The 57,671-nt window shown below is 40.9% G+C and carries 49 protein-coding genes (2 of these 49 running past the window's edge); 15 read left to right on the plus strand and 34 right to left on the minus strand.

Translation table 11 applies throughout. The annotated features are described in order from the left end of the window. The 10 genes from AC3WLU_RS01225 to AC3WLU_RS01270 all read right to left on the minus strand — a co-directional run. Window positions 1-180, minus strand: partial view of an enoyl-CoA hydratase gene (locus tag AC3WLU_RS01225; RefSeq protein WP_492596633.1) — the 5' portion only. 603 nt of this gene lie to the left of the window's left edge; only the first 180 of its 783 coding nucleotides appear in the window; its start codon is at window positions 178-180; its stop codon lies beyond the left edge, outside the window. A gap of 19 nt (window positions 181-199) precedes the next feature. Next, the gene (locus tag AC3WLU_RS01230) at window positions 200-1,102 is read right to left on the minus strand and encodes a hydroxymethylglutaryl-CoA lyase (protein WP_063576329.1); all 903 of its coding nucleotides are present in this window, start codon (window positions 1,100-1,102) and stop codon (window positions 200-202) included. Window positions 1,103-1,116: 14 nt separating this feature from the next. Next, window positions 1,117-1,329, minus strand: a complete 213-nt coding sequence (locus tag AC3WLU_RS01235; protein WP_427619210.1) for an acetyl-CoA carboxylase biotin carboxyl carrier protein subunit — start codon at window positions 1,327-1,329, stop codon at window positions 1,117-1,119. 31 nt (window positions 1,330-1,360) lie between these two features. Continuing rightward, window positions 1,361-2,710 (minus strand): acetyl-CoA carboxylase biotin carboxylase subunit, encoded by a 1,350-nt coding sequence (locus AC3WLU_RS01240; protein WP_492596634.1) that lies wholly within the window; start codon window positions 2,708-2,710, stop codon window positions 1,361-1,363. A 12-nt stretch (window positions 2,711-2,722) separates the two neighbouring features. Continuing rightward, window positions 2,723-4,360: an AMP-binding protein gene (locus AC3WLU_RS01245; RefSeq protein ID WP_063577748.1), complete on the minus strand. Its 1,638-nt coding sequence runs from the start codon at window positions 4,358-4,360 to the stop codon at window positions 2,723-2,725. A gap of 124 nt (window positions 4,361-4,484) precedes the next feature. Next, complete coding sequence (locus tag AC3WLU_RS01250; protein ID WP_283930677.1) at window positions 4,485-5,627, minus strand: acyl-CoA dehydrogenase; 1,143 nt, start codon at window positions 5,625-5,627, stop codon at window positions 4,485-4,487. Between the two features lie 60 nt (window positions 5,628-5,687). Further along, window positions 5,688-6,353, minus strand: coding sequence for a TetR/AcrR family transcriptional regulator (locus tag AC3WLU_RS01255; RefSeq protein WP_057277749.1), 666 nt, complete (start codon window positions 6,351-6,353; stop codon window positions 5,688-5,690). A gap of 151 nt (window positions 6,354-6,504) precedes the next feature. Further along, window positions 6,505-7,260 (minus strand): YybI family spore inner coat protein, encoded by a 756-nt coding sequence (locus AC3WLU_RS01260; RefSeq protein WP_492596635.1) that lies wholly within the window; start codon window positions 7,258-7,260, stop codon window positions 6,505-6,507. 28 nt (window positions 7,261-7,288) lie between these two features. Next, window positions 7,289-8,335, minus strand: coding sequence for a cytochrome d ubiquinol oxidase subunit II (locus tag AC3WLU_RS01265; protein ID WP_057277751.1), 1,047 nt, complete (start codon window positions 8,333-8,335; stop codon window positions 7,289-7,291). 15 nt (window positions 8,336-8,350) lie between these two features. Beyond that, entirely contained in the window at window positions 8,351-9,712 is a 1,362-nt protein-coding gene (locus tag AC3WLU_RS01270; RefSeq protein WP_492596636.1) for a cytochrome ubiquinol oxidase subunit I, read from the minus strand. Between the two features lie 362 nt (window positions 9,713-10,074). Between AC3WLU_RS01270 and AC3WLU_RS01275 the strand changes: the two genes are divergently transcribed. After that, window positions 10,075-11,523 carry a flavin monoamine oxidase family protein gene (locus tag AC3WLU_RS01275; protein ID WP_492596667.1) on the plus strand — a complete coding sequence of 483 codons (1,449 nt, stop codon included), beginning with the start codon at window positions 10,075-10,077 and terminating at the stop codon, window positions 11,521-11,523. A 93-nt stretch (window positions 11,524-11,616) separates the two neighbouring features. Here AC3WLU_RS01275 and AC3WLU_RS01280 read toward each other — a convergent pair whose 3' ends face one another. From AC3WLU_RS01280 to AC3WLU_RS01290, 3 genes are read right to left on the minus strand one after another with little or no spacing between them, the layout of a single operon-like run. Beyond that, window positions 11,617-12,729 (minus strand): Ger(x)C family spore germination protein, encoded by a 1,113-nt coding sequence (locus tag AC3WLU_RS01280; protein WP_063576333.1) that lies wholly within the window; start codon window positions 12,727-12,729, stop codon window positions 11,617-11,619. Continuing rightward, window positions 12,726-13,820 carry a GerAB/ArcD/ProY family transporter gene (locus AC3WLU_RS01285; protein ID WP_492596637.1) on the minus strand — a complete coding sequence of 365 codons (1,095 nt, stop codon included), beginning with the start codon at window positions 13,818-13,820 and terminating at the stop codon, window positions 12,726-12,728. The genes AC3WLU_RS01280 and AC3WLU_RS01285 overlap by 4 nt, the downstream gene beginning before the upstream one ends. Next, window positions 13,792-15,249, minus strand: a complete 1,458-nt coding sequence (locus tag AC3WLU_RS01290; protein WP_492596638.1) for a spore germination protein — start codon at window positions 15,247-15,249, stop codon at window positions 13,792-13,794. The genes AC3WLU_RS01285 and AC3WLU_RS01290 overlap by 29 nt, the downstream gene beginning before the upstream one ends. 208 nt (window positions 15,250-15,457) lie before the next feature. On the opposite strand from AC3WLU_RS01290, the gene AC3WLU_RS01295 reads away from it, so the two are divergent. From AC3WLU_RS01295 to AC3WLU_RS01310, 4 genes are all read left to right on the plus strand, one after another. Beyond that, on the plus strand, window positions 15,458-16,984 hold the full coding sequence (locus AC3WLU_RS01295; RefSeq protein WP_492596639.1) for a spore germination protein: 1,527 nt from the start codon (window positions 15,458-15,460) through the stop codon (window positions 16,982-16,984). Between the two features lie 24 nt (window positions 16,985-17,008). Continuing rightward, window positions 17,009-18,100 (plus strand): GerAB/ArcD/ProY family transporter, encoded by a 1,092-nt coding sequence (locus tag AC3WLU_RS01300; protein WP_492596640.1) that lies wholly within the window; start codon window positions 17,009-17,011, stop codon window positions 18,098-18,100. Next, window positions 18,097-19,182, plus strand: a complete 1,086-nt coding sequence (locus tag AC3WLU_RS01305; RefSeq protein ID WP_413002871.1) for a Ger(x)C family spore germination protein — start codon at window positions 18,097-18,099, stop codon at window positions 19,180-19,182. Before AC3WLU_RS01300 ends, AC3WLU_RS01305 begins: the two co-directional genes overlap by 4 nt. Before the next feature lie 196 nt (window positions 19,183-19,378). Further along, the gene (locus AC3WLU_RS01310) at window positions 19,379-19,930 is read left to right on the plus strand and encodes a RidA family protein (protein WP_413002869.1); all 552 of its coding nucleotides are present in this window, start codon (window positions 19,379-19,381) and stop codon (window positions 19,928-19,930) included. A gap of 368 nt (window positions 19,931-20,298) precedes the next feature. Here AC3WLU_RS01310 and cysI read toward each other — a convergent pair whose 3' ends face one another. Both cysI and AC3WLU_RS01320 read right to left on the minus strand, forming a co-directional pair. Further along, window positions 20,299-22,017 (minus strand): assimilatory sulfite reductase (NADPH) hemoprotein subunit, encoded by a 1,719-nt coding sequence (gene cysI / locus AC3WLU_RS01315; RefSeq protein WP_413002867.1) that lies wholly within the window; start codon window positions 22,015-22,017, stop codon window positions 20,299-20,301. A gap of 26 nt (window positions 22,018-22,043) precedes the next feature. Further along, window positions 22,044-23,861: an assimilatory sulfite reductase (NADPH) flavoprotein subunit gene (locus tag AC3WLU_RS01320; protein WP_492596641.1), complete on the minus strand. Its 1,818-nt coding sequence runs from the start codon at window positions 23,859-23,861 to the stop codon at window positions 22,044-22,046. A 316-nt stretch (window positions 23,862-24,177) separates the two neighbouring features. Here AC3WLU_RS01320 and AC3WLU_RS01325 point away from each other — a divergent pair, with 316 nt between their 5' ends. Together AC3WLU_RS01325 and AC3WLU_RS01330 are read left to right on the plus strand one after the other, a co-directional pair. Further along, complete coding sequence (locus tag AC3WLU_RS01325) at window positions 24,178-25,086, plus strand: LysR family transcriptional regulator (protein ID WP_063576342.1); 909 nt, start codon at window positions 24,178-24,180, stop codon at window positions 25,084-25,086. A 199-nt stretch (window positions 25,087-25,285) separates the two neighbouring features. Continuing rightward, a complete protein-coding gene (locus tag AC3WLU_RS01330) occupies window positions 25,286-25,600 on the plus strand; it encodes an iron-sulfur cluster biosynthesis family protein (protein WP_278089389.1) in 315 nt (104 codons plus the stop codon). Window positions 25,601-25,834: 234 nt separating this feature from the next. Here the strand turns inward: AC3WLU_RS01330 and sigH are convergent, their stop codons facing one another. Then, window positions 25,835-26,485, minus strand: a complete 651-nt coding sequence (sigH, locus tag AC3WLU_RS01335; RefSeq protein ID WP_413002861.1) for an RNA polymerase sporulation sigma factor SigH — start codon at window positions 26,483-26,485, stop codon at window positions 25,835-25,837. A gap of 609 nt (window positions 26,486-27,094) precedes the next feature. Further along, the gene (locus tag AC3WLU_RS01340) at window positions 27,095-27,598 is read right to left on the minus strand and encodes a DinB family protein (protein WP_492596642.1); all 504 of its coding nucleotides are present in this window, start codon (window positions 27,596-27,598) and stop codon (window positions 27,095-27,097) included. 421 nt (window positions 27,599-28,019) lie between these two features. On the opposite strand from AC3WLU_RS01340, the gene AC3WLU_RS01345 reads away from it, so the two are divergent. From AC3WLU_RS01345 to AC3WLU_RS01365, 5 genes are all read left to right on the plus strand, one after another. After that, window positions 28,020-28,901, plus strand: a complete 882-nt coding sequence (locus AC3WLU_RS01345; RefSeq protein ID WP_063576346.1) for a MerR family transcriptional regulator — start codon at window positions 28,020-28,022, stop codon at window positions 28,899-28,901. A gap of 498 nt (window positions 28,902-29,399) precedes the next feature. Beyond that, on the plus strand, window positions 29,400-30,743 hold the full coding sequence (locus AC3WLU_RS01350) for an APC family permease (RefSeq protein WP_492596643.1): 1,344 nt from the start codon (window positions 29,400-29,402) through the stop codon (window positions 30,741-30,743). A 33-nt stretch (window positions 30,744-30,776) separates the two neighbouring features. After that, entirely contained in the window at window positions 30,777-32,393 is a 1,617-nt protein-coding gene (locus AC3WLU_RS01355) for an amidohydrolase (protein WP_492596668.1), read from the plus strand. Window positions 32,394-32,597: 204 nt separating this feature from the next. Then, a complete protein-coding gene (locus tag AC3WLU_RS01360; RefSeq protein WP_492596644.1) occupies window positions 32,598-33,941 on the plus strand; it encodes an APC family permease in 1,344 nt (447 codons plus the stop codon). Window positions 33,942-33,982: 41 nt separating this feature from the next. After that, complete coding sequence (locus AC3WLU_RS01365; RefSeq protein WP_492596645.1) at window positions 33,983-35,614, plus strand: amidohydrolase; 1,632 nt, start codon at window positions 33,983-33,985, stop codon at window positions 35,612-35,614. A gap of 623 nt (window positions 35,615-36,237) precedes the next feature. Here AC3WLU_RS01365 and cuyA read toward each other — a convergent pair. Continuing rightward, a complete protein-coding gene (cuyA, locus tag AC3WLU_RS01370) occupies window positions 36,238-37,230 on the minus strand; it encodes a D-cysteate sulfo-lyase (RefSeq protein WP_063576350.1) in 993 nt (330 codons plus the stop codon). A gap of 791 nt (window positions 37,231-38,021) precedes the next feature. Here cuyA and AC3WLU_RS01375 point away from each other — a divergent pair. Continuing rightward, window positions 38,022-38,237: a hypothetical protein gene (locus AC3WLU_RS01375; RefSeq protein WP_413002852.1), complete on the plus strand. Its 216-nt coding sequence runs from the start codon at window positions 38,022-38,024 to the stop codon at window positions 38,235-38,237. A 135-nt stretch (window positions 38,238-38,372) separates the two neighbouring features. Here the strand turns inward: AC3WLU_RS01375 and AC3WLU_RS01380 are convergent, their stop codons facing one another. The 11 genes from AC3WLU_RS01380 to AC3WLU_RS01430 form a co-directional block, all read right to left on the minus strand. After that, window positions 38,373-39,332, minus strand: a complete 960-nt coding sequence (locus tag AC3WLU_RS01380) for a VOC family protein (RefSeq protein ID WP_492596646.1) — start codon at window positions 39,330-39,332, stop codon at window positions 38,373-38,375. 40 nt (window positions 39,333-39,372) lie between these two features. Then, a complete protein-coding gene (locus AC3WLU_RS01385) occupies window positions 39,373-40,161 on the minus strand; it encodes an SDR family NAD(P)-dependent oxidoreductase (protein WP_222619771.1) in 789 nt (262 codons plus the stop codon). A gap of 34 nt (window positions 40,162-40,195) precedes the next feature. Continuing rightward, window positions 40,196-40,705 (minus strand): aromatic-ring-hydroxylating dioxygenase subunit beta, encoded by a 510-nt coding sequence (locus AC3WLU_RS01390; RefSeq protein ID WP_413002847.1) that lies wholly within the window; start codon window positions 40,703-40,705, stop codon window positions 40,196-40,198. A 21-nt stretch (window positions 40,706-40,726) separates the two neighbouring features. After that, window positions 40,727-42,028, minus strand: a complete 1,302-nt coding sequence (locus AC3WLU_RS01395; RefSeq protein ID WP_034312297.1) for an aromatic ring-hydroxylating oxygenase subunit alpha — start codon at window positions 42,026-42,028, stop codon at window positions 40,727-40,729. A 38-nt stretch (window positions 42,029-42,066) separates the two neighbouring features. Further along, complete coding sequence (gene nadX, locus AC3WLU_RS01400) at window positions 42,067-42,852, minus strand: aspartate dehydrogenase (protein ID WP_413002846.1); 786 nt, start codon at window positions 42,850-42,852, stop codon at window positions 42,067-42,069. A gap of 16 nt (window positions 42,853-42,868) precedes the next feature. Beyond that, complete coding sequence (locus AC3WLU_RS01405) at window positions 42,869-44,314, minus strand: aldehyde dehydrogenase family protein (RefSeq protein WP_413002844.1); 1,446 nt, start codon at window positions 44,312-44,314, stop codon at window positions 42,869-42,871. 12 nt (window positions 44,315-44,326) lie between these two features. Then, window positions 44,327-46,015, minus strand: a complete 1,689-nt coding sequence (locus AC3WLU_RS01410; protein ID WP_057277772.1) for a thiamine pyrophosphate-binding protein — start codon at window positions 46,013-46,015, stop codon at window positions 44,327-44,329. Window positions 46,016-46,045: 30 nt separating this feature from the next. Continuing rightward, window positions 46,046-46,837, minus strand: coding sequence for an SDR family oxidoreductase (locus AC3WLU_RS01415; protein WP_492596647.1), 792 nt, complete (start codon window positions 46,835-46,837; stop codon window positions 46,046-46,048). 101 nt (window positions 46,838-46,938) lie between these two features. After that, window positions 46,939-47,877 (minus strand): VOC family protein, encoded by a 939-nt coding sequence (locus tag AC3WLU_RS01420; RefSeq protein ID WP_400449177.1) that lies wholly within the window; start codon window positions 47,875-47,877, stop codon window positions 46,939-46,941. A 120-nt stretch (window positions 47,878-47,997) separates the two neighbouring features. Further along, the gene (locus AC3WLU_RS01425) at window positions 47,998-48,531 is read right to left on the minus strand and encodes a cupin domain-containing protein (protein ID WP_034312308.1); all 534 of its coding nucleotides are present in this window, start codon (window positions 48,529-48,531) and stop codon (window positions 47,998-48,000) included. A gap of 274 nt (window positions 48,532-48,805) precedes the next feature. After that, window positions 48,806-49,621 (minus strand): IclR family transcriptional regulator, encoded by an 816-nt coding sequence (locus tag AC3WLU_RS01430; RefSeq protein WP_048678846.1) that lies wholly within the window; start codon window positions 49,619-49,621, stop codon window positions 48,806-48,808. Window positions 49,622-50,766: 1,145 nt separating this feature from the next. On the opposite strand from AC3WLU_RS01430, the gene AC3WLU_RS01435 reads away from it, so the two are divergent. Further along, window positions 50,767-52,059, plus strand: coding sequence for an MFS transporter (locus tag AC3WLU_RS01435; protein WP_400449176.1), 1,293 nt, complete (start codon window positions 50,767-50,769; stop codon window positions 52,057-52,059). A gap of 253 nt (window positions 52,060-52,312) precedes the next feature. Continuing rightward, entirely contained in the window at window positions 52,313-52,495 is a 183-nt protein-coding gene (gene yppF, locus AC3WLU_RS01440; RefSeq protein ID WP_055348417.1) for a YppF family protein, read from the plus strand. Window positions 52,496-52,707: 212 nt separating this feature from the next. Here yppF and AC3WLU_RS01445 read toward each other — a convergent pair whose 3' ends face one another. The 5 genes in view from AC3WLU_RS01445 to AC3WLU_RS01465 are tightly spaced (at most 56 nt apart) and all read right to left on the minus strand, a layout consistent with a single transcriptional unit that may run on beyond the window. Further along, complete coding sequence (locus AC3WLU_RS01445) at window positions 52,708-54,033, minus strand: GntT/GntP/DsdX family permease (RefSeq protein WP_057277775.1); 1,326 nt, start codon at window positions 54,031-54,033, stop codon at window positions 52,708-52,710. A 56-nt stretch (window positions 54,034-54,089) separates the two neighbouring features. Then, window positions 54,090-54,812 (minus strand): GntR family transcriptional regulator, encoded by a 723-nt coding sequence (locus AC3WLU_RS01450; RefSeq protein ID WP_492596648.1) that lies wholly within the window; start codon window positions 54,810-54,812, stop codon window positions 54,090-54,092. A gap of 15 nt (window positions 54,813-54,827) precedes the next feature. After that, window positions 54,828-55,841, minus strand: coding sequence for a sugar kinase (locus AC3WLU_RS01455; RefSeq protein ID WP_492596649.1), 1,014 nt, complete (start codon window positions 55,839-55,841; stop codon window positions 54,828-54,830). Then, complete coding sequence (dagF, locus tag AC3WLU_RS01460; RefSeq protein WP_492596650.1) at window positions 55,834-56,589, minus strand: 2-dehydro-3-deoxy-phosphogluconate aldolase; 756 nt, start codon at window positions 56,587-56,589, stop codon at window positions 55,834-55,836. Before dagF ends, AC3WLU_RS01455 begins: the two co-directional genes overlap by 8 nt. Beyond that, a protein-coding gene (locus AC3WLU_RS01465) for a DgaE family pyridoxal phosphate-dependent ammonia lyase (protein WP_492596651.1) crosses the window boundary here: on the minus strand, window positions 56,586-57,671 show its 3' portion. 24 nt of this gene lie beyond the right edge of the window; the window shows 1,086 of its 1,110 coding nt (coding positions 25-1,110); its start codon lies beyond the right edge, outside the window; the stop codon is at window positions 56,586-56,588. The genes dagF and AC3WLU_RS01465 overlap by 4 nt, the downstream gene beginning before the upstream one ends.

The following is a 57,671-nucleotide window of genomic DNA, read 5'->3' on the forward strand; positions in this document are numbered from 1 at the left end:
CTTTTCACCTGCTCCCGTTATAATGACTGTTCGTAAATTGGAATCTCCCTTCAATTCATCCAGCCCTTCGATTAAGCAATGAAGCAATTCTGTGGATAAAGCGTTAGCAGCATCCGGCCGATTCAAGGTCACGAAGGCAATTCCCTTTTCTTCATACCTTATATCAACTAATGAAGTCATACATTCACCTCGATTTCGCTTATTGTGCGTTATTTACAGCCATCTGATGGCTAGGCAATGGTTTTTCCAAAAAGCTTTGCACCATGGCCGCAGCCTTCAATAGCTTTTCGGGATTGATTCCTGTGTGAATCCCCATTTTATGTAGCATATGAACCAGGTCATCCGTAGCCACATTTCCGCTCGCTCCTGGTGCATACGGGCATCCCCCTAAACCTCCGAGCGATGAGTCGAAAGTGTAAATACCATAATTCAGTGATTCAAGGATATTTGCGAGGGCCATTCCCCTTGTATCATGAAAATGGAGGGCAATTTGGCTCATATCATATCTTTTTACAGCCTGTTCAAGGAACAGTGCAACCTGTCTTGGAGACGCGACCCCAATGGTATCACCCAACGAGACTTCATCGATGCCATATTCAAAAAGTTGATCACAAACACGGAAAACCTGATCAGTCGAAACCTCCCCTTCATACGGACAGCCGAAAACGGTTGAAACATAGCCCCTGACCGTTTTCCCGCTATTTGCTGCTGTCCTGATGACATCCTTCAATATTGGAAAGGTATCGGAAATCGACTTATTGATATTTTTCAGATTATGCGTTTCACTGGATGACATGAACACGGAAATATCATCGATATTGGCGTCAAGGGCCGACTCCAGTCCCCTTTGATTCGGTACAAGGGCCCCATAAGTGATACCAGGCTTGCGCTTTATTCCCTTAGCCACCAGGACGGCATCACTCAATTGGGGAATCCACTTTGGGTGTACGAATGAAGTCACTTCTATATAAGATAATCCTGTATCAGAGAGCTGATCGATCCACTCCATTTTGCTTTGTGCAGGTATTATGACCTTTTCATTTTGCAGCCCATCACGGGGTCCAACTTCCTTAATTGTCACTTTTTCAGGCCAATTCATCATACCCCTCCGTCCCTTTATTCAATGACGGCCAAAACGTCGCCTTCATTTACGAAATCCCCTTCATTCACTTTTAGTTCTTTAATGGTGCCAGCTTCCTCGGCTGCAATGGGGATTTCCATTTTCATCGATTCCAAGATAATGATATCCTGTCCGTCGGTTACACTTTGCCCCTCATTTACTACGATTTTCCAAACGCTTCCTGCCATGCTTGCCTTTAATTCTGCCATTTTATTTTCCTCCCGATCATTATGTTTTAAGTTATACAGTCAATTTTTGAATATATTTCGCAATGAAATCCGTAGTCGTATCTCCTTTGGAAAAAGCCTCATGAGAAATTATTTCCATCAGCAAAGGAAGGTTTGTTTTAATTCCTTCGATTTTATAGCTTGCCAGCGCTTCTCTTAATCTCTCAATCGCATTATCCCTCGAGTCGCCGCTCACCACCAATTTGGCGATCATCGGATCATAAAAGTGGGATACGACCGAAGTTCCATGAACGGCCAATTCATGACGGATCCCTTCACCTTCCGGAAGTTCCATGGTGGTGATTCTCCCCGGTGCCGGATAAAAGGTTTTCGGATCTTCAGCATAAATGCGGACTTCAATGGAATGTCCGTCCTGTTTAATCTCACTTTGGGTGAAATCCAATTTGTTGCCCGATGCAATTTTAATTTGCTGTTCGACTAAGTCCAGTCCCGTAATTTCTTCAGTGACAGGATGCTCTACCTGAAGGCGTGTATTCATTTCCAAGAAATAAAAGTTTTTATCTGCATCTACTAAAAATTCAAGTGTGCCCGCATTGCTATAACCGATGGATTTTACCGCTTTCACTGCAGCCATTCCCATCCTGTTTCTTGTTTCTTCGTCAAGGAAAGAAGATGGAGCCTCTTCCACGACCTTCTGGTGGCGCCTTTGAACGGAGCATTCCCTTTCCCATAAGTAAACAGCATTCCCAAAGGAATCTGCCAATACCTGAATTTCGATATGACGAGGCTTCTCAATCAATTTTTCTATGAACATATCTCCATTGCCAAAAAATAATTGGGCACGTTTTTGATTCCCTTCGAAGGCTTTGGTTAGTTCATCTTCATTAGCAACGGCCTGCATGCCGATTCCCCCGCCGCCTGCTGCTGCTTTTAACATGACTGGATAGCCAATCTTTTCGGCAACGGCTGCCGCTTCTGCACTATCAATTAACTGACGTGAAAATCCAGGCACCAATGGAAGTCCTGCTTGCTCCATCTTTTTCCTCGCCTCGACTTTATTGCCCATTTGCTGAATGATCTCTGGTTTGGGACCTATGAATATCAAGCCGGCTTCTTCGCATGAACGTGCGAAATCTGCATTTTCACTAAGAAAACCATATCCAGGATGAATGGCCTCCGCTCCGGTTTCCTTAGCTATTTCCAAAATCTTATTGACGTTTAAATAGCTTTCCTGTACTCTCGGGCCACCCAATAAATATGCCTCATCCGCCAATCCCACAAAAGGCGAATCCGAATCTGCTTCCGAATGGACAGCGACAGTAAGTATTCCCAGCTTCTTGCATGTACGAATAATGCGTGATGCTATTTCTCCCCTGTTTGCGATAAGAATTTTTCGAATCATTCGATATCCTCCTTATTTAGTGCGTTCCGTTAGTAGGTCAAGAGTTTGCTGCCGAAGCTTATACTTTTGGATTTTTCCGGATGCAGTCATTGGATAAGCATCGGTAAATTGAATGTAACGCGGAATTTTATGAAAAGATATTTTCCCTTTGCAATACTCTATCAATTCTTTCTCCGTAAGGGTTTCTCCTGCTTTCAAAATGATCCATGCGGCTACCTCTTCCCCATATTTCTGATCTGGAACGCCGAGTATCTGGACATCGACAATTGCAGGGTGTTGGTAGAGGAATTCTTCAATCTCACGGGGATAAATATTTTCCCCTCCGCGAATGATCATATCTTTCAGCCGGCCAGTAATCTTGCAATAACCCCTCTCATCCATCACTGCCAAATCTCCCGTATGAAGCCAGCCTTCCGTGTCAATCGCCTGCTCAGTGGCTTCCGGGTTATTATAATAGCCCTTCATTACATGGTATCCCCTCGAACAGAGTTCACCCTGCATGCCCCGCGGGACTTCCTCCCCTGTAGCCGGATCGACAATTTTCACTTCCACTTTCGGCAAAGCCCTTCCCACTGAAGAAACACGAAGTTCGATCGGATCGTCCGTTCTTGTCATCGTAATTCCTGGAGAAGATTCCGTTTGACCATAAGTAATCGTGATTTCCGTGATGCCCATCTTATTCACCACGCTTTTCATGACTTCAATCGGACATGTCGAGCCTGCCATGATACCAGTCCGTAACGAGCTTAAATCATACTGGTCAAAGTCATCGAGATTAAGTTCAGCAATGAACATCGTCGGTACACCATGAAGCCCCGTACATTTTTCGGCTTCAACTGTCTGAAGGACAACGCGTGGATTAAATTCCACAATCGGCACCATTGTTGCCCCAACTGAAACAGATGCCATCGTACCAAGGGAACAGCCGAAACAATGAAAAAACGGAACCGGGATGCATAGCCGGTCGGCTTCGGTCAGCTTCATGCACTCTGCGACATTCAATCCGTTATTGACCAAGTTGGAATGCGTCAGCATCACTCCTTTTGGAAATCCTGTCGTCCCTGATGTATATTGCATGTTAATGACATCACCTGGAGCCAATTCCTCCATCCTCATGTCGAGCGATTCCTCCGAAACAGATTCGCCTCCGCTAATGACTTCATCCCATGAAAACGTTCCGGGATAACGTTTTTCACCTAAAACGATGATATTTTTTAATTTTGGCAGTTTCTCAGATTGTAATTTTCCTGGTTCTGCATTTTTCAATTCAGGTACGATTTCGTACAGAGTATCTATATATGAATGATCCTTATATTGTTCCATCAGGATGATCGTCGTCGAATCGGATTGCTTAAGCAGGTATTCCAGTTCACTTGTGCGGTAATTAGTATTGACCGTCACCAGCACCCCGCCCATTTTCGCGGTGGAAAATTGGGATATAAGCCATTCCGGTTTATTGGATGCCCAAATGGCGATATGTTCCCCTTTTTTAATATCCAGTGACATGAACCCCCTGGCAGCCTTTCGGCAAATCTTTTCAAATTCGCGATAAGAATGGCGCAGGCCTAGTTCATGGTACACAACTGCTTCATTACCACCGTATTGTTCAGCTGTCCTTTCAAGCAATTTCCCGATCGTAACATCTAGCAAATCAGACATCAAACTCCTCCTAATCAAATAAAGGTAAGAATGAACGCTTTTTGCTGTATAGATAACATCTGCTTTTCACCCAAATGAACCCCAAGCATCAAGTTCATTTTACGTTTCGTAAAGATTAACAGCCTAATTGCCTGGCGATAACGAGTCTTTGAATTTCGGATGTGCCTTCACCAATTTCCAATAACTTAGCATCTCTTAAATAGCGTTCCACTTCATATTCACGCATGTAACCAGAGCCGCCGTGTATTTGAATCGCTTGATTGCTGGCGCGGAACGAGGTCTCACTAGCAAAGAGCTTGGCGTATGCCGCTTCCTTTGCAAAAGGTTTTTTATTGTCTTTTAACCATGCAGCCTTATATACCATATTCCTCGCCAATTCGATCTCCATCGCCATGTCTGCAAGCTTGAATTGAATGGCCTGGAAATTTGATATGGTTTTACCGAATTGGATGCGCTCTTTTGAAAAAGCTAAAGCTCTGTCAAAGGCAGCCTGAGCGATACCGACGGCCAAAGCTGCAATGGAAATCCGTCCTCCATCAAGCGTGAATAGGAATTGTTTGAACCCTTTGTCCGGATCTCCCAATAAATTTCCCTTTGGCACCCGAACATTATCCAGAATGATTTCACAAGTATTGGAAGCCCGGACTCCCATTTTTTCATAATTGCTATTGATCGTCAGCCCTTGGGTATCTGTTGGCACGATGAATGCCGAGATGATGTTTTTGCCCTTTGAATCTTTTCCCGATACAGCAGTGACAGTAACCGTTCTTGAATAGCTGGCATTTGTTATCCATGTTTTTTCGCCATTAATCACATATTCATCACCATCCAACACGGCAGTCGTTCTCGTACCGCCAGCATCGGAACCCGCATTAGGCTCTGTCAACCCGAAAGCTGCCAGGGTTTCACCGGTCGTGATTGGAACCAGATATTTTTGCTTCTGTTCTTCGGTTCCAAAATAGTAAATTGGACTTGCCCCGAGCGAAACGGCTGCGGCATAACTTAAGCCGGTTCCCCCGCACGCCTTGCCAATCTCTTCAACGGCAATGGCATACGAAATCGTATCTCCGCCCGAACCGCCATATTCTTCAGGAAACGGAATTCCAAGCAACCCGAGTTTCCCCATTTTTTTGAATACATCCTCCGCAAACATGGACTTTGCGTCCAACTCTATCGCAATCGGTTTAATTTCCTTTTCAGCAAATTCCCTTACCATTTCCTTAATCATTTGCTGTTCTTTTGTAAGTGAAAAATCCATATGTTCATTCCCCTTTCTATTGAGACCGACTAGTTGGTCTGTACAAATCAAGTTGATTGTTCAATCCACAACAACTTGGTTCTTCAGTAAAAATGGCTGGGTGATTTCCGCTTCTTTTTGTTTATCTATCAATAGGGCATTCAGAATTAAATCCACGTAAATATCACCGATTTCGTCTATCGTTTTTCCGCCGTCCCTTTTGTACCATTTGTAGGACCAGTTCACCATGCCCAGAATTGACATTCCGGTAATTTCCACTGGCAATTCGCTGCGGAATACTCCCTTGTCAATACCTTCTTTGATAACGGAAAAAATGATTTCTTTATACGTTTGACGCTTTTTTTTGATTGCTTCAACATAAGGTGGTTTTAAGTAAATGCTTTCTTGATAGAAAACTGAGATGTGTGGTTTATAGAGGTCAAAAACTTTAACAAATGATTGAATGATCTTTTGCATTTTTTCTGTTGGATGGGTACTTTCTGAAATGGCTTCCTGTGCTTTTATTAAAACATATGAAATAAAGTAATCATGGATGACAAATAAGAGTTCATCTTTGGAAGAGAAATGGTGATAAAAACCACCTTTGCTAGTTCCGCATGCCTTAACGATTTCGTTGACGGAGACACCATGAAAACCATGCTGATCGAAGAGCGTCAACGATGTTTCAATTATTTTTTCTTTTAACTCCGTAAGACTGCACCCCCTTTGTATCCGCTTACATTCCATCCAGTATAAAGAGCTTGATTATGTATAAACTGGATTTATTTAGATTTTACCAAATAATTAAAAATTGTCAATTTTTAAATTTAAACAAAAAAACAGCCCTCAAAACCAAGAGCCGTCAATCCAGTTTATTTAAGAAGCGGTCGATACCATGTCATTTACTACCCTTGACCGGTTTAACTTGGGCTTTTACAAGCTGCCATCCATTATTATATTTCCACACTGATTTGATCTCCAGTAGCGGATCACGCTCATCGGACCCTTTTACATTTTGGATTCCGATAAGCGCTTTTCCTTTTCCAAAAACGGTCTTGAAATCCAGTGAAGAGTATGGATCAACCAAAAGCTCTGTCGGTTCATTTAGTTTTCCATTTTGATAAATGCCCAATTTATCATAAGCTTGTTTTCTGGAACTGACATCCATCACCACAGGTTTTTGACCTTCAATAATGATTTCCGCTTTGTATCCGTCAAGAAATTGTGCCATTACAGGAACGGATGGCGGTACTTCAAGCTCCTTCACTTTTCCATCCTTGAATGTATAGGCGTAACTGGATATCAACCGCTCTCTACCTTCCATCAAAACCGTAACCAATACATCCTGGACCCCATCATCATTCAAGTCGGCAACCTTTAGATCTGGATTATACCCAGCTTCAAGCGGGACGTCGATTGTACGGCGATTGCTTTCCACACTTAACTCAATTTTTTTCAGAAACTTACTACCTTCCTCATAAGGCAGTCCCTGAACCTGGATGATGTCTATTTTCTGGTCACCTGTTACATCTCTTTTAGTTGAAATATATGTGCCATCCACCTGAAAATTTTTATCATGCGCTTCAACCGCTTGATAGCTCAAAAATAGTGAGATGACTAAAACCGCATATTTTAGCAGATCTAACTTTTTCATAGTGATAACCTCTCTTTTCAAAGATGAACTAATTTGACATTTGTCGCCGTTTGAACTTTCGACGCTGATCTTTCATGAAGATGGACCAGAAATAATAGAACCCTGGGACTAATATTGCAAAGCCCACGATATACGTGGCAAACACGGCCCGGAATGAGGTTGGATCGGTAAATCCTGATAGAATCGTGACATTTGGATAGATGATGTAAGGTAAATGAGCGATACCATAAACATAACTGCCGATTAAATACTGTATGATAATCGCAATGACAGCGAGGCGTGGCATCCCTTTAACCTCCTGCTTAGAAAAATAGGGTAGGTACAGTGCTATCCCGCTAATGATGAAAAAAATGAGCGAGATGAATAACAATGCAGAGTTTTTCATCATTCCTTGGTAAATCCAGTTCGCTTCGTTTCTTAACGTGAGCATGACCAACAGAGCCATGACCAACATAAGCGGTCCCGTTATCATCGCATCCCTGCGATATATTTTGTATGCTTTCATTTCATCGGCCTGTTTTGAGTAATCGGACAGGAGCAAAGAAGATAAAAAAAGCGTGCTCATAATGCCGAATCCCACAAATGCATACTCATTCGGACTCGTGAAAAGTTTAGATAAATTCAATTCTTCATTTCCTCTCACACCTTCGACAAACCCAAGATGAGTGATTGGCAATACGCTGATTAATAGCCCCGGTATGATCAATCCCGTCAATCCTGAGATATACGTTAACGCTTTTTCATATTTGTCAACGCTATGCGAGAAAACCAAGAAAGCACTCCTAATACATAGCAGAACCAATATCAGGCTCGCGGGAACGATCAAGGCTACCCCAATCGGGAATACCGCACCTGGGAATAAACTGTAAATCGCAATGACAAGACCAACCACAAAAGTATTCGTCACTTCCCAAGTTGGTGATAAATAGCTATTCGCTATCTTGGTAGCATTCGTCTCTTCCTTTTTAATGTAAGTCATTGCCCAGAAGCCCGCGCCAAAATCCATAGAGGCCATGATGGCATAAAGGAAAATAAAGCCCCAGACCAGTGTTATTGCAAGAAGAGCATCACTCATTCGCCTTCCCCCCTTTTATGAATTCGAATCGAAAAGTCTTACACCTTTCTGTTCGGCTTTATATATATCTTCCATTACGGAATGACGTTTGAAATAATACAAAAGTGTAAACACGACAGAAACGCATAAAATGATATATACGATAATGAACATCGTGAATAAGAATCCAAGGTTTTCGTACGAAGTGACTGAATCCTCCGTTGTCAGCATCCTGTATATCGTCCAAGGCTGTCTGCCGGTACAGGCAAAAATCCAACCGCATTCTATCGAAATCACCGAAAGCGGCCCTGATGCAACAAACAGCCAAAGAATCCATTTCGGATATGTCTCCTTTTTCAGCCATTTATTCCATACCAATGCAAACAGTGCCAACGCGATTAAGCCTGAACCAATCATGACCATGGCATTGAATAAGATATGGACATAAAGCGGCGGCCAATACTCTTCCGGAAAATCATTCAAACCGGTCACAACCGTATCAAAGCTATTACCAGATAGAAAACTTAATAACCATGGAAATTCAATCCCATACTTCACTTCCTGAGCTTCCCTATCGGTATAACCGAACAAGGTAAGTCCGGCATGGTCCTGTGTTTCAAACAACCCTTCTGCCGCTGCCAGTTTTTCCGGCTGTTCCCTATATAAATGCTGCGTAGTCGCATGACCGTTCAATGCCGTCAAAAACGAAAAAACCAAGCCCAAGACAATACTGAGCCTCAGTGCTTTTTGGTGAAAATTAAATTCAGCAGTGCCATATTTATTTTTCAGCATCTTATAGGCTGCGACGGACGCCACGACAAAAGCGCCTGTAGTATAAGCAGTCAGGGCCGTATGACCTGCCGTCACCAAGAAACTTGGGTTAAAAAATGCCGCCCAAGGATCGACATCGACGATTTCCCCATTTTCAAACCGGAACCCAGCAGGTGTCCCTTCAAAAGCATGGACATTCGAAATCAAAACAGCCGAAGCCAATGCTCCGAATGCAACAAAGAATAAACTCACGATTCGGGCCCATGGCTTGATTTTTTCAGCAGCATACACATAGATTGACATGAACAGCGCTTCAACCATGAATGCATAAATCTCGATTTGGAATGGAAGCGCCATGACACGTCCTATCACTTCCATGAACCCAGGCCATAATAGTGACAGCTGCACACCCGCAATCGTACCAGTCGGAATCCCGACCCCAAGTAAAACCCCTAATGTTTTGGTCCAGCGTTTAGCCATGACGACATACTGTAAATCCTTTGTCCTTTGATACATCAATTCCGCTGCCAACATCATCATCGGCAACCCGACGCCAATTGTTGCAAATATGATATGTACAGCCATATTCGTCCCGAACATTGCGCGGGCCATTTGTATATGATCCATACTGTCTTCCTTTCTACCCTTTGTCTCTTGGTAGTATCTCCTCTGTAAAGGAAAATATTTAATAATATTCCACAAACTAATTTTTCATAGGTATTGCAGAAGCTCGGTATTCACTTAATGATGTTTTTGGATGATTGTTTAGAATATATTCTATCGAGGTTATTTTTGGTATATATATTACGTGGAATTCACCCATGCACTAAAAAAAATTTTTACTAAGCATTTAGATGACAAATTATTGAATATCCTTCATAAATGGTGACCCAATCGGAATAAGATAGCGTAAATCCCATATAGAAAGTGTAACAAGAGAGGAGAAAAACATTTTGTCCTTTACCAAAGATCCGTTATCACCCGAACAAATGCTGGCTATGATCAGAAATGGCCTGGGGCCTACCCCAATCCCCAAAAAAATCATTATCATTGGTGCAGGCATGTCTGGGTTGGTTGCAGCATCCCTTTTAAAACAAGCGGGGCACGATGTTACGATATTGGAAGCAACCGGGAGGGTCGGAGGGCGTGTTTTGACCATACGGGAGCCATTTTTAGAAGGTTCCTACCTTGAAGCCGGTGCCATGCGCATTCCTAATTATCATTACTTAGTTGCTGAATACATCAAGAAGTATGGTCTACGAGTCAACACCTTTGTGAATGCGACTCCTAATGATCCCATTTATGCCAATGGAATCAAGACGACCGCTGCCATATATCAGCAGAACCCGGATATACTGAGGTACCCTGTAGCTCCCCATGAAAGAGGTAAAACAGCTGAAGAATTACTTAACATGGCAATCAAGCCTGTGACTGACTTCATCATTCAAAATCCACGTAGAAATTGGGAAATAGTCATTAAAGAGTTTGATAAATACTCCATGAGCTTCTTTTTGCAGTATAATCCAGTGGGAATCAGTCTATCAACAGGGGCGATTGAAAGCATCAAAGTCCTGATGGGTTTAGAAGGATTCCCGGAACTTTCTTTTCCGGCCATACTTCGGGAGCTTATGCCGCTCTTTAATCCAGACGTGAAATTTTTTTCAATCGAAGGAGGAAACGACCGGCTTCCTTATGCCTTTCTACCGGAATTGAAGGATAATTTAATCTTCAGATATGAAGTGACAAAGATCATCCAACATGATAATCAAGTCACCATCCATTCCAAACATACTCAAAGTCAAAACCCCTTAACGGTTACCGGTGATCTTGCCATCGTGACGATTCCTCTTCAACTGCTGCAATTTATAGATATTGAACCCCGGAATTCCTTTTCCCATAATAAATGGAAGGCAATAAGGGAACTCCATTATGCTGCTTCCACAAAAATTGGACTTCAATTCACTCATAGGTTTTGGGAAAAGGAAGGAATCTTCGGCGGTAAATTGACGACAGATTTACCTATTAGATTTTCTTATTACCCCAGCCAAACGAGCAACCAGAGTGAATCCGGTCTCATCTTAGCAAGTTATACATGGGAAGATGATGCCACTTTATGGGATATCCTACCGGAAAAAGATCGAATACAACACGCATTGAAAAATTTGGCAGTGATCCATGGTAATCAAGTATATGATCATTTTTTATCAGGAGCTTCTTATAGCTGGACATTGAATCAGTATTCCTACGGCGCTTTCTCCATGTTTAAGCCTGGTCAGGAAACGGACTTGTTTCCATACATCCCAACTCCTGAAGGAAGGGTCCACTTCGCTGGGGAGCATACATCAACCGTACCAGCATGGATTGAAGGAGCCATTCAATCCGGAATCAGGGTTGCACATGAAGTGACGAAACTGCCTAGAACTTTCGGTGGGCCTTGAATGGACCATTTCCTTGGCTATTAAGTAACCTCATCAACAAAGAACACCGACAAAAAACCTTCCATTTGGAAGGTTTTAAATTCTTATGCCCATTCACTTTATCCCACCTTTTGAACCGAAGTCTACGATCCTTATTTCCACTTCATAATTTATATCAGCTTTACTGAAAACTTCGTCCCATTTCCGCTTATTTTTCTCCCAAAACTTCGGATGCTGATTTTCCACATAACGATACAATCCTGCTACCCCTGTTTTATATTCATGCTGTAATTTGTATACGATTTTTTTGACATCCTTTTTCACTTCATCCTCGGCAATACGCTCAACCTCTTTTAAATAGGCTTTTTCAAAAGAATTCTCCTTACCATACCAATCTTCCGAAAGTCTTGCTGTGTACCCGACCTTAATATTGATCGTCAAATGATCACCGTTCAATTCCGTCGTGATTTTCCTCCTTGTCCTATTGATCACTTCCACACTTAAAGGCTTACCGTGTTGGACCGCTTCGATTATTCCGCCCTTTACTTCTCCGTTCAGCCAATTTAATGCAGCTATATCTTCATCATTCATGATTCCGACCAACTTTGAATTGTTGATAATGCCTGCACCCTCCAAAATTAATTTCCCGCCCCTAATATCAACGGCCTGAATGGCAAAGCTTCCATCTGATTGCAAATTTGAGGATGCTTTGCCCAGTGTTAAAGGCGGAAGTATCTTATTCGTTCTGTTCTCATTATCTTTCAATTCATAGATTACATTCGAAGGGATCTCCCCATCTTCGGATCTTCCCAAAATTTCTTTCGTCGGTCTTTTCGTTAAATAAACATGACAGCTTCTTCTAGTATTATTATCGCGTATTGACTGATTAATGATCGCTTCCATCGGGATTTTCCTTAATACATCTTCATTAATGAGGATAATACGCTGATGATTGGTTAATACCGTATTGGTTATGAGTAAAGAATCCCTAATTGCTTCATGCAGCGTTTTGGCACTGACCGTAACATTTTTATATTTTAATTGCGTCTGATTCTCCTGAACACTATTTCCTGGAGGCACCAGAATTTGCTCTGTTAACATGATTTCGTCATCCTTTTTGCCTTTATCGATCCCCACTCCAACTACAAGGGATAATTCTTCTATATTTTCACTGTCCCAACAGCCTGAAAGCAAAGGAATAAGCAAGATCAACCATAATCTTTTCATCCGCTTCTTCTGCTCCTTTTCACTTGAACGATTACGAATGTAATAATGGGCAAGCCAATTAATATAATGGGAAAAAGATATCCAAGTAAATCACTCATTTTAAAAATGTCAATTGTATCTTTAGGGATCTTGGCCAGAAAAAAAACGACGGGAACCAAAACAATAAGGTTCGTTGTATATGAATTGCTAAATATTTTCGTCATTCCTTCTGCTGCAAAGTAAAAGTAAATTGCATGTGTTAAAAAAAACTGAAGAATCCAGGTGATTAAGAGAAATAACTCCATACGCTCTAAAAATATCCCTGTTACTTCAAAGGACTGAACAAAAGAAATGGTTGGCCAAGTAACCGCTTTGACTTCCGGGACGGTCAGCGTAGCCACGACCAATACATATGTAATCACATACAAAATCAGCGGGATGAAAAAACCGATTAAAACGCCATTTCTTACTTTGTTTTGATTTTTAACGACGCCAAACAAAAAGATGAAAAGTTCAATTCCAAAAAAAGACAAAGTTCCGGAGCCCATTCCTTTCATGACAGGTAGAAATCCTTTCGCAAGAACAGGCTGGAGATTTTTTAACTCGACTACCCTGAGACTGAACAAATAAATGAGCAAGACGATGACGATTGTCAAAGGAAGAAAGAAGACACTAGCCTTTGCTATGGCTTTTATTTTGCCTGTCACAAGATGGACACTCGCTAAAATCATGGAAAGTATCACGATTTCAACTGGTGTTTCTTCCAACAAATAAAACCGGACCATTTCACTCATCGCAAGAACTTCAAAGCTGGCCACGCCAATAAAGTACACCACCACGACCAACCCAATAAGTTTGGAGAGCCATTTTCCATAGGCCTCCTCCATGTACGTGTAATAGTTAGCGACCTTATGTTTTTTTAACAGAACAACTAATAAGCATATTAAAAGGGCTATAGCGATCCCAGTTAAAATCAAGACGATCCATCCATCTGTCGAATGGATTTTTTCCGTTATCGTCCTTGGAAGCGTCAGCATGCCAATTCCTAGCATGCTGCATGAAATGATCGCTGCCAATTCGCCACTAAGAATTTTGCCTTCGGATTGACCCAAGAGAATTCCCCCCCTTTTTCCGTTTCGGTAACCGTATGAAAGAATCCCTCCAGGTCTTTTTACCGATAAAATCCATTGGTTGAAAATAAGGTTCTTGGAAACTCGTCAATTTTGACAAATGGCTGATAACGATGATAAAGAATAATGTAGTTCCGTATAAACCTAAAACGGCGGCAAAAATCATCGCTCCGAACCTTAAAGCCCTGAATGCCAGTCCAAAGCTATATTGCGGGACCGTAAAAGAGGTAATCGTCGTGATCGAAACGATTATGACCATGAGGGAACTTACAATATTGGCTTGAACTGCCGCTTGTCCAATAATGACCCCGCCAACCAATCCAACCGTTTGACCAATGGGCGATGGGAGCCGAATCCCTGCTTCGCGAAGCAGTTCAATCGTTACTTCCATGATGATGGCTTCAACAAACGGCGGAAATGGCACGTTCTCCCTTGTACCCGCGATGGTCATCGCCAGTTCTGACGGAAGCAATCCAGGGTTGAACGAAACCAAGGATATATAAATCCCTGAAAGAAATACGGTAACAAATAAAGATAAATAGCGAAGTATACGTAAAAAAGAACCCGCTACCCACCTTTCATAATAATCATCCGGTGACTGCAGCAGCATCGTGATCGTCGTTGGTGCCATCAAAGCAAATGGCGATCCGTCAACCATGATGACCACCCTTCCCTCCTGCAGTGCAGCCAATACTTTATCCGGACGCTCCGTATTTTGGATTTGCGGGAAAGGGGTTAACGCTGTATCTTCAATTAATTCCTCAAGCATCCCCGAGTCTTGGAGATCAGTAGCTTTCACTTCATTTATCCGTTTTTTCACTTCATTCAGCAGTGAATCGCTCGCTTTTCCTTCATAATAAATCAACGCAACTTCCCGCTTTTCCATCGTCCCGAACTTATGTTGTTGGACGATAAGGCTGGGATGGTTTGAATATTGCCTTATCAAGCCGATATTTTCCTGAAGACTTTCGATAAAACCAAGCTTCGGTCCCCGGACAACCCTCTCTGTCGAAGGTTCACCCAATGTACGTTTTTTTTCCTTTTCCAGATTCAAGACATAACCATTTACTATGCCATCTATAAATAGAAGCGTTTTCCCGTCAAAAATATGCTCTTTGGCTGTTTCATATGTTTCAACATCATCCTGTTCCCTGACTGAACAGATTTTGGAAATGACCAGCTGTTCGATAGAAACCAGATGCCTGGTTTCAACCTGGGCAGCCGATAGATCCAGGACTATCTCATTGAATGCAGGATAATCCATCGTTCCATTGACAAATACGAATAATCCCGAAACTTCATAACCGGGAATGAATATCTGTTTAAATACTACATCATCCTGCATATCCAATTCAGATTTCAATTCTTCCTGCTTTTGATCCAATTTAATATGCAAGGGTTTACTTTTCATGGTGAACTCCTTTGGTTAAATGGGTTTTTATATTCTCAGTTTCCTCTATTTACAATTTTTTTATGCGACAGGAAATGAAGGCAGCTTTTACACCAATTTATTTAATGAATTTCCTTTCCGAAGCGAGCGACATTAGCATCCAAAATGGTTAATTTGTAATTAAATTGCAAATGCTAGGATTATAAGCTTTAGTGCAGAGGTGACAACATTGTTTAACCGCAGAACGTTCAAAAAAAAGCCAAATCAACCAAACGAAAAAAATGATGAATTAAATAAGGTTTCGGAAGTAAGGGATCTATTCAATACCCTTTCTTCATCCAATGATTTCATAAACCATCAAGGAACATATAATGGTGTAGGCTATTGGGTATCTTTTTATCGCTCTTTAATTGATGCACAGGAACTTCATAAAAGTGTTCTTTCTGTCATTCCTACTCTAGAAGCGATAAATTTGGAGCAAATTAAAGAAAACGTTCCTATAGCAAATACACTAATCACCAGTACCAAGTTTGTAATCGAAGATAGGATCATGAGAGGCGAAATTGCACTTCGTTTAGATGGAAATCTTGATGAATGCCTATTAATCAATGTTGCGGCCCAACAAGGAAGACAAGTTGAGAAACCTGAACTTGAATTTGGAATCATAAGTGCACAAGAAGCATTTGTCGAGGATCTTGATATCAATCTGAATTTAGTCAGAAAAAGGCTTCCTGTCCCTGGATTGCAAGTAAGTGAAATGACAGTGGGGTCCTTGTCTAAAACTAAAGTGGCCGTTTTATCGATAGAAGGGATCGTTGATCAGGAAAATGTTGACAATGTTATCCAAAGGATCAATGACGTAGAATTTGATGAAATATTGGACGGGTCATATCTCGCTCAAATGCTTTATGATAATTCAAATACCTTATTTCCCCTTTTTCTAAATACGGAAAGGCCTGATCGCATCGCAAGTGCATTGGCTGAAGGCAAGGTAGCCCTGTTAATCGATAGGTCGTCCTCTGCACTTATTACACCAACCATTTTGCTGGAATACTTCATCACCATGGAAGATTATAATATGCCGTGGGTTCCGGCTTCTGCTTTCCGTTTATTAAGGATATTTGCGGTCGCTTTTTCGATATTTGCCACTCCCATTTATGTAGCCGTGCTGACCTATCATTATGAGCTGATACCTAAAGATCTTTTGGAAACAATTGTTACCTCGAGGAACTTAATACCTTTTCAGCCTTTGATTGAAGCATTATTCTTGGAGATCTCCATAGAGTTATTACGGGAAGCGGCTGCCAGGCTGCCAACGAAGGTAGGTCAGACATTAGGTATCGTCGGCGGTATCGTTATCGGTCAAGCGGCCGTTGTTGCTGGTTTGACAAGTAATATCTTATTGATCATCGTTGCCCTATCGGCATTGGCATCATTTGTTACTCCCATTTATAAAATGGGTAATGCCATCCGGCTGCTGCGGTTCCCCTTTTTAGTGGGAGCCCAGATTTGGGGGCTGCTCGGCATTACCATAGCGGGCGTGTTTTTGATGACCCACCTTATCAAATTAACGTCGATGGGACACCCATACCTTGAACCGATATACCCATTTCGCATGCAAGATTGGAAAGATAGCTTTGTTCGGCTTCCTTTTAATCTTTTTAAATCCAGACCTGTTAATTTACGTCCTGATGATACTTCCAGACAGCCGCAGCCCAAAAAAGCAAGAATCAAAAAAAATGATTTTAATGAATGATTTATATTTAAATGAGGGTCCTATATGAACCAAGCTGGAGTTAATGAAAAGTATAAAGTATCACCGTTCTATGTATTTTTTTTAGTGCATTCCATGCAAACGGGAATAGGCGTTTTAAGTTTTCAAAGAGTTTTAGCGAAGACAACGGGAACGGATGGCTGGATTTCGATACTACTAGCCGGTCTGATCGTTCATATAATGATTTGGGTCATATATAAAATCTTCAGTATCGTCCCTGGTGATATCATTTCGGCCAATAATCATGCATTCGGGAAATGGATCGGGAATTTCTTCAGTCTATTATTCATTCTTTACTTTTTGATCCTAGGGATGACAGTCATGATTAGCTATATAAATGTCATACATGTATGGATGTTTGAAGAGGTACCATCTTGGGCGTTTTCGGTGGTTTTCCTGATCCTGATTTATTATATAAATACGGGAGGATTCCGAACCATTACGGGTATTACCTTTTTAAGCTCCATTTTGACATACTGGCTTTTATTTGTCCTATTCTATGCCATGAAATACTCAGAATTCACCAATTTGCTTCCTGTTTTCCACCACACTCTATTGGATATATTGAAAGGAACAAGAAGTACTTCATTAACGATGCTTGGTTTTGAAATGATCGTGATGTTTTATCCGTTCATCAAAGATGCTAAAACTTCACAAAAATATGCTCATGGAGGGGCCTTAACAACAACCTTAATAACCGTATTCGTTTATTTAGTTTCAATTGTTTTTTATTCACAAAAACAGTTGGAACTGACTATATGGCCGACACTGACATTGACCAGTATTGTCGAATTTCCCTTTATTCAACGATTTGAATATATAGATGTTTCTTGGTGGGCCATCGTTATCATACCCAACATGACCATTTCCTTGTGGGCTGCAAGCCGAGGTTTCAAGCGTTTATTCAATGTTCAGCAAAAGTATCCATTATGGGGGATGTCGATTATAATCCTGCTTACGAATATTTTTGTTTTTGATGTCGATTCACTATATATATTGCGTAAAATCGTCAATCCATACGGCGCACTATTTATTGCTTTATACTTGCCTCTTCTTTTGGTCATTATCTATATAAAGAAAATGAGGAAACGTTCATGAGAAAATTATTTCTTGTTATATTGGCTTTTCCCCTCCTTTGCAGCTGCGCCCAGCCAAGAGTGGTTGACGAAGTCAATATGTCCCAAGCCATTGGCTACGATATACTTAAGAATGATAATGTCGAAGGAATGTTCGTCATCCCTATCTTCCAACAGGACAAGATGGGTGAATATCAAATCTTAAGCGGAACATCAACGACAACAAGTGATGTCCAGGCTACCGTATCCAAAAAAGCGGATAAGCCGGTAATGCTTGGACAGACACGCATCATTTTATTTAGCGAGAAAATGGTTCGTGAAATCGGAATGACAGAACTGACCGATTATCTCTACCGTGAGCCGCAACTTGGAAACAGGGTACTTTTGGCCATCGTTGAAGGAAAGGTCAAGGATGTAATAAATACGAAACCACCAAATACGAATGTGAATATTGGAATCTTTTTATCTGATTTGATTAATCAACAGAATGAAACAGGAAACGGACCGGATACTAACCTCCATCTTTTTTTAGGAAACGCTCTAGAAACTGGCGGCGATTCGTATCTTCCTTTAATTAAATTAATTAATAATGAAGTTGCTGTTTCAGGAGTGGCCCTATTTCATGAAAATAAGATGGTCACGAAAGTTCGAACCGATGATATGTTCATTTTCAAGACATTAGTTCAACATCATAGGAGGGGAATATACAAATTCAAATTAAAAGACAAGAAAAAAAGCGATATCGTTGTAGAAAGCATCCGAAGCGGTTCAAGTTATGAGGTATCCAAATCAGAGAGTAGTCCCTCCATCACGATTAAACTCAAAATTAAAGGACAAATCAAGGAATCCATGCGAAGTGAAAATCTTACAAATAGAAAGATGATAAAAAAAATCGAACAGGCAATGGAAGATGATTTAACCAAGCAAGCAAACCGCCTTATTAAAGATTTTCAGAAAAAATCCCTTGACCCGATTGGCTTAAAGGAAAAATACCACGGCAAAAATAAACAACTGACCTATGAACGATGGAAAATGATTTATCCGAAGATGGACATTAATGTAGAAACCAAAGTTAACATCATCCAAACCGGGGTCTCTGAATGATGAATTGTCGAGAGGCCATTTAGAGATCTTCATCAGATCGGAAAAACTACATTCATATTAAATTGCTGGTGAACAGCTCAATTATCTAACTGCATGGCTGGCAGATGCTTTTGAAACAGCAAGAATTGTGGTTAGCCGGATAAATGAATCTGATTATCTACCTATCGTCGTTACATAAATAACTGGAGCTGACTATATGAATACACCTATGAAATCGATCACCGCTGCCTCAGTATTAAGTATATGTTTAATCACAGGATACTCGTTTGCTTCCGCAGGTAACGAAAAAGATGAATTGAAATCGGATAAAGTGACCTTCTTTGGGTCCCCAACTTCTGCGATTTCCAGTTCAGTTGCTGTGCCTCAAAGTTATAACCGGTTATTGTTTAGCGGAACAGTTGCACCTCTTTTAAACAAGGATGGAAAAACCACTTATGAGAGATATGGCAATACAGAAAAGCAGGCAATCGGAATCTTAGAGAAATTAAAAGCAGATTTGAAAACAAAAGGACTTTCCCTCACTGATGTAACCTATCTGCGTGTGTATGTCGCGCCAGATCCAAACAAGGGAAATACACCAGACTATCAAGGTTGGTTCGATGCTTACGCTCTTTTCTTTAATACAAAGGAAAATCCAGTGAAAACAGCCCGTTCCACTGTAGGGGTGCAAAGTCTGGTTTCGCCGGATTATCTCATTGAGATTGAAGCGGAAGTAACCTATAAAAATAACAGCAAGGCAAATAAATAGACGATAGATGAGTATGGTCACGATTCAACATTTCGATGTACCAGCCACTCTGGAAAGCCTTTGAATACAAAAAGAGACAGGAAATTATTCCTGTCTCACAGACTGTACAATTCGAACGTTGATTGGAACGTAGGGCACTCGCTTTCCTCAGGCGGGTCCGCCCTCGGCGCCCTTGCGCCTGCGGGGTCTCGGCTAGCAAGTTTTTCGGCAGGAATGTCGCATATTACTTTAGAGTTTCAATCATATAATTAAGCAAAAAATCATATAGGAAAATCAAGTTTTCTTTTAGATTCGGGGTGAAAGCATTCCGAACTTCTATTGTCGTCAAAAAGAGACAGGAAGTCATTCCTGTCTCTCATTTGTTTTAATCAATCATGAAAATTCGTTCCATCCGTCACTTCTTTAATAATGCCAGCATTAATGACGAAGTCGCCAAAATGCTCTCCTTGCTGACGTTCTTTTGCATAACGGGAAAGAAGTACACGCAACTCTTTTAATATCTCTTCTTCACCAATGTTTTCGCGGTACATTTTACTTAATCGGCTTCCGTCGAAAGCAGCACCGAGATACATATTATATTTACCAGGTGCCTTACCGATAAAGCCAATTTCACCGAGTGCATGCCGGGCACAGCCGTTCGGGCAACCAGTCATGCGTATCGTGATTTCTTCATTCCTCAAGCCGTTTTCATCAACGATGGCCTCGATTTTATCAATCAGAACCGGCAAATAACGCTCTGCTTCGGCCATTGCCAACCCGCATGTCGGAAGCGCCACGCATGCAATCGAGCTGCGTCTGAGCGCCGAATGATGTGCACCATCCGTCAAACCGTATGTTTCAAGCAATTCTATGATTTTTTTCTTTTTCTGGCTTGACACATCTGCAATGATCAGGTTTTGATTGGCAGTCAATCGGAAATCACCCGTATGGATCTTTGCGATTTCGCGCAAACCGGTCATCAGCTTGTAATCATTGATATCGGCAATTCTGCCACCCTCGACAAATAGTGTAAAATGCCATTTACCCTGCATGCCTTTTACCCATCCATAGCGGTCGCCATTGTTATCAAAATGGTAAGTTCTCGCTTCCTCCAGCTTCCATCCTAGACGATTTTCCAGTTCAGCTTTTACCGGTTCAAGCCCAAGCCTGTCTACCGTATACTTGAACCGGGCATTTTTCCGTACGGACCGGTTTCCGTAATCACGCTGAATCGTAATGATTTTTTCAGCTACATCCAGTATTTTGTCTGGCTGGCAAAAGCCGATTACCTTGGCTAGTTGAGGATATGTCGCCTTGTCACCGTGGGTCATTCCCATACCGCCGCCGATCGCCACATTAAAGCCAACAAGTTTTCCATTTTCAACAATTGCTATGAAGCCAAGATCCTGGGAGTAGACATCAATGTCATTGGATGGCGGGACCGCAATGCCTATTTTAAACTTCCTTGGCAAATAAAGCTTTCCGTACATTGGTTCGACTTCCTCCAATTCCGGAGTAGCGACAACTTTTTCTTCATCCAGCCAGATTTCATGGTACGCCCTTGTACGCGGCAATAGATAATCACTCAATTTTTTCGACCATTCATATACTTCGGAATGGATTTCGGATTGAAATGGAATCGAATTGCACATTACGTTTCGGTTTACATCTCCGCATGCAGCGATTGTATCCAACATTGAAGCATGGATTTCCTGAATGGTTTTTTTCATATTCCATTTTAAAATACCATGCATTTGAAACGTCTGCCTTGTTGTCAATTTCAAGGTTCCGTTACCGTATTTCTGGGCAAGGTCATCCATAACAAGCCATTGAGAAGGCTGTGCAACCCCGCCGGCCATGCGGACACGCAACATAAATTGATAGGCAGGCTCCAGTTTTTGTTTTTGACGCTCATTACGCAGATCCCGATCGTCCTGCAAATAGCTGCCGTGGTGTTTCATCAGTCGATTGTCATCATCCGGAATACCGGCGCTAATCCGATCCTGCATCACTTTTCCAAGTGTACCTCGCAAATAATCGCTTCTTTCTTTAATTTGCTCAACATCACTTGGCGGGCCTGCTGGTGCTTTCAATAGTGGGTTCACCATGTTGTAATCTCCTTTTCTTCCAAATTTCAATACACATCACGTTGATAGCGTTTATTCTGTTGCATATCTTCTAGATAAGCTTGCGCATCAGCATGGCTCATATTGCCTTCTTTTTCAATGATCTCAATAAGCGTATTATGGACATCATGTGCCATGTTTTTCTCGTCACCGCAAATGTATACAGCAGCTCCTTTTTGAAGCCATTCGTATAATTCCCCGCTTTGCTCGCGCATCCGGTCTTGAACATACACTTTTTCATCCGTATCGCGGGAAAAGGCCACATCCATTTTCGTAAGTACACCTGTTTTCAACCACTTTTGCCATTCGGTTTGATAAAGGAAATCCGTCACGAAATGCTGATCTCCGAAAAAGAGCCACGTTTTCCCTTTCGCTTCCGATTCTTCGCGATCCTGGATAAAGGATCTAAACGGGGCAATGCCCGTTCCCGGTCCAACCATGATAATTGGCGTATCTGGGTTCTTTGGCTGCTTAAAGTTCTGGTTATGCTGAATGTAAATGGGCAACAAGTCCCCTGGCTGTAATCTGTCCGCACATAAAATCGAGCAGACTCCTTTTCTTTCCCGACCATGACTTTCATACCTGACAGCTCCGATTGTCAAATGCACTTCATCCGGATAGGCGGACAAACTACTCGCAATCGAATACAGACGGGCTGGCATTTTCCGAAGTATCGATACAAACTCTTGCGCCGATTCACCCCATGAACCAAAATCACGGACAAAATCAAGCAAATCACGGCCTTCTCGATATTCTTTTAACCTTTCTTCATTACCAGGCTTTAAAAGCTCCTTTAAATCCTCATTACCAGAAAGCTGTGCCGCTTGTTCAATGAGCGATTTGGTCAATACCGTTATTTCAAAGTCGGAGATGAGCGATTCCCTAAGCTGACGAAGTTCCCCCTGCTTATTGACCTTCACGGTTTCTTCAGGATCCCAATCCAGTTCCATAAGAAGCATATCCACTAAATCCGAATCGTTTTTCGGATAAATGCCAAGGCTGTCACCAGGCTCGAATGTAAGACCTGAGCCCTCAAGAGATAACTCAAGATGATGAGTTTCTTTATTGGAGCCACGTCCGTTCAAATTTATGTTTTCCAACACTTCCGCTTTAAACGGATTAGTTCTCGAATAAGAGGTTTTTTCACCTACAGAAGCTTTTGCTTCGGGAACTGCAGCAGCAGAACTGACTTGCCCTTCACTTAAACTGGAAATGACTCCTTCCAGCCATTCGGAAGCAGGCTCATCATAATCAAGGTCACAGTCCATTCGCGGAAATAACCGTGTCCCCCCAAGTTCCTCCAAGCGTTTATCGAATTGTTTTCCCGTTTCACAGAAAAACTCATATGAGCTGTCCCCAAGCGCCAATACCGAATAGCGGAGACCCTCAAGGCTTGGTGCCCTCCTGCCATGAAGATACTCATGGAAAGACAATGTATTATCCGGCGGATCACCTTCTCCATGCGTGCTAACGGCAATCAGAAGATTTTCGATTTTTTTCAAATTGTTGACTTTAAAGTCACTCATGGATGAAATGGTAACCTGAAAGCCATTACCCTCAAGCTTACTCGCCGCATTTTCTGCCAGCCCTTGAGCATTGCCCGTCTGTGAACCATACAGGATGGTCACTTCTTTTGATATTGTCTTCCCGCCGCTTAGAGCTTCCAATACCGGGGCGTCGGCTGAACTTGTGTTCGAAACTGACAAAGATGCAGTCAGATAACCGCTCAACCAAATTTTTTGTGTTTCGGTCAAGCTTGGCAGCAGGCTGTTAAGAAGCTCTGCTTGCTCTTGATTAAAGGGACTGTTACTTACCTGAAGTTGCACGATTTCCACCTCACAAAGGGATATTAACTTATCTTAGTTGATTATTATGTATAACGAGTGGGTTTAAATATTTTATTTCGATCCATAAATTAATTAACTCGTTTACTCCTATAGACCAAGTCGGTTTTAACTGCAAAAAAAATGAAAAATACAGTTATATAGGTTCATAGCACGCAACAAAGGACAATAGCTTTCCCAGCCTATACTCTTCCTAAAATAAGTTTCTCATTAAAACTTTACTGGAAGGTACATCATTAGTAAAATATATATAATTTATTATAACTATTAAGAATATTAATAATAAGGAGAAATTTCTATGTACTATGATGCTCTAAAAACATTTGTGACCCTTGTGGAAGTCAAGAACTTTACAAAAACAGCAGAAATTCTTCTTATGTCGCAACCAAGTGTTAGTTTGCATATTAAAAAATTAGAAGAAGAGTTCCAAACCAAATTATTCCTCCGTTCTCCCAAGTTTTTAAAAGTCACCTTAACGGGAGAAATTCTTTACGACCGAGCCAAGCAAATGATCACAATCTATGAACAGACCAGACAAGACATACAGGAACACGATAGGTCCATAAAGGGCGAATTAAAGATAGGTGCAAGTTTTACAATAGGAGAGTATATCCTTCCCTCTTTACTCATCGACCTGCAAGAGGAATATCCTGAACTTGAACTTCAAGTGGTAATTGGGAACACGGAAGAAATCGTTCAAGCCGTTCGGCTATACAAAGTGGATATTGGTTTAATCGAAGGTCAAACTAACGAAAAAGAGCTTTCTGTTCACCCATTCATGCAAGATGAGCTATTCATTGTGTCTTCTAACAATCATGAACTTGCTAATAAAGACGATGTGGAGATTACTGATTTACATGACCAAGCATGGGTAACGAGGGAAGTTGGATCGGGTACACGAGAATACCTTAACCATGTCATACGTTCAAATGGTTTGAAAATTAAATCGATACTCACGATAAGCAGCAATCAAGGAATTAAAGAAACACTTATAAAAAACGGCTCAGGGCTGGCCCTGCTTTCCCGAAGTGTCATCGAAAGGGATGTACAAAATAAAATCATTTCTATCATTCAGGTAAAAGATGAATCCTTTAACAGGACACTTTCTTACGTCTATTCCCCCATTATGAAAGATAAAAAAAATGTAAAGACTTTTATAACTGAATTAAACAAAAAGTGGCCCATGAAAGCAAAGCCGATAGGATGATCATTGCAAAGAAAGCTATTCCAAAGATGGAGTTACAGACACTTATTTGTGATTTTATTAAACAACATAATCCTGATGACCGGGAATATCGGCTTTTTTATACTTAATAAACATTCTTATGCACATTAACTTACAAACAATTGGGTATACGAATGAATAGAGGATTGTATAGATAAAAAAAAATATGGGAGCGGGTTTCATGGATATTGAGATTAAAGAAGCAGCGATTGAACAACTATTAAAAATGAATTATAAAGAGAATGAAGGGGTTCGTATCGAAGCCATTTATGTTGGTAGCTGTTCAATTTATGTAGAACATGAATTGAAAATTGATAATAAGAACGAAGATGATGAGAGATTCATAATTAATGGGGTCCCCATATTAATTTCAAGTGAGTCTAAAAAGCATCTTCCAGATAAAGTCTTCCTCAATTACAGTGACGGACTTGGATATAAATTATATTCAGACGATGAAACATTGAGGTATAATCTCCAATTGAAGAGAGTGAATTAAAAAAATGAACATAGTAAAAAGCCCATGTGTTTCAGTTGGGCTTTTTTTGGTTATACTCAGAGAAATTTTTATCGGCATGATAACTAGAGGGATTTTATTTCCCATAGGATAGCACTGCACTAACTGCTCCATTACCAGGAAAATGCTTTAATAAGTACTTTTATCTATTCTATTAATTGTTTCAATGTTATTTTACAAATTAATAATGACCGAAAGTTTAAAGAATGATTGTTATTATTCTTCCACTCTTCTGGACTCGAGGTGCCGCTCCAGCTTCCTTTTTACCCGCTGAAGTGCATTATCGATCGTCTTTTTTGGAACATTCAGTTCCTTTGATATTTCTAAATAAGTTTTTCCTTCCAGGTACAAGTCCACAACACTGCTTTCCAACTCACTAAGGACTTCGGTTAAAATTAGCTCAATATCGCATATTTCTTCTGATTTTATTAAGATCGTGACTGGGTCATTTTGTCTCTGTTCAGGGATTAGATCAATTAGACCCTGTTCCGACTCCCCTTGATTGATAGGCATATACAATGAAACATAATTATTTAAGGGAGAATGCTTTTGGCGAATAGCCGCTTTAACGGCCGTTATGATTTGTCTTGTAATGCACAGTTCCGCAAAAGATCTGAAAGACGCATTTTTGCAATTTTTGTAGTCTCGAATGGCCTTATATAGCCCAATCATCCCTTCCTGAAAGACGTCTTCCTTATCTCCACCCGTTAAAAAATATTTCAAAGCATTTGATTGAACGACACATCTGTATTTTTTGATTAAAAAATCCAGTGCATCCTCATCACCATTATGGATTTTTCCTACCAACATCACATCTTCCATATGAGTATAGTTTTCCATTTGTTTCTTCTCGATGATTACACTCATTTATTTTCCCCCACTCACTAAGTTGAGCCGCGACATAAAAGTTCCATTATCACTTCAATGTGGTAAAGTACATTCAATATAATAATATCTCAGAAATGACGATAATGATATTCGCAAATAACGACATTTTTCAACAAAATCCAGTTATTTATAACTATAAACTTTCAGTCAGCTTTAATTGATTTGGTAAAGATTTTTTCATTAAAGTCGTTTTGTTTAACTCCTGATCATTGACGGATATAGTTGTGCCGGTGGTTGTGGTAATTATGGCGGGGGTTCAGCATATGGCGGCTTACAAATAGCATGATTATAATAATAATCTTAAAGAACTATTCTGCACTAATGATTTAATAGAGCCTAACCAAAAGGAGAAGAACGAATCTATCCTACCTTCATTCGCTTTAGATGGAAAAATAAGGGTTGCATTTAAAACATCGTCTCTAATAAATTAGCTGATTTCATTTAAACCCTTCTTTCGCAAAATAAAAAAGCACCCTTCAAAGGATGCTAAAACATATTATTAACTCAGTCATAAAATGGAGTACTGGATTTAATTATTCGCCAATGTCCCGGTATGTAGAAGATCCTAACTTAAGCATTCATAAGTCTTTAAAGCGGTGGATTTTCCACACCAAAATGAATCCAATCTTCTTTTGGCGGTCCATAAACCCCAGAAGGTTTAATTCCTGCTTGACGCATCAGAACCGTAACTTGTCCGCGATGATGAACAATATGCTTGATTAGCCCCATAAGGATGGAAGCATTTGTTTCCTGTCTTCCGAACGCTTCTTGCATTTGTCCCAGGGATTCGTCTGTCCATTGTTGTTCAATAATTTTGGCTGCATGAGAACTTACATTTTTAAAAGTGATGGCAATTTCGCGGGCTGAAGATGGAACGTTTTCCGAACTTTCTATCCGGTCTATCTTTAACCCGAAATGAGCTAGATAATCTGGAATATTCGTCGTGAAATGCCATACAATTCTTCCTAATGTGCGACCTTCAGGATAAACTTGTTGTTCTAAAGATTCATCAGTCAAACTATCCAAGACATTTTGAGTGAGTATTGCTTCTTTATTCCATTCTTTAATAAAATCTGAAATTGAAATATACATATAATACCTCCCCTATTTTGATTGATAATTACTTAAAGTACATTATAAAACATATGTTCCCTCATTACAAATTCCTCATTAAACATGCAATAAATACTATCCATTCTAATTAGAAAACCATTGCTTTTGCTTTGTACTTGACGCCTGGAAGTTTCGGTTTCAAGTTTCAAGAAAAACTGTTGAACCTCTTCTGCATTTTGATCCTTTAAGTCCAAAAAAGTATACCCATTTCAGGAGCTGAAATGGGTAACCCTGATTAAATCGAATACTGGACGTGTAAGTTTGTGACTGCAATTTTATTTAATGCGTGCTCTACAAATATTCCTGCCACTAGCTATACACAACAGGAATCGCTAATTTATAATAGGATGAAATCATGTTATTAATATATATAAATTCAGTATTGGTTAGGAGAAAAGCCATGCAAAATAAGCTTAGTATAGGAGAAATGGCGAAGTTGCGAGGTGTAACCGTAGATACGTTGCGTCATTACGATAAAATTGGATTGCTAAAGCCTTTTCATATTGACCCCGAAACTGGCTATCGTTATTACTCCATTTCCCAGTATGAGGTTCTCGGAACGATCAAAGAGTTAAGGAGCATCGGGTTTTCCTTAGAAGAAATCAAGCAGTTTCTTACGGATCGCAATGTCAAAAAGTCGGTTCAATCACTTCAAAAATCAATGGCTAATATACAGGAAGAAATTAAGAAATTGCAAGGTATCCATAATATTTTGATGACACGATTATACAATATTGAACATTTCACAAACAGTTACAGGAATTCGGATATCGTGATAAAACAATTTGAAGAACGGGAATACATCCAACTAGACAGATCGGTAGCTTGGACGGATACAGAAAATCTTTATTTTGGATATTTGGAGCTCGAAAACAAGATTGGTGGAATCATCCCTGCTTTGGCAAGCAATAAATTTGGAGATTTCATAAAGAAAGAGTATATTGATGAAATTCGTCAATCATCTGACTTTTCCGCTAACCTAAGTGACTATCAATCTCAATCATTCATTCTTGTTCAGGGTGAGGAGTCAGAGCAACCAACCAAAAAAATTGAAAAAGGGCTATTTTTATGTTCCTATTATGGAGGACTTACAAGGGAGAAAATGCTAACCCAGCTAAAAAAGCAACTCCATTATTGTGATACTCATGACTATATTATTACCGGTGACGCCTTTCGAATTATGCAGGTTGACGTTTCTCTGACCGATCAATATGATGAAGCTTATTATGAAATACAAATTCCGATTCAAGAAAAAGTAACAAGTAAACAGCCTTCGAAATGAAAGCATTATCATTTCGAAGGCTGTTTTTTTGTATCGCAACTGTTTACTCTCGTGTTAGACGAGACTTTATAATGGATTTATACATAATGAATGGAGTGATGCATTCCTAAATGAAAACAGCAAACCATTATTTTGAAAAATCATTTTGATCTAAGGAGTGATACCTTTTATTAAAAAGTGTGACATCAAAAAGACAAGGCCACGTTGTTCCTTGCATTATGCTACTCTTCTTTACCAACTCCTCTGTGCGGCCGATTGGAGGACAGGCAATTATGAAAAAATGGTTATAAGCATTCAGTCAGAGCTCAAGTTGTATCCGTTTACAAGTAGTTACTATTTATATTGGTTATCCTTAAATGAATCCAGACAAATAACCTTTCCATTGACTGAATTTACGGAATTTTAAATTAAATAATCCGAATAATCCGCTTATTCACTATGTGCACATTAATGAATGCGTACGATCGTTATTAAAAAATTCACAAGGAGGATTGATTAATGGAAAATATGAATTCACCAACTCTTAAACGTACTCTTACTTTGAAGTATGTCGTCTTTTTCGGATTGGCTTTCATGGCTCCAAAAACGTTTTTCTCAACTTATGGGGTTGCTGTAGACAGCACCAGCGGGATGATGCCAACGGCTTATGCCATTGCTTTAGTTGTCATGTTATTTACAGCATATAGCTATGCCCAATTAGTGAAAGCGTTCCCAAAAGCAGGAGCCGCATATACGTTTACGCAAAAATCTATAAGTCCACATATAGGGTTTATCGTTGGTTGGACAATCATCATTGATTATATATTTAGCCCGATGATCAGCGCCCTAATCGTCGGAATTTCATTGAAAGCTTATTTTCCATCCATTCCGATGTTTGTTTGGATCATTTTATTTATTGTGATTATTACTGCTGTCAACATCCTTGGCATTAAATTAGCAGCGAAACTTAATACGTATATGCTTTTCTTGCAATTTTTATTGTTTGCACTATTTTTTATTTTGTCCATTAAAGGTCTTCTTGAAGGAAAAGGAACAGGGACATTATTTTCCACCGTTCCCTTTTATGATCCTGAAATTAGCTCACCGGCTCTACTATCTGTTATCCCAATTCTTTGTTTTAGCTTTTTAGGCTTTGATGCAGTAACTACTCTGTCAGAGGAGACGAAGGATCCTACGAGAACGTTGCCAAAAGCGATCTATTTCATAACGATGATTGGTGGATTTTTATTTATCACAAGTTCTTATTTTGCACAACTAATTTTTCCGGATTTCCATTCTTTCACTAGCCCTGAATCCGCCTATTTAGAGATCGCGATGTATATCGGCGGAAACAGTTTTGTGAGCTTCTTTGTGGCAGTGGGGCTAACTTCCACCACAGCTTCAGCCGTGGCATCGGGAACGAGCGCCTCTCGTATTTTGTATGCGATGGGAAGGGAAAATGTATTGCCGAAAAAAATCTTCGGCTATCTATCACCGAAATACCGGACACCTGTGTTCAATATTTTACTCATTGGCGGGATTGCATTAAGCGCTCTTTTCTTAAATCTAACAACAGCTGTATCACTAATTAGTTTTGGTGCGTTATTTGCCTTTTTCTTTGTGAATCTTTCAGTTGTTTCTTACTATTTTTTCCAAAAGAAACAGAGATCTTTTAAAGGAACGATTCAATATTTGATTATCCCGCTTACTGGTGCAGCACTAATTGGATTGTTTTTCATAAATCTAGATAAACATTCACTAATACTAGGTGGAACTTGGCTTCTTATCGGATTTATTTATCTATTAAACTTAACGAAAATGTTTAGGCAGCCGCCTCCTGAGCTTGCCTTTGAGGAAGCTTAATAATAGAGCTATAAAAGAAGGGAATGATTGATGATGAGTCAACAAGTAGCTGACGTAATTATATCAAGTAATACTGTATTTACAGGTCTTTCCGACCAACCTGAACCCGCCTCCATTGCAATTAAGGACAACAAAATTGTTGCGATTGGTACTGAGGAAGAAATTAAACACTACGCTGGTGAGCACACGAAAATCTATCAGTTTAAAGACCAATTAATTATGCCGGGATTCCATGATTTCCACCTTCATATCATGCAAGGTGCCGTTGCCCTCAATAGTGTCAATCTGTTCGCCGCTCGCTCAGAAGATGAAGCGCTGGAAATGATTGGCGAATTCGCCGAATCAAAACCGGAAAATCAATGGGTAATCGGATTTACTTGGGATGCAGGTTATTGGGATACACAACAATTACCGACTCGCCATTCATTGGATCATATTCTTCCAGACCGTCCGGCACTCATGTTTCACGCTGAAGGCCATTATGCATGGGTGAATACGAAAGCTTTGGAGATTGCTAATATTACTCGTCATTCGGAAAATCCTTTCTATGGCATTATAGGAAAAGATGAAAGTGGAGAACCCAATGGTATTTTATATGAAAAAGCAATGGATGCGGTTATCCGCCATGCCTTTAATTTTTCAAATTCACAAAAAAATGAAATCTTCTCCAATTTCTTGGCACACGCAGCAAGCTTAGGGGTGACCGCTGTCAATGACTTACATGGTTTAAAGACAATAGAATCACTAGATGTTTTCAAAGAATTCGAAGACAACGGTAAATTAACAACGCGGATTCATTTATGGCCTGCATTAAATGGTGATCTTGGGCACTCCAAACAATTGCGAGAGACATATCAATCGGATAAACTCCGTGTGTCGGGACTTAAACAATTTATCGATGGTGTCATTACCGCCCGTACAGCTTATCTACTTGAGCCTTATGCGGATCAACCAGAAACACGCGGTGAGACGTCTTTCCTTCCTGAAACGATCAAAAAATGGGTCGTTGCTGCAGATAAAGAGGGCTTCAGCATTCGTTTTCATGCGATTGGAGATGGAGCAATCCGTCTTGCCTTAGATGCCTATGAGGAAGCGCAAAAGACAAATGGTAAACGAGATTCACGACATTCCGTCGAACACATTGAAGTTATTCATCCAGATGATATTCATCGTTTTAGTGAACTGGGTGTTACGGTCTCAATGCAGCCAGATCACTTAGCGATGTCTGAAAGAGGTGTTTACACCGAACAAGTTGGTGCTGAACGAGAAAAGTATGTCTTCTCGATTAATACTTTGCAAAAAACCGGTGCGAAACTGGCTTTTGGAACGGACTTCCCAATTGATATTTTGAATCCGCTCCTCCAAATTTATCGTGCGGTAACGAGAATCGACAGCAGCGGAAAAACGGTATGGCATCCACATGAGTGCATCACACTTGCCGAAGCATTGAAAGCTTATACCAGTGGCCCAGCCTACGGTACATTTAGAGAGCAGGAATTAGGGACATTGGAAGCAGGTAAACTTGCTGATATTATCGTCTTGGAACGAAATCTCTTTGAAGTGCTTGTGGAAGAAATACCAGATATAAAGGTACTGTTAACAATGGTTGACGGTCAAGTAGTTTATGATTATGCCGGCACTTTAGTATGATAAGTAAACGATTCGGAAAAAGATGATCAAACAGCGGATGTACATCTTTGCCAACAAACGTTTTACTTTATATGGTACTTATTATTTTTGAGAAATTTAAACAAACGGATACTGACCATTCTATGGAAATAAAACCGCAGAATCAGTATGGTATTGGAATAAAGAATGACTATGATGCAGCCATTTAAATAGGGGGACTGATATATGAATAATTCAAACTCACCAACTCTTAAACGTTCACTTCCATTAAAATATGTTGTGTTTTTTGGTTTGGCCTTTATGGCCCCAACTACTTTGTTTTCAACATATGGAGTTGCTGTTCATAGCACGAACGGGATGATCACTACTGCTTATATCGTTGCCTTTATCGTTATGTTATTTACAGCCTACAGCTATGCGCAAATGGTCAAAGCCTTTCCAAATGCGGGTGCAGCCTATACGTTTACGCAAAAATCCCTAAGTCCTCACATTGGTTTTCTCGTAGGTTGGACAATTATACTGGATTATATGTTCAGTCCAATGATCAGTGCTCTATTGTTAGGAATTGCAATGAAAGCCTATTTCCCTATAATTCCTATGTACGTCTGGATTATTCTCTTTATCGTCACGGTTACGATTATAAATATTCTCGGTATTAAGGTAGCGGCTAAGCTTAATATGGGGCTTCTATTCTTGCAATTCGGAACACTTGCGTTGTTCATCATTTTTTCAATAAAGGGGCTTTTAAATGGTCAAGGTGCAGGAACGCTTTTTTCGATCCTCCCGTTTATTGATTCAAATATAAATATGCCGGGCTTCATGTCCATAATCCCTATTTTATGCTTTTCCTTTTTAGGGTTTGATGCAGTAACAACTCTTTCTGAAGAAACGAAAAACCCGCGAAAATCCATACCTAGGGCCATTTATCTTGTAACAATCATTGGTGGATTATATTATTTTATCGGTTCGTACTTTTTACAGCTTGTCTGGCCTGACTACCAATCATTTAAAGCCCCGGAAGCTGCTTATATGGAAATTGCAATGTATATCGGGGGTAACTTTTTGATAAGTTATATGCTTGCTGAAGGAATCATGTCAAGTTTTTCATCAGCTATTGCGGCAGGGACAAGTGCTTCACGTATTTTATTTGCAATGGGACGTGAACGTGTACTTCCTGCCAAAATATTTGGATATCTTTCTCCTAAATATCGTACACCTGTCTTTAACATATTAATTATAGGAGGCGTTGCTCTAAGCGCGCTTTTCTTAAGTCTTACAACTGCCGTATCTCTTATAAATTTTGGTGCATTATTCGCTTTTACTTTCGTTAATCTTTCGGTTATCGCTCACTATTATTTCCGAAAAAAGCAGCGTTCCTTAATGGGGACCATTCGGTACCTTATCATTCCGTTAATTGGTGCTTCTCTTACAGGTTTCTTTTGGATAAAGTTAGACATCTATTCGTTAATACTGGGAGGAACTTGGTTTGCCATCGGATTTGTGTACCTTCTTAACCTTACAAAAATGTTTAGACAGCCGCCTCCTGAGCTTGCCATTGAACAAGCTTAAAAATAGAAGCTATTCTATAGAATTGAAAGGAATGATAGATAATGAATCAACAACCAGCTGATGTAATTATTTCAAGTAATGCTGTATTTACAGGACTTTCTGACCAACCGGAGCCCGCCTCAATTGCGATTAAGGACAATAAAATCATTGCGGTTGGTTCTGAAGAGGAGGTTAAACCTTATTCAGGGGAGAATACCAAAATTCATCAATTTAATGACCAATTAATTCTACCGGGTTTTCATGATTTCCATCTTCACATGATGGATGGGGCTGTTTCGATGAATAGTGCCAATTTATTCCCAGCCCGTTCAGAAGAAGAAGCGTTGGAAATGATTCGTGAATTTGCCGAATCACGCCCGCAAGATCCTTGGATAATCGGCGCTTCATGGGATGCAGGATATTGGGATACGCAGCAATTACCGAATCGGTCTTCATTGGACCGCATTCTCCCCGACCGTCCGGTACTTATGTTTCACGCCGAAGGTCATTACGCATGGGTAAATTCAAAGGCACTTGAAATCGCTAATATTACCCGTCATACGGAAAACCCTTCGTATGGAATGATTGGAAAAGACGAAAATGGGGAACCTAATGGACTTTTATACGAAAAAGCAATGGACGCGGTTATCCTCCATGCCTATGATTTTACAAAAGAACAAAAGAGAGAACTTTTCACTAATTTCCTTACTCATGCGGCTGGTTTAGGAGTAACATCCGTCCACGACTTATTTGCAATAGAAGCATTGGAAAAGCTTAATGATTATGATGTTTTCAAAGAATTTGAAGACAATGGAGATTTAACTGCCCGTATTCATTTATGGCCAGCTTTAAATGGCAATCTTGAACGTGTCAAAAAATTACGAGATACGTATCAATCGGACAAACTTCGTGTGTCAGGACTTAAACAATTTATCGATGGCGTCATTACAGCCCGTACCGCTTATTTACTTGAACCTTATGCTGATCAACCGAATACACGAGGTGAATCATCGTTCCCTCCAGAAACAATCAAAAAATGGGTCGCTGATGCTGATAAAGAAGGCTTCAGCATTCGTTTTCATGCAATTGGCGACGGAGCGATTCGCCTTGCTTTAGATGCCTATGAGGAAGCGCAAAAGACAAACGGTAAACGAGATTCGCGTCATTCTATTGAACACATTGAAGTGATCCACCCTGATGATATTCATCGTTTCAAAGAGCTAGGCGTGACCGCTTCAATGCAGCCGGATCACTTTGCGATGTCTGAAAGAGGTGTTTATACCGAGCGGATTGGTACAGAACGAGAAAAGTATGTTTTCTCGATTAATACACTGCAAGAAGCCGGAGCGAAATTGGCATTCGGAACGGACTTCCCAATCGATACCCTTGATCCGCTTCTGCAAATCTATCGGGCAGTAACGAGAATCGACAGCAGCGGAAAAACGGTATGGCATCCACATGAGCGCATCACACTTGCCGAAGCATTGAAAGCTTATACAGCCGGATCAGCTTATGGTTCCTTTAGGGAGAAGGAATTGGGAACATTAGAAGTAGGAAAACTTGCTGATATCGTAGTATTAGAACAAAATCTCTTTGAAATACCAGTAGAAGAAATTCCCAATACAAAGGTACAGCTAACGATCGTTGATGGGAAAGTTGTTTTTGATCAAACGACGTCTTTAATCGAAAAGTAACATTAAAGGAGGATTCTACAAATGTAGAATCCTCTCAGACTGTAGACAAACTCAAAATCGAGTTTGTCCTTTTTTATGGCTTGCACAATTTGGACGTTGATTGGAACGTAGGGCACTCGCTTTCCGCGGGCGGTCCGCCCTCGGCTTTCGCCTGTGGGGTCTCACCTAGACGCGCTTTTCTAAGCAGGAGTCTCGTACACCCGCTCCAATCAACTTTGACTTACCTTTTAGATAGAACACTTTTCCCTACAGTCTTTTTTGTTTCAGGCTATTTTCACATACTTTGTTGCTATTTACCAGGTAGTGAGTTGTGGTTGATTTCCCCTCCAGATGCTCGCTTTCCGCGGGGCGGGCGGTGAGCCTCCTCGGCGTAAACGCTTGTGGGGTCTCACCTGTCCCGCTGCTCCCGCAGGAGTCTCGCACTTCCGCTCCAATCAACCTTAAATAGTTTCGTTTTAAAAACATCAATCTTTACGAAAAGAGCCTTGTTTTAAAATAAATCTATTAAAAACTTGGGGTGATGAGGATGCTTTCGGAACATCATTCTATTCAACGAGATCAACTTGAAATGATTACTTTAGACCAACCAACTGGTGCCGGCGAACCAGTTGGTTCGTAAAATCTCAATTAAAGAGAGACGTATTGGCGTATAGCGATGAAGCACCGCCAGAGTGAACAAATAGAATGTTATCCTCCGGCTTAAAGGTGCCTTTTTGTATTAAATCGATGAGTCCCGCTGCGGCTTTCCCCGTATATACCGGATCCAGCAGTATCCCTTCCGTTCTTGCCATTAGCTTGACTGCTTCCACCATTTCAGGTGTAGGCAAAGCATAACCCGGGCCGACATACTCATCAAAACACGTAACAGCCTCACGAGGAATTGAATTCGGAATGCCGATATGTGTTAAAGTTTCCTTAACAAGCTGAAAAACTTTCTCTTCTTGTTCAGCTTTCCCTCTGCTTACGTTTATTCCAATTACCGATACTCCACTGTGATTTCCATGAAATCCTGCCACCAAACCAGCATGCATTCCTCCACTGCCGCTTACACAAATAACTGCTTTCAAATCAATTCCTTGCTCAAAGGACTGGGCCAAGATCTCCTGAGCACATGCAACGTATCCCGTCGCACCAATGACATTGGATCCCCCAACCGGGATGATGTAAGGTTGATGTCCTTTCTCTGTCACCTCTTTAGCCACTTTTTGCATTTCTTGCATTAAGTCAGCTCCATTAGACACTACTTTGATTTGTTCAGCGCCTAATAAATGGTAGAGAAAATAGTTACCGTTAAAATCCGGTTCAGAATTTGAAAGGCCCTCTTCCAACACAAGGATGCATTTCATTTTCTCTTTAACCGCAGCAGCTAGTGTCAAGCGGCAATGATTTGATTGAATGCCTCCACATGTAATCAATGTATCCGCGCCTTTGTCCAATGCATCGGCAACAAGGAATTCCAGTTTCCTTGTTTTATTTCCGCCTGCCGTCAGACCAAGCATATCGTCTCGTTTAACGTAAATGGATGGGCCCCCAAGAACTTCAGAAAAATGATCCAGTCTCTCAACTGGTGTATATGTCGGTGTATATCGTTTCCTGGGAAATTGTGCTAAGTTCATTAATAACTCCTCCCGCTTCCTCTATGTATATTAAACGAAAGAAAATATCAATCTGATATTCTCTTTCGTTTAAAATAAGCTTCGATTTCAATCATAGCATCTTTATGTAATCGAGCAACATGAATCTCCCTTCTAGCATGGTTATCTCTAAAAAAGAATTTTCATATACATCATTCGTCAGGGCAAAATGATATCAAAACCTACTATTAGTGCTTCCGCTTATTCTATGACCACCTTTTTTCCCAAAAAGTATCAGGAAGCTTCCCAGTTACAGCATATATAAAGGCTACCTGGAATTTTTTATCTTGCCAAAGGTCCGATAGCCTAGTGAGCGTCTTTAGTAGTAATAGTGTCATCCATCCCATTGAATTGTATTAATAAAAAGTATGAAGCATTGAAATGGACATCACTCATTTTTAAAATAAATATACTTGTATATTTTTAGAAAAGAGCGCCATGGAAACCAATCATTATCTTTATATTCAAATTAAATAGAACATTATTATTCTAAGCCCTTAAGGGAAGCTATATTTTTGTTATTAAAAATGCAATCATTGAAGGGTATTATTACTGTGAAGGAATGACGGAAGAGGAGTTAAAAAAACTGGTATGGGCAACAGATAAACTGCAACAAGAAATAAAAAAAATGACCGAATAGCGGCAAGTCGTACAAACATCGAATTTCACCGCTTATTATATTCCAACTCGAGAAATAACTTTCTCCAAAAAACTACAGATCCATCATGGTTTCTTTTCGAATCCTTTTTATCGGCCCGTAATGAGGAATTACATTGGTGGATAAATCTTGGTATGAGGAACGAAACAACGAGCACTTACAGTTAATCCAGGCCATTCGTGACAAAGTTGTAGAAAAAGCAATAAAGGTCAATACGATCCATATTGATGTTAAATTCTTCACTTTTTTATTCGAACCGTACAAGGCCATGGTTGAAGTCCCCTTCCCGACCATTGCCTTGTATGCTTTTTACGGTTGCGCTTCTAGGTAGTTATTCAGCTGATCAGGTGGGAAAATGGCTAGGTTTTTCGATTGAATGACCCCTGGGGTTCTTATTCCTAATTATGTAAGTTCCAATTGCCCGGACAATCATCCATACACCTTTTGATGATCAATGGTTACTTGTTTACTCATCGTAACGTTCCAGCAATTCAATAATCACTTTAAAGGTCGCTTTTGTATCCATATAGGCATAGCGGCCTTTTCCGTTAAAAAAGTTTCCTGTCTGTATGACCGGATAGCCCATTTCTTCCAGCATCTTCATTTTAGCCTCCATGTCTTTAACGACAAAAGAGATATGGTGAACACCCTCACCATATGTTTCTAGATGATCTTTCCACGTACTGTGTGATTCGTCCGGCTCGATCAATTCAATTTGAATTAACGGAGTATTGATGAACATATATTTTGATTTGCCTTCAGTGGGCTTCCCTTTGTAAATCACGTTTGTAATATCGGATGAACCAGAATGGATGATGGGAGGTTTTTCAACACCCAACAACTTACTATATGCATCTGCAGCCGCATCTAGGTCTTTGACAACAAACGCAAGCTGTTCCACTTTGTTAGTCCCTAGTAGCGGCTGAATGCTGTCATTTTCCGGTCTTTCCCATGCCGTTACTCTTGGCTCCGCACTTTCAAGCAGTTCAACTAACGTTTTGTGATCATCTAGTGTATCCACATATACATATCGGCCGTCACTTGAAGTGAATTCACCCGTTTGCAAAGCTGGGTAACCATTTTTCTCCATGATTGGCAGCCTCTTTTGGATAGAGTCCACATCAAAAGCTATATGGTGGATCCCTTCACCTACTTCATCCAGGAACTCACGCATCGTTCCTGGATTTTTATCGGGTTCTATTAGTTCAAATTGGACGGTCGGTGTATTCAGGAAAGCCAGTTTGGATTGCGATTCCGTTGGTACACCTCTAAAAGTGACTTTCGATACAGAACTGTCACCAGTTAGAAATGGTTCTGCCTTCTTAATGCCCAGCAGTCTTGTAAAAGCTAGATTAGCAGCTTCAATATCTTTTACAACAAATGCGAGTTGATTAATATTCCTATTGCCCAATAGTGATTCAGCCATACTAATAAACCTACTTCCCATAGTTTATTTTATTATGAACTCAACCCAGTCCGCGAACGGACAACCCTCCATCACTGGAGATGACTTCACCGGTAATAGCACGCGCTGCGTCTGATGCCAATAGGACATATGCAGCTACATGATCTTCGGGCAGCTGTGCAAGCTGAAGAGGGTTTCTTTTTTTTATGCTATTTGCCTTCGTTTCATTATCCACGATTTTAACGAATGGACGTAGGGGAGGAATGACCGATAATGCGGTCAGAGTGCCACCAGGCGCTACAGCATTAACCCTGATGTTGGGAGCGAGTTCAAAGGCAAGTTGGCGCATCAGCCCTATTTGGGCATGCTTGCTTGCTGTGTACCACACCCCGCCGCCATCCGGATAAAAACTGGCACCGGATACGGTGAAAATAATATTTCCATTCGATTTTTGCAGTTCTTCAAGAGCGGCTTTAGCACCGAAAAATGATCCTTTAACGTTAATATCGATCAGAAAATCATATGCATCGGAAAGTGCATCGGGAGTTACGTCGGCAAATTTAGCAAATCCATCAAAGACTCCTGCATTGGCAACGAAAACATCCAGCTTTCCAAATTGCTCGACAGTGGCCTGGACAGCCCTCTCATTGTCTTCATATTTGCTTACATCGCCTTGGTTAATGAGAATCTCTTCACCAAATTCCGCTTTCATTTTCTTTAGCGTTTCTATCGAGCGGCCGATGATGCTGACTTTTGCCCCTTCTTGTATGAAACGTCTAGTGACAGCCTCCCCGATACCTGAATTGCCACCGGTAATCAGCACTACTTTATCCTTTAACGCCATTGCCATTGTAACCAACCTCCTCTTTTTAACCAAGTCAATATTATACGAAGATAGCAAGATTTCTGGTATTTATCGTTGATTGATCAACAATGAATATTCGTTTGGAAAGTTTCCATTTACCTTCTTCGAAAACGAATTCATCATTTCGTTCCCCCGAAATCAGATCATGTTGAATATCCGTGCTGCGGCTACGATAGATGAGCAGGTAGCTCTTGACGACTGCCTTTTCACCTTCAACATAGTCTTTAACACGTACATTTGAGACAAAACGCCGTGTTCTTGATGGCGGTATTTCCGCCCATGCATAATCCGTTTTCAAACGATCCACTCGCAGTTTCAGCAGCTCAATATCATCATTAAATGTAAACATGTCCGTTGAATAATCCGGGCGTTCCACCCCTTCTTTATTAACACGTACAGGCATTTGATAGCGTAAACTCGAGTGCATTAAATCGAACCAATCATCAAATTCAATATCATCCAGTAATTGAGCTTCATCATACAGCCATTGTTCAAATTGACATTTGAGCAACATTTTCTCCACATTCATTTCCCTTACCCCTCCCGTTTATCATTTCGTCATCAATTCAAGCCAGTACTTGTAAAAATTCCTTTGGCTCGCTTCAGTGAATTTATCATCGTAAGCAACACCAGGACCTATAAAATCAACTGGTTCACGATGAAGACCCATTGTATAATTGTAGGTTAGATTCTTTAGGAAAGGCATTGGGCCTTGGGCTGCTTCAGTGATATCAGTAAAAACTTCCGTATCATCCTGTTCGAAAATACCGGATGGACTAAAGGTCAAGATAAATGAATCTCTTGATCTATCTTTCCAATCTTGGGAGGCGTTCTTTTCCACGAGCATCCAAGCAATCACTTCCATTTTATTGTGACCGATTGGCCGCCACATCCTTATTGAAGTGTTGGAGATGAATTGGTCTTTGATTTTTGTATGGGATATTAAAAATGATAGGTTAGGGAAGACATTCCCAATCATATTCTTTAAGTTTGATAACACTCCATATTGTTCTTCTGACAAATTAGTTTTAAATTCATCTTTCAATTCTTCCGGGAAAGCGAAGTCAGGATTAGGAGTCCCTAAGTTTAGTCCATGTCCGTTATCCGTATGGATTTGAAAACCGCGCTTTGAATAGGTAGCATTGGGCACCATGCCCAGTTTGGCAATGGATCCGTGTGTGACCATAGTGTGATAGGAATCACCAACAAAGTTATCGGAACCAACTTTCCAGTTGGAATTAACAACGAATCTTTGCGGAACTCCGATTACTTCCATTTCTGCACGTCCTACAAGGATATCCAAATACCATTTAATGTCGCCAAGAAACTCTTCAAGCGGTTCTGCATCTTCATTCCAAGTTCCAAATAAAAGACCTTTATAGGATTCAAGCTTTACTTTGTGAAGGCCCATTTCCGAGCGGTCAAGGTTGCCCCCATATATGTCCTTTTGTAATGGCACTCCTACGAGTTCACCAGTGTTTTTAAAATTGAACCCATGGTAGGGGCACGTAAATAATGACTTGTTCCCTTTATCTGCACGGCATAGTTTCATTCCGCGATGGGTGCACATATTATAAAACGCCCTGATTTCACCTTCAGCATCACGAGTAATGATGAGCGAGTAGCCAGCAAGTTCACGGGTCATGAAGTCTCCTTTGTTCGGTACTTCAGAATCATGACCGATAAAAACCCATGTTTTCAAAAACACTTTTTCATGTTCTATATCATAAACCTTTGGGTCTCCAAGAAGGTATGCAGGTATAACGCCTTCCTCTGGTTTAACCGTTTCGTTCAAATAGTCAACAACTTGCTGTTTCGACATTTCTTCTAAGGATTTTTCAGTTTTAAGCATACTTTTTCTCTCCCTTCCAAGCTTTACATCATTATGCATTACCCGATCTGAACGCTTTTTTCCTTGTTTTGCAGAGTCGCCAAAACGCTTAATGCCGCTAAATAACTCGTTTTCGGGTTATTTGGCATCGGATCATTTACCACTTCCAGTTTCAGTTTCCCGAACGAACCTGACGCTTCTATCAGGTGATTGTTTTTTAACACTTTTGGATCGGCAATGATTTTTACTTTCGTCTTTTCTGATCCAAGACCAGCCATAGACAGCACAATCGCAACATTAATGTTTCTCGGAAACAGCTTGATCGCTTCTGCAGCAGTTCCTTCAAATAATACCGTTTCTTCTGTCACTGAAGACCCTGCCGGCAATGCGTTTGGCGGTTTTCTTGTGGTGATGCAAACAGATTCAAGGCCATTCACCGCTTTTGCCGATTTAAGTACATCTAGACCTCCAATCGCACCAGACGGAAGGAGAATATTCACGCCATTCAATTTACAAATCTGGTTTGATTGTTCTTCAAAGGCGGAATTTGCCATCACGCCAATGCTGCTTAGCAAGAGATCCTTCCCGCTTTTAAGCACTTTCAATGCATACTCTTCAGCTGCTTCTATCGTTGCAGCCTCTATGACTAAATCTACATCGGATTTAAGGAGTTCGTCGACATCACGATATGGCTGTGTCCTGAATTCTTCAGCTAATTGTGCCGCAACTTCTTCACGGCGGGCATAAATCGCAACGATTCTTCCACCTGGAAGAAGCCCGTCGTTATTAATGGACTGAAGCAGAAATTTTCCGATATTACCGCACCCGATTAAACCTAACTTCATGTAGTTTCATCCTTCCTCAATCAGCAAACCCGTATGAGTCCGCAAAGAATTCCAACCCGCAATGTCTTGTTTCCCGCGAAACACCGCTTTCTTTTAAGCCAGGGAAGTCCAGGGCCAAGTCGCTGAAAACGGTATGATTATTGTGGAATACCGCACCAGCTTCAAGGCGATCTGCCATTTCGACAGCGATATCTTCATTCTCGGTCCAAACAGATGCACGCAGCGCAAACTCACTATCATTCGCTAATTTTACAGCTTCATCGTTATCATTGAAAGGTAAAATTGGAATGATCGGTCCGAATTGTTCCACTCGAACCAATTCGCTCTGCTGATCGACGCCAGTAATAATGGAAGGAAGCATATAATAACCTTTATCCCAAGTTTCCGGATTCAGCTGAATGCCGGTTGTGATTATATTTCCTCCTGACTTAGCGGTACGTTCGATCAAGCCATTCACAAAGTCATATTGTGCTTTATTATTCAATGGACCCATGGTTACATCAGGCTGAATTCCATCACCGATCACCAACCGGCTGAACTCTTTGGTCAGCTTCTCCACAACTTCATCATATCGTGATTCTTGGACGTACACTCTTTTTACAGCAGAACAAACCTGACCCGCTGCTCGTAAAATCCCCATCCTCAAACGTTTGATAGCCGCTTCGTCCATATTGGCATCTTCCAAGATGATGGCAGGATCATTGCCGCCAAGTTCCATATATACTTTTTGCAGATTTCCAGCTGATTTCTGCATGATATCTTTCCCGGTTTCCGTACTTCCGACAAACGCCAATGTCCTTACGCGTGAATCGGAACATAGTGTGTCGCCGATTGCTTTTCCTGATCCTGAGACTATATTGATGACTCCTGGAGGAAAATGTTCAGCAACTACTTTTAAACAGGTCATGATCGTTAAGGGACAATTCGTTGCAGGTTTTACGACAACGGCATTGCCTGCCAAAACAGCAGGTATGACCCTTTTAAATGTTAATATCATCGGAGAATTCCACGGTGTGATTATTGCCGTGACACCTCTTGCCCTTCTTCGGATTTGGACTTTTTGTTTTCCTGGAAGCACTTCAGGCTTCCACCAATCAAGTAACTCTGCTGCACAGCCCTTCATTACTTCAACACAGCGCAGTAAATCCTTTTTAGCTTCAACAAGTGTTTTGCCATTCTCACGTACAAACACGGTAACATTTTCCTCGATAACTTTTGATAGTTCTTCTGCCGCAGTGTTCATCCTGTTTGCCCGTTCCCCGATATCAGAGCGAGACCACGTTTCAAAAGCATTTTCTGCCGCTTCAATAGCGCCATTCACGATTTCTTCAGAGCATTTTGCCACCTGGCCAACTACTTCCGATGTATTTGCCGGATTTACAACATCGACTTTTTCCGGTAATTCTATCCATTCTCCATTAACTAGATATTTTCCTGAAACAAATGGGTATGTCGAAATCATTCTCAATCCTCCTTATAGTTTTTTGGGCTTGAATGCTTCCGCAGCTCCCGGTGGTCCGCCAAATGGTTTGGCCATTGGCCCCACAGCTTCCATATCAACGACGATCATTGAAGGTTTACGTCTTTCCTTAGCCTTTTTCAGTTCGGATATGAACTCATCTCCAGAACCAATACGCACTGCATCAAAATGCATGGACTCAGCCAGTTTCACAAAATCAGGGCTCAATAAGTCCACAGCTACCTGCCGACCATATGCGGCTGTTTGAATATTGCGAAGAACTCCATAGCCTGAGTCATCGAACAATACGATGATAACTGGTAAGTTTTCTTCGGCTGCCGTAACCATTTCCCCGACGTTCACCATAAACCCACCATCTCCAGCCATAAGAACGACGGTTTTATCTTGACATCCCATTTGGGCACCGATTGCTGTTGGAAGACCTTGACCAATTCCGCCGCCTGATGCATGAATCGATGTTCTCGGTTCATAGATTTCAAATAAACGGCTACCCCAAACATTTGCCTGTACGGTCACATCACGAACTAGAATGGTATCCTCTGGTAATATCTCCCTCATGCCATCTACAAATTGCTCATACGGTCCAAGCGTTTCCCTGAGTTGAGCGCGCACTTCATTTCTAAGTGAAAGTACTTCTTGTAAATAAGATGGCTCTGCATGAACTGAACGTTCTTCAAGCTTTTGAATGATGGCAGCAAGCATATCTTTTGCATCGCCAACCAAACCTAACGTGGCTTTATAGTTCCGGTTAATGGCCTGCCAATCAGCATCGATCGCTATATGTTCTTGTGGCACCGGCACTTTCCAGTTGGATGTTTCATTCCCCCTAAACCTTACACCTACGCTAATCAATAAATCTGCATTTCTTAAAAACTCTTTTGTAGTTTCATATGCCGCAAAATGTCCGATGCATTGTTCATGGTTTTCTGGAATCGAACCTTTTCCTGACTGACTGGTTATTACCGCTGCACCAAGAATTTCCGCCAATTTTTGCAGCTCTTGCGAAGCATTGGCACTGATGACTCCACCACCGGCCCATATGACAGGTCGGCTTGCGCTTACCATTTTTTGAACGGCTAGTTCAGGAATAATTGGCATTGAATTTGTTTCAGAGGGTGAAGTTCGTAGCCCTTCGAGTGAAAGATCCTCTATGATCACCGATTGATAGTCAATTGGAATTTCCAATGTAACCGGACCCGTTGGTGCAGTTAAAGCTTCTTGGATTGCCTTCCTTACTACTGCTGCGGTTTGGTCAGGGTTTCTAAGTCTCACTGCATTTTTACAAGCTCCGCTCATCATTGAAAGCTGGTCTTTACACTCATGTATATATCCTTTGCCTGTACCAAGATAAGAAGAAGCCACCTCACCTGTTAGATGAAGAAGGGGAACACCTGCTGCCCAAGCTTCCACTAGTGAACCAGCTGCATTTCCTGCCCCTGTTCCAGTACTGGTAATCACTACACCCAATTTCCCGGTGGCGCGTGCATATCCATCAGCCATATTTACGGCACCGCTCTCACCGCGTGAACAAATGAGTTTGATGCTCCCTTCCCTAAGAATTGCATCATAGATGGGCATATTGTGAATGCTGACAATCCCGAAAGCAGCTTCCACACCTGCTTGAACAAGCTCCTTTACGATGGAATCGGCGGTCGTAAACTCTATTTCTTCTTGTATTTTCATCGCGTTATCCTACCTTTTTCAGTAATATATTTATATTGCCTTTCCGATCGCTCCTGCCGTCTCAATCGTCGAACCCGCTACATAACTTGCTTTGTCTGAAGCTAGGAAAACAATGACACTGGCCACTTCTTCCGCTTCCCCTACGCGGCCGAGAGGGATATTCCGTTTTTTCGCTAGGTCCCCGTAATACTCTTCAGGGTCCATATCAGGCGCATTTTTCAACCTTCTTCGCTCCCATTGATCGGTCCGGATCAATCCAAGACTCACTGAATTCACCAATATATTGTCAAAGGCCAATTCCTGGGACAAGGTTTTGCTTAAATTAAGGAGGCCAGCCCTTGCTGCTGCAGTCGCTACCATATGACGTTCAGGTTCTTTGGCAAGCGTTGCATTAATATTAATGATCCGCCCTCCTCCCCTTTTCACTAAATGAGGATGCGAAGCACGAACGGCATATATGATGGCAAAAAACTTTAACTGAATCTGTTCTTCCCACTGCTCATCCGTTATGTCAAAAAAGTGACCCATCACGCTTTGACCGGCTGCATTCACCAAAATATCGATTCCGCCAAACCTCTCAGCGGTACCATTAATGAAAGAATCCACATCCGATTTTGAGGTGACATCACATGTTGATGCAAAAATATCTTCCTTTTCACCAAATGAGAGCAATTGACTTTGTGCACTTTCCATACGCTCAGCACTTCTGCCGCAAATAGCCACTTTCGCTCCTTCAGCTAAAAACATTTCTGCTGTTTTTAATCCCACTCCCGACGTGCCGCCCATAATGATAGCCACTTTTCCTTGCAATCCTAAATCCACTCTCTTCACTCCTTTTCAAAGCCATTTTCCTCAAATGCTGTCCTTTAATCAACAAGAAGCTAACTACGCGAAAGAATCATGGGAGGAAATTAAACTCCTCCTCACTTTTTCGCCATGACAGAACCACCTATATGAGAATCAACCCAGCCTGGATCGGGATCTCCTCCCATTGCTTTGCGCGCTTCAGGTTTCGGCGGCCCTGCAATGCCCCACTGATCCATTAAATGCGGAACCCGTTTCCATACACGTGCTCTCCACTCAGATTCATCTTCGATCGTTTCCAGATAACATGTATACTCCATTACAAAACCGCCTGGGTCTTGAAAATAACAGAAAATATTGTCTCCCGGCCCATGACGTCCAGGTCCCCAAAGTTCTGACAAGCCCGCTTTTCGGACATTGCTTATTCCTCGCATCAATTCATCCACGGAATCGACTTCGTATGCGATATGATTGACTGACGCATGTTCATCTTGATTGAAGGCGATGGAGTGATGCTTTCTGTTGCACCGGAGGAATGACATTTGATGCTCACTCCAATCAGTGACTTTAAAACCAAGTACATCCGTATAAAACTCAACGATCATATCTAAGTTCTTCGTGTTCATTACAACATGATTCAATTTCACTGGATCAACATTTTTCTTGCTCCAAATAGACGTTTGCACTTCCACCCAAGCCGAAAGCTCGATCACACGGTTTTCCGGATCAATAAACCGCAGGCCATAACCGGCACCTGCTTCATCCAAATATCCAGGCGGTTCAATAATTCGAACGCCCTTCGATTGTAATATCCCTGCTGCACGGTCCACCGCATTTTTATCGACCATGCCAAAAGCTATATGGTGCAATCCTCGTTTTTCTCCCCTGTGAAGGCTAAGAATATGATGTTCCGGTCCAGCCCCCCGGAAATAAACCGTATTCTCATCTTCCGGAACATCCACCCTATCCAGACCCCAAACCTTTTCATAAAACTCTGCTTGATCGTCGAAATTCGGAGTAATCATGCTTATATGCCGTAAATGAGTAATCCCAAGCATTTTTTTAACCTCCCATAATTTAGATTGCCCTTTTGATATTCGCATTGGCCATATTAACAATCTAATCGAAAAGGGCGCCTCATTAATTTTCATAATGCAGGTGCCCTTTCGGCATAATGATCAATCTTTAATGATGGCTTCTCTTTCTTTAGAGCGTTGTTTACGAAGTTCTTCCAGTTCACTGCCTTCAGGATATGTCGGTAAGTTAGGCTTCACTGCCCCAAGCATGACTAGCATGCGCGCCTCTACATCCCCGTCATTCCTAATTCCCCGATAAACCCCTGGCGGGCTGCTTATGCAGTCTCTCGCACTTAATTTAATTTCATGCACTTCACTGTAGCTGTCCTCTTGAATTAATGCCGTGACTTCACCCTCAAGAATGAAAAACACTTCTTCAACATCGTCATGAAGGTGCAAAGGACCGATACATCCCGGAGGAAGCACCATCGTACTTAAAGTGAAATGTTCACCTGCAATTACATTCGTATCGTTATTGGCAGTGGCACCACGTCCGATATATCTCATCTGTGCGCGTCTATAAGCGGGATCAATTTCTTCTTGGAACTTCAAGACATTCCAATCAAGAGTACGGTCTTTCAATCGGGCAACATATTTTTTTTCAAAATCCTTCACTGAAAAAGTTTCTTTTGTCATTTTAAAATTCCTCCCTTATTTGTTGTTTCTAAACCGAATTATGTTTCATAAGCAAAACATTGTTTTGTCTATGAATTAAGTCTAAAATGAAAACGCTTCATTGTCAATGAGTTTTTAGAATATTTAAAACTATTTTTTATAATCCAAACGTTCATCACTATGGGATAGACTTGTAACGATTTGCTTTTCTTAACACAAAAAAGTGTGGATTTCCCTAATGGGAGATCCACACTTTCGAAAGAGACTATTCACTTATTAATCGATTTTAAATCGTTCAGACATCTTCGTGTTGATAAGGCTTAACCCCGCTGTATCCCATATAAACGGATAACTGACGAGAAACTTCCAACAGTTTCGGCAAGGCAATTTTATCGATGAAATCCTCTTGATAAGCAGACTCTGTTGCTACGACATTCAAGGCAGCCAATACTTTCCCAGTCCTATCAAAAATCGGGGCGGCAACCGAACGGATGCCAGGGTGGAATTCCCCGCTTGTCATCGAATAACCATTTTGCCGAATCGAATCCAGCTGTTTTTGAAATTCACCAGGCGCGGTGAGAGTTTTGTCTGTATAAGGAGTAAGGTTCGATATTTTGAACATTTGCATGAGCAATTCTTTCGGTTGATATGCCAAAAGTAATTTTCCATTGGCCAAAGCATGTGCCGGCAGCCGCAAGCCTATGTTCACATTGACAGCGGATACACCTCTGATCGGGGCACTTCCAACATAAACAACTTCCTGTCCATCCAAAATGGAAAGATGGCAGGAGGCTCCGATTTCATCACGCAAGGTCTCCATATAAGGTTGGACAATTTCCTGGAATTTCAAGCTATTCAAATAGCTGAACCCCAATTCAAGAACTTTAGGAGTTAAACTATAACGTTTGGTATGTTCATCCTGAGACAAGTAACCAATATTTTGTAATGTGAATAATAAACGATATGGTACTGTTCTGCTTACTCCCAGTTGTTTTGCTATTTCTGAAAGAGACAAGCTCGGCTGTACTTCATTAAAGAGCTTAATAATTTCCAAGCCCCTAACCAATGAATTAGCACTATATTTCTCTTTCTCTTTTTCTTCGCTTGCCATTCAAGTATTCCCCCCGTTGTGAATAAATCTCATTTTCCCTGACTATAACCCGTTCAGTAAAGCTTTCTTCATACCTAGAAAGAAGAACTTGCAACATATATATCCATTTTTTTCTGATCGTTCTTTTGGTGAATGTTTATGATGCATACTTCAATGGTTGTCTATTTTCTTTTGCTTCCTTAACTAGACAGGTACTTTGGCGCCAGTAGCGCGCACCGGCCTTTACTTTGCAAGTACTTCCAATCATATTTCGATGGATTGTAATCAATTCAGAAGTTTCCGTTTACTTTCTTTCCTGCTAACAACAGCTGGTCTATGAGTCATATCAGATATACTCAATGCTTTCACCGCTTCCGGAAAACGGCTAGTAAAAGCCGGGAACTTTTAACCGAGCTGGTGTCTTCGAGCGCTATTCATTATCCCTATTCCTGTTAAAGAATCAGTACCGCAAATTGGCAACCATTACTACCTTACAATCCTTAACTCTTCATGTATAAATAGAATAGTGTTTATGTGTCAATTAAAGCATATTTACATATATAAAACTATTTGGAAGGCCTAGCATAATTGACGTTTCAATAGAAAAGCTCGTTGTTATATGACCAAATATAACCAATTACAGCAGTAAAAACAAATAAAGAATTTTCATACATCGATATTCTCTGTCAAATCGCGAAATTTTCCGTATTAAGCATTTCATATACAAAACAATATAAATGAATTATAGATTTTCCTGATTTTAAATTCAATATCAACAAGTCAGAATTTTTAATAATTTGTAAATAATTTGTTTTTTGGACACAAAGAATCAGTATTACTTCCATTTAAAGTCCTGGTTGATAGAGCTCCCATCTACTCAATAGGATGAAACAAAGTTCGATTTATAACTGAAAGCGCTTATAATCTAAAAATATAAAATAGTCAAAATATTAAATTGACAATCAAATTATTTTAATTTATCGTTAAGAAAGTAAAACTTTGTTTTCCTTACAAAACACATCTGTTTCTTTTTTCTATCAAAATTTTAAAGAAAGGCGGGAAAAATCAAAACAAACTAGTACCTTTCTAAAGGGATAACTTTAAAACACTTATTCTCAAATGTAAGCGTTTTAAGGAATGTTAAAAAGCGATAGGGAGATGGTATTATGTTAAATGGGCAAAAAAGATGGTTGTATATTGCCGTACCAATTTTTTTCTTTTGGTTTTTCGGACAAATTGATAAGGTTGGCATTTCCATCATTCAAACAGATCCAGAATTCTTGCATGCACTCGGTATTACAGGTGCTGACAAAAATGCAAAGATCGGTCTTCTATCTTTTGTATTCACCATTGCTTATGGAGTTTCAAATCTTTTTTGGGGCTTCATCATTGATAAATTGGGTGCCCGAAGAACAGCCATCGCCGGTTTATTCGTTTGGACAATCACGATGATTATGTCAGGACTGGCAAATTCATATGAAATATTTTTAATTAGCAGGATCATTCTTGGTTTTGGTGAAGGGATGATGATTCCGGTTTCCGGAAAGCTCATTTCTAACTGGTTTAATAAACGCGAACTGGGGAGGGCCCAGGCATCTTGGCTTACCGGAAACTATTTAGGACCGGCAATGGGAGCCGTTGTTTTGGTGCTTGTGATATCTTTACTTCACTGGCAAGCAGCTTTCTTTATGCTTGCAGCTTTCAACTTATTTATAAATATCCCGATGTTCATCTTAATGACGAGGAATACACCAGAAGAACACCCCCGTATAAGTAAAGATGAATTGGCATTCATTCGCCAAACGGATGATGAAATAAAAGAAACTGCCCATTCCGAGAACAAAAAGAGTTTCGCCCAAGATTATCGTTTCTGGATCGTTTGGTTCGGTATGCTCGTATGCTCCTTCTTATTTTTCGGAATCAGCATTTGGCTTCCTACATATCTCATTGAAGCAAAAGGGTTTGAAAAGGAAGGAATGTCGAGCATTACTTCACTTTCCTGGCTATTCGCTTTAGGATTTGTCTTGGCATGCGGTTTTCTGGCTGACAAAACCAGACGTCCAAGTTTGATGGCCACGATTCTATTTTCATTGACGGCTGTCTTTTTGACTGTAGCAGTCTTCATCCCCAACCCTATTTTGGCCGGACTATGTATGGGACTGGCAATGGGATGTCAAGGCGGTGTGTTCCACTTAAGCAATATGCTCATGGTAAAATACTCAACACCTGAAACGGCAGGACGAGCCGCAGGTCTAATTGGATTCACGAATATCATGGGCGGCTTTTCGAGCTATATCATGGGATGGCTTCGTGACTTGTCTGGCGGGGACTTCAGTTCATCGATCGCCATGCTGATTTTTACAGCCCTCTTAGGTTTGGCAGCTTATTTATTCTCCATTAAGAGAGAATCCGCAGAACTGCGCTTATCACCTATACATGTACAAAAGATACAAGCATGAAGTCCTTGTAAAATCAGTTTTATACCTCCAACCCTTGAATTATCAGGGGTTTTTCTTGTGCCGACTTAAAAGTAAGTCGAAATAACATCGCTCATTTTTTGGATTTCCCGATAAAATTCCCACCGGTTACTCCGAATCACTCCTTTATTTGTATAAATATGTCGATAGTTAAAATATTCAAAAAATGATATTTTTTTGAATGCCCATGTTATATTATTTATGGAAAAAAATACTTGTCAAGTAAGGTGAGTGTGTGAATATAGAAGTTTTAATTCTCCATTATATTCAGGAAAAACGTCAAAAACCTAACCATGCCAATGATTTATTGGACTATATTCAGAATGAATATGTAAACGGGAAGCTGTCAATCTTGCAATATAGAAGTCTCTGTCAGGACTTATATCTTCGAGGAGCCAAACAAACGTCTCCTGGATGAAGCTACACCCTTGTCACTAGATTAACTACTTCCAATTGTGGATGAATTTTGTTTCTGTTTTATTCCGCAACGACCAATCCATAAAAATACAGCCGGTCATTTCTCCCCCCCAGTATGTTCATAAATAAATAAAAGCCTCCGTGATCTGTCACCCCAAGACAGTTCACGGAGGTAAATGTTACTTAATCAGACATTGCAGAATTTCATTTTAATTAAATGAATATATCGAAAATTAAAACCAAACCGAATGCAACGAAGGAAAGTAATGTTTCCATCACTGTCCAAGTTTTGAAAGTTTCTTTAACGGTTAGTCCCATGTATTCTTTTACTAACCAGAAACCGGCGTCATTAACATGGGAGAACATGAGTGAGCCTGCTCCCGTGGCAATTACGAGCAATTCTAGATTTACACCCGTCATATTGGCAACGACCGGTGAAACGATCCCTGCTGCCGTGGTCAAAGCGACGGTTGCAGAACCTGTGGCAATCCGAATCAATCCGGCCACAAGGAATGCAAGAACGATCGGTGATAAAGAAATTTCTTCAGACATGGAAGCGATTGCAGTCCCTACGCCACTATCAATTAAAATTTGCTTGAACCCTCCGCCAGCACCGATAATTAGAATTATGGATGCTAATGGCAATAAGCATTCTTCCGTCAACTTTTTAATTAGTGATTTGTCCATTCCCTGTCTGTAGCCCAAGAAATAGTAAGCTGCAAAACAGGAGATTAATAGGGCGATCACTGGACTTCCGATAAACAATAAGAATTTTTCAATCGAACCCGGTAGCGGCAGATAAGGCGCAACTACCGTTAAAACCATCAACAATACTGGCAAAAGGATGATGAAGAACGATACTCCAGTGCCGGGTAATCCACTTGACTTTGTTTCGACACGGATTAATTCCGGTTCTCCAACAGGAATAACCCGTTTATGAATCCATTTTGCGAATAGCGGTCCCGCAATTACAGCTGTCGGGAATGCGATGATCAAGGAGTACAGAAGTACCTGCCCCATGTTAGCATTATAAATTCCAATAGCTGTCATGGCTCCAGGATGCGGAGGCACCAGCCCATGTACGATCGATAAACCAGCAAGTACTGGAATGCCAATTAACAAGATGTTCACTTTGGTTGATTTACGAATGGAAATGACCAAAGGAAGCAATATTACTAAACCAACCTCGAAAAATACCGGAATGCCGATGATGAAACCAGATAAAAGCATGGCCCATGGCAGGTTTTTCACACCGAATTTTTTAATGAAAAAGTCAGCAACCTGCATTCCAGCTCCAGAGTCGGACATCATCTTTCCTAGGATGGTCCCTAATGCCAATATTCCAATAAGGTGCCCAAGGACCGCTCCGACACCCGTTTCATAAGCTCCAACGATCTTGTCCATTGGCAGTCCGGAAAAAATCGCTAAAAATAAACTGGCAACAGTCAGGCTGATGAACGCATGCCATTTCCACAATGATACACCCAAAATGACGATTACGATTGCTATCAGCGTGATTCCTAATAAATATAGTTCCATATATTCTCCCCATTCCCAAGAAATCGCTTACATTCAAACCAATACAATAAATGGGATTATTGTATTGGCTCGTTATATGTCACAATGTAGTTCTGTTTAGCCGTGTTGTAATATCCTTCACTGTATTCCGTAACATTTCCGTCCCCATCACTGGAAATCCTAATCCTCTTTAGTACTGGACTATTTTTTTCGATTTTCAGTGTTTCGCAAATGTGATCCGGAGCGATAGCAACGGCAAACTCATCTCTGAATGTTTCAAGTTTGACGTTTTGCTCTTCCAAAAAGCGGTACAAAGAATTGATTTGGACCTCTTTTATCTCCTCTTGGTTTAAATCAAGTGAAATATAATGTGTAAAGTAAATATAAGGTTCATTGTCCAATAAATATATCCGTTCGATACTTATGCAACGGGCACCAAATAAAGAATGCAGCTTAGAGTCTGAAGAAAGGTCAATCTGACTTATGTTTAACACCTTTTTTAAAATGGAGTGCCCTTCCTCCACCAACAGCTCTGTGAAACGTTTCCCTTTGGAAAGTTTGACAATCGAACCATTAGCTATGACTCTAGTGCCTTTGCCGCTTTTCTTTTCAACATACCCCTCTTGCACGAGTTCTTTGATTGCATTACGGACAGTAACCTTACTTACGTTAAATTCTTCTTCCAAAAGAGGCTCGGAGGGAATGTTTGTGTCGATGGCATAAACCCCATGTAAAATACGATCCTTTAATATTTCTTTTATCTGTAAATACATCGGTCCATTTTTCCTGTTCACATTCATTCCTAATCTCCTGCCTTATCTTTTAATATCTTCCATTTTACCTTCCATTGCCGAGAGTATCTCCTTTTCGGTTGCCAAAGGAGTATCTCCAACGACAGTACATGCCAGCATTCCTGATACAGCAGCAAATCGCACTGTATTTTCAGGGGAATATCCTAGCAATTCGCCATGTAAGATTCCGCTGGTGTAAGCGTCGCCTGAACCTATTCTATCATATACGGAAAATGATAGGATATCGGAAAAGTAAAATGTTTCTTCTTTGTATATATACCCCCTCAAAGTATGGCTATTATCACTGTTGATCGAACGGTGTGTCCCCGCTATCGATTGAATTTTGAATCGCTTGGCCACTTCAGGGATCAACTCAACAAGCTGTTCTTCCCTTGTGGAGCCTTCTGACTTCATTCCTAAAATATAAAGGGCGTCTTTTTCATTCATCATGACGATATCAGCCAAAGAAAGCATTTCCTCATAATGAGGCTTTGCGTCAGCGTAACCACCCTCCCATAAGGAAGGTCGGTAATTGCAGTCGAAACAGACTGTACCGCCCTTTTCTTTGACTTTTCTAGCCAGCACCTTCATGCTTTCCCGTACATTTTCCGCCATTGCAAGCGTGATTCCGCAAAAATGGATGATATCCGTCTTTTCCGAAATCATATCCATATCATAATCGGATAAGGTGGCAGTATTAAAACTGCTTTCCAGTCGATTGGAATATGTGACACGGCTCGCCCGCTGTCCAAATCCATTTTCCAAAAAGTACATCCCCATGTATTTGCCGCCTCTAGAGATGTAGTTCCTGCCGATACCTAAGCGCTGCAAAGCTGAAATTGCTGAATCACCAAGGGGGTTATCCGGTAACATTGTCACAAGATACCCATCATGTCCAAGTTTTGTCATCGCAGAAGCCACATTTACTCCCGTGCCTGAAAAGGAGTATTGCAGCGTGTTAGCCTGTGATAGCAATTCATGCCCTGGTACCTGCAAACGCATCATTACTTCCCCGAATGCCACAATCCTTTTAGGCATATTTTTCAACCAATTTTTTCGTCATGGCCAATAATTTCCGTACATCCTCCCCATTCGTTTTACCAGTCGCTTCATCAATGATGGAAGAATATACGTGGGGAATGACTTTAGGCACTTTTGCTTCTAATGCAACTTCTAATATGGTCTCGAAATTATTTAAGTCGATTCCACCTGTTGGTTCCAAAGCAAATCCCTCTTCACCACAAGCTTTTGCTACAGCACGATATTCATCTTCATGCTTCAGCCCTTTCATAGGGAAATATTTCAAAGCATTTCCGCCCATATCGCGAACGAGCGCAATGGCAGCTTTGATTGGCACAATGGCAGTTTCACTTGCGCCTGCACTTACTGGACCAGTGGAGATATTCACATAACCGACTTTCCCAGTTGGAGAAACAAGTGAATTTATCCAGCTATCCTTCTCGCCTAAATTGGCCCTCGTAGCACCAACAGCCGGAAAAACCTGGTTAATATGACTGCCTGGATAGTATTTTGCTATTTCTGCGACAACTGCAGCCTGTCTATTATCGCCTGCGCCCAATCCAATTGAAACGGCTTCATCAATGGCTTCACCGTATTCTTTCATTGCTGTAACACCTGCTTCAACAGTTGGATAATCCTTGGAGAGTACACCAACCAATACATGTCCTTCAGCTGCTTCAAAGACTTCCACTGCATTTTCCACACTATTTGCAAGTACATTTAGGGCTACACGATCATTCAATAACCGTTTGTTTATGTTTGTCATCCTTGTTTTCCTCCTAATATGGTTCTTAATCGTGATTCAATAACATTTATATCATCACCTTGCAATGGACGCGGATCTATATCGAAAAAGCCTTGCCGTATCCCATAATCCCGTGTATAAATGGCGATATCCCCATTTTTGAGCTGCTCGTTCACTTCTTTCGCCGTCGTTTCCGTTATCAAAGGATTTATGGAAATACGTGCTCTATATATGGCACGTCCGGCTTCATCCTGAACTATCGTTACTTTTACGCCATCAATCGAGTCAAGTGATGTGAGAACTTGTAAACTAGCTTTTTCTTTTTCGCTATTATCCGTCTTGACAAAATACTCATCCAATGCCTGAAGCAGACCAAAGGTCGTTTCCTTTCCAACCTTCATGCTCCTTCCTATACAGTGCAATTGAACCTTTACCCATTCGATATATTTTTTTCTGCCAGCAACGATACCGGATGTGGGTCCTTCAATGGCTTTTGAACCACTATAAATCGCCAGGTCGGAGAATTGTACATATTTTTCCAAATCCTCTTCCGCAGCTGCATCGACAATCAGAGGGATATTATTCGTTTTGGCCACTTCCCATGCCTCTTCGACCGATATCATATTTTTCTGGACAGCATGATGCGATTTCACATATAAAATAGCGGAAGTATTTTCATTTATGGCCTCCGCAATATGTTCTGCTTTCCCTTCATTTGCATATCCAACTTCAACCAATTTTCCGCCGCCAAGATAAATCATGGTTTCAACCGGTGCACCATACTGAACGTTATGGCCTTTCAGCATGATGATTTCATTCTTTTGAATACGATCTTGATGAATCCTTTCGCTTTTCCTTCTGTTTCCTTCAGTAACGATTGCCGCTACTGAAAGCGCAATTCCGCTTGATGCTGAGTTTACGACCACCGCTGCTTCAGAATGAAGCAAATTCGCTATATGCTGGCCTGACTTATCGACTAAATCAGAAATTTCAACATAATTTTGCCCACCTTTTTTCATCGCGTCCATCACTGTGTCAGTTGGGGCAGAGACTCCCAATATGCTCATTCTTCCGCTTGCATTGATGACTCTTTTCAAACCGTA

This window comes from Peribacillus sp. FW305-BF15 (genome assembly GCF_058783805.1).

What these genes read in the sequence shown, in the direction of transcription:
- AC3WLU_RS01450 (WP_492596648.1), bottom strand. Translation starts at nt 54,812, where the DNA reads ATGAATGTGAACAGGAAAAATGGACCGATGTATTTACAGATAAAAGAA.
- AC3WLU_RS01310 (WP_413002869.1), top strand. Translation starts at nt 19,379, where the DNA reads ATGAATACACCTATGAAATCGATCACCGCTGCCTCAGTATTAAGTATA.
- AC3WLU_RS01270 (WP_492596636.1), bottom strand. Translation starts at nt 9,712, where the DNA reads ATGGATCATATACAAATGGCCCGCGCAATGTTCGGGACGAATATGGCT.
- AC3WLU_RS01240 (WP_492596634.1), bottom strand. Translation starts at nt 2,710, where the DNA reads ATGATTCGAAAAATTCTTATCGCAAACAGGGGAGAAATAGCATCACGC.
- AC3WLU_RS01275 (WP_492596667.1), top strand. Translation starts at nt 10,075, where the DNA reads ATGCTGGCTATGATCAGAAATGGCCTGGGGCCTACCCCAATCCCCAAA.
- AC3WLU_RS01305 (WP_413002871.1), top strand. Translation starts at nt 18,097, where the DNA reads ATGAGAAAATTATTTCTTGTTATATTGGCTTTTCCCCTCCTTTGCAGC.
- AC3WLU_RS01395 (WP_034312297.1), bottom strand. Translation starts at nt 42,028, where the DNA reads ATGCTTAAAACTGAAAAATCCTTAGAAGAAATGTCGAAACAGCAAGTT.
- AC3WLU_RS01265 (WP_057277751.1), bottom strand. Translation starts at nt 8,335, where the DNA reads ATGAGTGATGCTCTTCTTGCAATAACACTGGTCTGGGGCTTTATTTTC.
- AC3WLU_RS01430 (WP_048678846.1), bottom strand. Translation starts at nt 49,621, where the DNA reads ATGGCAAGCGAAGAAAAAGAGAAAGAGAAATATAGTGCTAATTCATTG.
- AC3WLU_RS01325 (WP_063576342.1), top strand. Translation starts at nt 24,178, where the DNA reads ATGTACTATGATGCTCTAAAAACATTTGTGACCCTTGTGGAAGTCAAG.
- AC3WLU_RS01455 (WP_492596649.1), bottom strand. Translation starts at nt 55,841, where the DNA reads ATGCCTAAAAGGATTGTGGCATTCGGGGAAGTAATGATGCGTTTGCAG.
- AC3WLU_RS01340 (WP_492596642.1), bottom strand. Translation starts at nt 27,598, where the DNA reads ATGTATATTTCAATTTCAGATTTTATTAAAGAATGGAATAAAGAAGCA.
- AC3WLU_RS01345 (WP_063576346.1), top strand. Translation starts at nt 28,020, where the DNA reads ATGCAAAATAAGCTTAGTATAGGAGAAATGGCGAAGTTGCGAGGTGTA.
- sigH (WP_413002861.1), bottom strand. Translation starts at nt 26,485, where the DNA reads ATGAGTGTAATCATCGAGAAGAAACAAATGGAAAACTATACTCATATG.
- AC3WLU_RS01385 (WP_222619771.1), bottom strand. Translation starts at nt 40,161, where the DNA reads ATGGCAATGGCGTTAAAGGATAAAGTAGTGCTGATTACCGGTGGCAAT.
- AC3WLU_RS01360 (WP_492596644.1), top strand. Translation starts at nt 32,598, where the DNA reads ATGAATAATTCAAACTCACCAACTCTTAAACGTTCACTTCCATTAAAA.
- AC3WLU_RS01410 (WP_057277772.1), bottom strand. Translation starts at nt 46,015, where the DNA reads ATGAAAATACAAGAAGAAATAGAGTTTACGACCGCCGATTCCATCGTA.
- AC3WLU_RS01290 (WP_492596638.1), bottom strand. Translation starts at nt 15,249, where the DNA reads ATGAAAAGTAAACCCTTGCATATTAAATTGGATCAAAAGCAGGAAGAA.
- cysI (WP_413002867.1), bottom strand. Translation starts at nt 22,017, where the DNA reads ATGGTGAACCCACTATTGAAAGCACCAGCAGGCCCGCCAAGTGATGTT.
- AC3WLU_RS01300 (WP_492596640.1), top strand. Translation starts at nt 17,009, where the DNA reads ATGAACCAAGCTGGAGTTAATGAAAAGTATAAAGTATCACCGTTCTAT.
- AC3WLU_RS01420 (WP_400449177.1), bottom strand. Translation starts at nt 47,877, where the DNA reads ATGCTTGGGATTACTCATTTACGGCATATAAGCATGATTACTCCGAAT.
- cuyA (WP_063576350.1), bottom strand. Translation starts at nt 37,230, where the DNA reads ATGAACTTAGCACAATTTCCCAGGAAACGATATACACCGACATATACA.
- AC3WLU_RS01405 (WP_413002844.1), bottom strand. Translation starts at nt 44,314, where the DNA reads ATGATTTCGACATACCCATTTGTTTCAGGAAAATATCTAGTTAATGGA.
- AC3WLU_RS01330 (WP_278089389.1), top strand. Translation starts at nt 25,286, where the DNA reads ATGGATATTGAGATTAAAGAAGCAGCGATTGAACAACTATTAAAAATG.
- AC3WLU_RS01365 (WP_492596645.1), top strand. Translation starts at nt 33,983, where the DNA reads ATGAATCAACAACCAGCTGATGTAATTATTTCAAGTAATGCTGTATTT.
- AC3WLU_RS01350 (WP_492596643.1), top strand. Translation starts at nt 29,400, where the DNA reads ATGGAAAATATGAATTCACCAACTCTTAAACGTACTCTTACTTTGAAG.
- dagF (WP_492596650.1), bottom strand. Translation starts at nt 56,589, where the DNA reads ATGACAAACATAAACAAACGGTTATTGAATGATCGTGTAGCCCTAAAT.
- AC3WLU_RS01235 (WP_427619210.1), bottom strand. Translation starts at nt 1,329, where the DNA reads ATGGCAGAATTAAAGGCAAGCATGGCAGGAAGCGTTTGGAAAATCGTA.
- AC3WLU_RS01445 (WP_057277775.1), bottom strand. Translation starts at nt 54,033, where the DNA reads ATGGAACTATATTTATTAGGAATCACGCTGATAGCAATCGTAATCGTC.
- nadX (WP_413002846.1), bottom strand. Translation starts at nt 42,852, where the DNA reads ATGAAGTTAGGTTTAATCGGGTGCGGTAATATCGGAAAATTTCTGCTT.
- AC3WLU_RS01380 (WP_492596646.1), bottom strand. Translation starts at nt 39,332, where the DNA reads ATGGCTGAATCACTATTGGGCAATAGGAATATTAATCAACTCGCATTT.
- AC3WLU_RS01255 (WP_057277749.1), bottom strand. Translation starts at nt 6,353, where the DNA reads ATGGAATGTAAGCGGATACAAAGGGGGTGCAGTCTTACGGAGTTAAAA.
- AC3WLU_RS01260 (WP_492596635.1), bottom strand. Translation starts at nt 7,260, where the DNA reads ATGAAAAAGTTAGATCTGCTAAAATATGCGGTTTTAGTCATCTCACTA.
- AC3WLU_RS01355 (WP_492596668.1), top strand. Translation starts at nt 30,777, where the DNA reads ATGAGTCAACAAGTAGCTGACGTAATTATATCAAGTAATACTGTATTT.
- AC3WLU_RS01435 (WP_400449176.1), top strand. Translation starts at nt 50,767, where the DNA reads ATGTTAAATGGGCAAAAAAGATGGTTGTATATTGCCGTACCAATTTTT.
- AC3WLU_RS01390 (WP_413002847.1), bottom strand. Translation starts at nt 40,705, where the DNA reads ATGAATGTGGAGAAAATGTTGCTCAAATGTCAATTTGAACAATGGCTG.
- AC3WLU_RS01250 (WP_283930677.1), bottom strand. Translation starts at nt 5,627, where the DNA reads ATGGATTTTTCACTTACAAAAGAACAGCAAATGATTAAGGAAATGGTA.
- AC3WLU_RS01280 (WP_063576333.1), bottom strand. Translation starts at nt 12,729, where the DNA reads ATGAAAAGATTATGGTTGATCTTGCTTATTCCTTTGCTTTCAGGCTGT.
- AC3WLU_RS01425 (WP_034312308.1), bottom strand. Translation starts at nt 48,531, where the DNA reads ATGACAAAAGAAACTTTTTCAGTGAAGGATTTTGAAAAAAAATATGTT.
- AC3WLU_RS01230 (WP_063576329.1), bottom strand. Translation starts at nt 1,102, where the DNA reads ATGATGAATTGGCCTGAAAAAGTGACAATTAAGGAAGTTGGACCCCGT.